The organism is Carboxylicivirga sp. M1479 (assembly GCF_007097485.1).
GTDB lineage: Bacteria > Bacteroidota > Bacteroidia > Bacteroidales > Marinilabiliaceae > Carboxylicivirga.
In genome coordinates this window covers 1-57,671 of the sequence record NZ_VKDE01000028.1, presented here as the reverse complement: position 1 = coordinate 57,671, position 57,671 = coordinate 1, and the positions used below count along the sequence as shown (strand labels likewise).

The following is a 57,671-nucleotide window of genomic DNA, read 5'->3' as shown; positions in this document are numbered from 1 at the left end:
ATACGAAAACGAAAATGCCCTTTTACCTGGATTTGTGGAAAAACAGTCAGGGAAAGGAGTATTTCTTGAACTTAAGGGCACGTCTTAAAAACGATTGGGGCCTAATTAAAGCAGGTAGTGTACTGGCCACCGAGCAAATTGCTTTGAGTGAAAAATTTAAGATGCCAGTGGAGGAAAGCAATCAGTCGCTTCATATATTGATGGGTAATGAGGCCTATATTGTTGGCAGCGATTTATTTTTGGTTCAGTTTGATAAGACCGATGGCAGCTTGTCATCGTTTAAATACCGTGATAAAGAGTTTTTGAAAGAAGCACTAGTGCCTAGTTTTTGGAAAGCACCAAATGATAACGATCACGGTTATAAGATGGTTGATAAGTTAGGAGTTTGGCGGTCGGTTATGGATAGCGTGCAGGTGCTTGATTCAAAGATATCGCGTATTGGGAATTTACAGGCCATTGTTCACTTCCACTTGTTTTTACCAACTATTGACTCAAACATCAAGCTTAATTATACGGTTCGAGGTAATGGACAGGTGCTTATCGATTATCAATTCGAATTGGGCGACAAATCTTTGCCTATGCTACCTCGTATTGGTTTAAAAGCAACCTTAGTACCTGAATTTACCAATGTTGAATGGTATGGACGTGGACCATGGGAAAATTATCCCGACAGAAATACGGCTTCTTTGGTTGGTATATATTCTGGTGATGTTGCAAGTCAGTATGTTGAGTATGCCAGCCCTCAGGATAATGCTTATAAAACTGATGTGCGTTGGTTAAAACTTAGTAATGATAACAAGATGGGCATGCAAATAATGTCTGGCGATGTATTTGGTTTTTCAGCTTTGCATTATAGTGTTGATGACTTCACAACTGAAGAGCGGGGCGTATTACATCCGTTTGACCTGGAAAGCAAAGATGAGGTATATTTGCACCTTGACCATAAAATAATGGGTGTAGGTGGTGATAATTCATGGGGTGCCAAACCACATGCTAAGTATTCAATTGTTCCTAATAATTATCAGTTTCAGTTGGTGTTGCAACCGTTTGGTGGAGAGTAATGGTTGGTGATCCTTTTGTTTGTTAACTGTTTTAGCTGTTAGCTTTTTCGTGAGATTTTGATTTTAACTCACTGATGGCCTTTTGTAATGCAGTTATTTGCACTTTTTGCTGACGCGTTTTTTCCGTTAAGTTGAGGTTTTGCTCAAATAAGTTGTCTTTGTTCTCTTTTAGTTTTTTAACCTGTTGTTGTAGGTTGTCAGCTTGATTTTGCATTCGCTCCATACGCTTATCCAAGGCCGTATTTTTATCTAATAGTTCTTTTATTAGTTTCTTAAAAAATCCCTTTTCTTTTTTCGCTTGTTTTAATTTGTCGTTAGCAGCCTCCAGGTGTTGCAGTAAACCAGTTTTGCGTTTTGTGAGTTGAGTAAATGATTGTTCCAGGTCATTTTTAGCATCAGATAACTGATCGAGCTGTCGTTCTTTACGCCTGAGAGCAACACGCAAGTTGTATTTTTCTTCTTTTTCAAAACCCCATTTTGTTCTTCTATAGCTGATGCTGTTTCTATCAACATATAAATTAGCTCGATTGGATACTTTCTTTAATTGCAGAGCCAATGCCAATATGTCGTAGGCCGACTTAATTAGGGATGGTTTATAATTATCAGGCATGCGGGGTTGGTTAAAATACTTTTTCTAATTTTATATTAACAAATATAAGTCGCTTTGTGATAAAATTATCATTTATTGCATTGTTAAGTTTTATTTATTTATGAAAAGCTATGAAGTTAACCAAACCAGAAAATGTTATAAAGTATTGTCCCAAGTGTGGGTCTAATGATTTTAAATACGATGGTAGCAAGTCATTTAAGTGCAAGGTTTGTGGCTTTCATTTTTTTGTTAACTCAGCCAGTGCAGTTGCTGCCATCATCTTAAACGAGCGTCAAGAAATATTATTAACGGTAAGAGCCTGTGAGCCCAATGCTGGAAAGCTTGACTTACCAGGTGGTTTTGTCGATCCAGGAGAGAGTGCTGAAGAGTCTGTGCTTAGAGAAGTTAAAGAGGAATTGAACCTGGATGTGGTTGATTTGAATTTTCTGTGCTCTTATCCCAATGAATATATTTTTTCGGGATACTCGGTTTTTACTTGTGATATGGCATTTGTATGCCAGGTAAAATCGTTCGACAAAATGCATGCAATGGATGATATAAGCGCTTATCATTTTTTTAAACTTGATGATATTCCCGATCACGAAATTAGTTCTGTGTCAATTGCGCATATTCTAAAAGTGTATGTAAAGCAGGCAGAAAATAAGATTTAGATTGAAAATAAATTAGCTTAGTTAATCGTTATCGTCTAAACTTGAAGTCAATATTTTTCTATTTTTAAGAAAAAAAATGAGTCAGGAATTGCAAATATTAGTCATCAGCGCTGCCTCTATTGGCTTTTTTCATACCCTTTTTGGCCCCGATCATTATTTACCATTTATCATGATTGGTAAAGCACGCGAGTGGAAGCTCGGTAAAATTCTTGCCCTTACTTTGGTGTGTGGAATTGGACATATTCTTAGTTCGGTAGTAGTTGGTTTAATAGGTATAGGATTAGAAATGCAAGTTGAAAAGCTTAATTGGTTCGAGTCTTTTAGAGGTAATTTGGCTGCCTGGGCTCTGATTGCATTTGGTTTACTTTATGCCCTTTGGGGAGTTAGGCGTTGGTATAAAAATCATAATCACGACCATACAGATAAGCTCAAAGACTCTAAAAATATTACACCTTGGGTTTTGTTTATCATTTTTGCATTGGGACCTTGTGAGCCTTTAATACCTATATTAATGTATCCTGCTGCAATTGAAAGTATTGGTTCTTTAGTTTTGGTAACAAGTGTTTTTGGTTTGGTAACACTAACAACCATGACAATTGCAGTACTAGTAGCGAGTTATGGACTTACTTTTTTAAACCTCAAACGTTTCGAAAACTTAGGGCATCCTATTGCCGGATTTGTTATATTCTTGTCGGGCTTGGCTATTCAGGTGCTTGGTTTATAGGAGATGATATTTTAAGCTATCTCTTGTTACATACCTAAGTTAAATGGTGTCGTAACTTTTAGGCAAAAGTATCGTTAACTAGTAAGTGTTATTTTTTCTTTTCGAGAAAAAAGTGTTGATGATGTGAATGCCCAAAAATCAAAACTAAGAGATGTTGAAAATAATCTGCTTTGCGTGTATTAGTTTATTTCTTCTAGTTAATAACCTTGTTGGTCAGCAATATGGAATAGTGAGTTATGGCGCAAATGATGGCCTGGATCATCCGTACGCTCAGAGTGTCGTGCAAAACCCCAAAGGTTATACTTGGGTAGGTACATCGGAGGGTTTATTTCGATTTGATGGCATTTATTTCGATGTATTTACATATGTAGCGAACGACTCTTTATCCTTATCTGATAATAATGTGAAAAGCTTATTGATGGATGAGGAGCATGGTGCCCTGTGGGTAGGTACCTATTTTGGTGGAATATGCCGTATGGATGTGAAAACGTATAAGTTTGATCGTATTCAGCGCAATAGAACCAAAAACCATGTTAATGAGATTGGAATTGTACGCTCATTGTTGCGGTATAATAATTATCTGTTTATCGGAACAGAAGATACGGGCCTGCAGGTATATGATATAAAAACTGAAGAATTCACTGACTTAGTTCTCTTTGACAAAGGATCTTCCTATTCAGTGTATGATGTTAAGCAGATAAATAATACTTTAGAAATTGCAACGAGCATTGGGCTTTATCGTTACGATTTGTCTCAATTATTGAAAGAGAACTATCAGCTACAGGTTTCCGATTTCAACATTGGCAAAGATCAAATTAACTCCATCACACAAAGCAGTGATAGCACTATTGAGTTATGTACGAAAAATCGTTTGGTATCAATAAGTATGGATACTAAACAAGCGACAGTACTGTATCGTACGCTTGATCAAAAAACATTGTTGGTGTGCCATTTGGTCGATGGTAAAGGGAATGTGTGGCTAGGAACTAACGGAGATGGCTTATTACAGCTTTCGATGGAAGGGAAAGTTGTCAATAAGCTACTCACAAATAATAATGGCTATTCACTGGCAAGTAATTGGGTTTCTACCCTTACTTATTCAGAAGACCACAATTTATTATGGATTGGAACCAAAGGTGGCTTGTCTAAATTATCTGACGATGACATACGTTTCAAACATGTTCAAACATCAATAGATGGTGGAATTGGTGGTGATGATATATTTTTTCTTCACAAAGATTTAAATCGAAATTATTGGTGGTGGTCATATAAAGGTTTCTTTTTTAAGAAGGAGAATGAAAGTCCTCAAGTGTTTAAATCCCGCGAGGGCTTCGATTTAAAAAATGATACTATAACGTGTAGTTATGAAACGAGTGATGGTATGTTATGGTTAGGCTCATTTAATGGTTTATTTAGTGTTGATATACACGATCATTCTGTTCAGCGTTACCAGTTCGATTGTGATTTGCTAACAAATCATCGCTATAATACTGTTACTGATGTTTTACCATTAAATACAGATTTGTGGCTAATTACCTATAGTGGAATTATTAAGTTTGATTTGTCCTCTGGGTCTTACGAATTATTCCAATTTCCAAGCGATTTTGGTGATAAAGGAATTATTGTAACATCAACAGGTAATTTTGATGATCAAGGAATGTTATGGATAGGATCTAAGGGTGGCCATATTATTAGTTTTAACAAAGATGAGTTAGCTTTTAATATGTATTCATCGGCAAACATTTCAGCCCACGGTGATAAAATGAATAATTCTGTTTTTGGCTTGTTGCCAATGAGTGATTCAACCCTTTGGCTTTCAACGTTTGGTTCGGGCTTATTAAGTTTTAATACCAATTCAAAAGTAATCACCCCATTGCACTATAATGATCAGCTTTCAACCAATATTTACTCTATTTATCCCGATGAAAATGGTTATTGTTGGGTTAATACCAATTCAAAGGTATTACGGATTGATCCGAAGAATAAAAAGGTATTGAGTTTTGGGAAAATTGATGGAACCTTTTGTAGGGAGTTTAATGAACGTTCACATTATCAAGCGGCGGATGGCGCGATTTTAATGGGTGGTTTTGGCGGGTTTATCGAATTTGACCCCAATGATTTTAAGATTAATGCAAAGATTCCGCAAGTTTCGATAAATTCTTATTTTATAAATGATGATCATGACCTGGAAAGTGGTCAGGTATTTTATAACCTTTCATTTTTAGAAAGTGATACTCTTGAAATAAGTACTGCCGATAATAAGGTGACTTTTAACGGAAGCGTTTTTAATTATCAGAATGCTAACCGTAATATGATTGCGTGGAAGCTGGAAGGTTATGACGCCAAGTGGGATACCCTAATGTCCTATAGTGCTAAAAGTTATTCTTTCCTCGATGAAGGAGAATACACTTTACGGGTTAAAGGAGGTAATAATGATAATATTTGGAATGATGACGGAGCATCTATACATCTAATCGTTAAGCCTACTTTTTTTGATAGTCGTTTATTTCGTTACTTGCTGGGTGCTTTGGGAATCGTCGTTATTTATCTTGTTTATTTGGTTCGTATCAGGTATTTAAGTCAGCATAGAAAGAACCTGGAGATAAAAGTTCAGCAGCGCACCATTGAATTACAACAAGCCAATAGTGAGCTGGAGGATAGTAAAGAGGAGGTGATTGTTCAAAAGTCAGAACTGGAGCGCCACAGGTATTATTTAGAAGAATTAGTACAGGAACGAACGGTTGATCTTCAGGAGGCAAAAGAGAAAGCTGAAAATGCAGATCGTTTGAAGACAGCATTTTTGGCCAATTTATCACACGAAATAAGAACACCCATGAATGCGATTGTTGGGTTTTCAAGTTTATTATCCAGCGATGTGTACGATAAAGAAGAACGCAAAGAATTCGCCAATGCTGTTCAAAAAAGTAGCGATAGCTTATTGGTCTTAATTAATGATATTATTGATATTTCAAGGATTGAAACCGGCCAAATACAGCTTGTTAGTAAGTGTTTTAATATTTATGATTTATGCACTGATGTTTATCGGTCGTTAAAACTAGGCCATACAAATAAGTTAGTAAAGTTTGAGCTGAATCTACCAGAAGAGCTTAAATCAATCTCCTTAGTTTCAGATCCCGAGCGACTAAAGCAAATCATAATTAATTTGCTTAACAATGCCTTGAAGTTTACCTCAGAAGGGCATGTTAAACTAGCTGTTTCATTTGAGAATAGAAATAGCATATTAAAGAGCGAAAAGCTGTCTAGTACAGATAATGGCGAAGGTGATGTAATTTTGTTTCAAGTCATAGATACCGGAATAGGTATTGAAGAGGAGTATTATGAGCATATCTTTTCGCCTTTTCAAAAGGTTCAGGAGAAAAATGCAGTAAACGATGGCATTGGCTTAGGCTTGAGCATTGTTAAGCAGTTGGTTGAAATGCTTAAAGGACAAATTTGGTTACGTTCACAGCCTAATGTTGGAACAACATTCAAATTCTATATACCTTATCAGACAGAAAAAAGGTCAGAAACCAAAGCTTCTGACCAGCAATAATATTGTTGATATTTTATTGTTTAAATAACGGGTGTTCCTTTATAAACTGTTGATTGTCCTAATGGTACTACAATACCTCGATAGTTAATTCTGCTGGAAGAGTTGCCTTGTATTGTGGCGTTAGCAATCTGACCATCAGAATTACAGTCAAGTCGTATGTCAAATGATCCGAGGGCCGAAGACACATAAAGTGTAATGTAGTAAGTCCCTTTCTTTTCATTTTTATTTACTTCGTACTTAGTGATGTTACCTCTTACCGAAACACCTCCTACGCCATTTTGACCCATTCCAGTGTTGGAACCTAATTGAACAAAGGCCTCTTCGCCCTCAACCGCAATGAAATTTAGTGAACTGTTAACATTTATAGTTGAGCCCCTCTTGTTTGAAAGTGTATTTGCTTCAAGCACCCACTGTTTACTATCAATTGAAACAGCAAGTATTTGAGCCATCTGTTCTGATAGTTCTTTTTGTTGTTGTTTGTGTAATGCTCTACGCTCTTTTCTGGTCATGTCCTTTTCATCTTTTTCCTGACCAAAACTAGACAGAGAGAAACCGATGAGGAACGTTAGTAACAAAATTTGTTTCATGGTTATAAGTTTTAAAAGTTATGCGTGTGTTATTTCAAAATTAATGCCACTTAATTCTGTAGCCAAGATTCCATTCAATTACTTCAGCAACTGAGAAATTATGAGCACGCACTAATAACCCAGCGTAAAGGTCATTTTTGAAATGGTATTTTAAACCAAATTTTTGATATAGGAGAGGGTTTGCATTGGTTCCCTTGTCTCTTAAGACCAAAATACCAATGTTCGAGGCAATTGATAAGCGATCAATTGTGAATTCATAGGCCCCAAATACACCTAACATCATCTTTTTCGAAAGTTTATCTGCAAATACAACTGTTGGTTCCTGATTTCCATCCTCAGGATTAGTTACTGTAACGTTTTGTGTTTCGTCGTAGGTAATGTCCAAACCAGCACCAAATTTATTTCTCCAAGTGCTCTGTTTTAGAATGGCTCCTGAAAAGTTAAAATAGGAATGCATCACATCAGCTGTTCCTTTTGGCATGTTTGGGTCACTTGGATCATTGGGGTTATCGTATAAGATATTTCGTGCACCTGCACCAAATTGTAAAGCTACTTCATAATGCTGCATATAGGCCGCTTGTTGTTCCCTAACTAATAATGGACGGTCTTTAAAGCTATAACTCAACTCTATGGCTGGTGATAATAAGTTGATGCCACTATTGGGCTTTTTTGTTCCACCATTAGAAAAATGAGTAAAACCAAACGAACCTCTGATATCCCAACGAGGACTTAAGTGGTATTGATAAAATAGGTTTGCATCGATGTATACCGTACGATACGACCCGATTACCACATTAAAAGGGTTGGTGTAGGCATCGTATGGTTCCCAGTTATAAGTCAAACCAAAGCCAAGTTCATAACCCCACATGCTTTTTTTCCATCTTTTAAATGGAAATCCCATAAAACCATATATTGATGTAGGTGTACCTAGTTCATCAACGTTAAAAAAGTTGGCTGTGTAGATGGAAACGCCATAGTAGGGGAAGTTGAAAATATGGTGCCACTCTTTGCTGCCATCGGTTTGTACACCATAGGCAAAATTAATGGCCTGGTAAAAATCAATCGGTTCTCCGGTTTCATTCTCGCCTTTCAAAAAATCATTCGTTGCCAACACTCTACCTGCATGGTAGCGAGCTGTTACAAAATTATATCGTTTCGGCTTCTTTATTTCTGTGCTTGTGGAGTCTTTTTTATTGACTTCTTGCGCATTTAATTGCCATGAGAAAGCAACTAATAAAATGACTACGATAATTTTCATTGAATAAGTTGTTAAGATTAATGGTTTTAAATTAGTTTGGATTAAATAATTATATCAAAAATAGCTCTTTGTTTCTGTCTTTATAATATTAATGACAAAAAAGGTACAGGTAAAGTTTAATATTTTTTAAGAATTTGTGGAATCAATTTTGATATACAGCCCCAAAACTTTCATAAATTGAGGATGAAGAGCTACATCTTAACATTGTTTTTAATAGGCTGTGCAAGTATTGCTACAAGAGCGCAGCAACCTTTGGCAAACTCGTTTTACCAACTTGGCTGGGATAATGATGTATTTATGATGACGGATTATTACTACACACAGGGCATGTCTTTTGGGACTTATAATGCCTTTTTTAAGTATAATCCTGTGAATCATATTTTGCTAAGACCCAAAGGGTATAACCGCGTGATGTATGGTTTCTCTGGCTATCAAAAAACCTATACCCCAAAGGATTTAAAGAGCGACCTAGTGCAGTATTCTGATAGACCATATGCAGGTGTTTTAGTATTTACCTCGCATTCACGCGCTGCCAACGATGAAACAGGGTGGTTATACAGCTCGGAGCTGGATATTGGTGTGATGGGACCAGCATCTGGGGCAGGTCAGGTACAATACCGATATCATGAATTTTCGGATAATACATTGCCAAATGGTTGGCATCATCAGCAATATAACTGGCCTGTGTTAAATTATAATTTCAAGGCATCCAAACAAATTTATAAGGCTAATAACTTTGATCTGCATGCATCAGGAGCGGCTCGTATTGGCACCTTGCATGATGATGCATCTGTAGGTGTGTTGTTTAGAGCTGGTAAAATGGATGATTATATGGAAAGCCTTGGTTTACCCCTGATGGGAGCCGATAATAAATGGCAAATGTATCTTAATACCGAGCCTACTTTAACTGTGGTAGGTTACAATGCCACGCTAATGGGAGGCTGGCATCGTAATGAGAAAATTCACTATGTTGAATTTAACGAGCTTCAAAAAGTGATTGGAAGTTGGCGCACAGGTTTGGGAGTTAGTTATAAATCCTTTGGTATTAATTTCGATGTAATTTTACAATCAAAGGAGTTTAAAGCCGGTACGCATCATTGGTATACTACTACTAAACTGTTTCTTAATTTCTAGATGCAAGGTTATAAAAGATGACTGAAGAACCAATTATTAACATGCCAACAATACTCGTAATGTTGGGAGATTCATCGGGTAGGATAAGCCAGCTTAAGGCAGCACCTACTATTGGTATGATGAATTTAAATATGTTGAGGTCCGATACTTTAATTGTAGGCTTTTGTAATAAATAAAACCATATGGTAAAGGCGGTTGCCGATAGAAAACTAAGCCATCCGAGTGCCAGGAAATAACTACTAGGTAATGAAAAACCAGTAAACGGTTCAAAAAGAAGTGAAAAACAAAAAAGTAGCAGTCCGCCAATAATCATTTGTAAAGAGCTAAGGATGATGGGCGATATGCTTGTTTTATGCTGACTAACAAATACGTTGCCAATACCAGATGCAATGTTAGCCAGGATTAAAAGTGCAATACCCACTATGCCTAACCATCCATCTGGGCCATCCAGTCCTTTGGGTATGGCAATTAATACAATGCCCGCAATGCCTGTGGAAATTGTGAGCGTTTTTCTGATGGTCATTTTATCATTCTTCATCATTACATGAGCGGTAAGAGCAGCAAACAAAGGCTGCGAGCCGATGATAATGGCAGCTAAGGCTCCATCAATTAAATCAATACCCCAATAAAATAAGGCATATAACACAAATGTTTGAAAAGCAGATACTTTTGTAATTAACCATGAGTTATGGCGTATTGCATTTGTAATTTGCGAGAAGGGTCGGATTAATGGAAGCAGCATTATACCCGATAAAAAGAAGCGAAGGCCTGCAAACTGAAGAGGTGTGGTGTATTGTAATCCTATTTTAATGCCCACAAAGGCAGTGGACCAAAGTAAACAGGCACAAATGGCCAAAACATTATATTTAAGTTCAACGTTCCGCATAGCTAGGTATTTTAAGGCTGCAAAAGTAGTAAGTATTTTTGTTTGATGATGTAAAAGTAGTAGAAGCACTTATCTTTGAAGTATGCATATAAGCTCTGAAGACATTATTTACCAAGATGAAGTGATGGTAGCCGTTAATAAACCAATTGACCTACCTGTTCATAAAAATGATTTTATGCCTGCCGACGCTGAATATTTAACCAAGCAGGTTGGGAAATTATTAAACGAGTCGGTTTTTCCGGTTCATCGTTTAGACTCTAAAACCTCAGGTATTATCATCCTTGCTTTTTCGAGCGAAACAGCGGCAGCATTAAGTAAGATGTTTGAACAGCGAAAAGTAGTTAAAAGTTACTTGCTTGTATGTAAGGGAGTGCCTGGCGAAGGTGTTTTTGATAAGGATGTGTTGATAAAGAAAAAGAAGAAACGTCAATCGGCGAGCACCGCTTACAAAACAATTAAAACACTCGAAACACAAATTAGCTACAAAAATGATGTTGATGTGAGCCTAAGTCTGGTAAAAGCAACGCCAAAAACGGGTCGTTGGCACCAGTTAAGGCAACATTTTGCCATGAATAGAACCGATATTTTGGGAGATACTCAGCATGGCGATTGGACCTTGAATAAAATCATGACTGAGAATAAAGGAGTGAAGCGATTATTACTGCACGCCGAGTCATTGGAATTAGAGCATCCGCATACTGGGGAAAAATTAAGCCTCAAAGCAAAAATGCCTGAGGCTTTTAATTCGGTTCTTAACCAGTTATCCGGTTTGGAGTACTCTTTGGTTTAGAGCTCTTTTTAGCACTTAATGGAGGTTTGTATTGATCAAATCCCTGACCATACACAGCCATTACGTTGGCAACGGAGATAAAGGCATCGGGGTCGGTGTCTTTAATGATCTGAAAAACCATGTGAGATTCTGATTTTTTTACAATGGTAATGATAAACTCGCGATCGCCTGCATGATAATAGCCTCGACCCTTTAAAAAACTCAATCCACGATTGATTTGCGACGAAAGCTTATCGGCAATTTCTTTAGGATGCTGAGATATTATAAGGACCTGTACGGATTGACGCGATCCGGTGAGTAGCATGTCGGCTATGTATGACATTAGGCCAATAACAACAAAACCAAAAACCATTGTTTCCAAGGATTTAAAAACGAAGATGGAAGAGCTGATAATGATCACATCGAGAAACATCATGATGCGTCCAGGACTGATGTTGTGGTTTTTATTGATGATCATGGCCACAATTTCGGTGCCTCCAGTGCTACCTCCTTGAACAAATAAGATACCAATGCTGGCACCTACCATTCCTCCGCCAATTATGGCAGCCATAAATTTATCGGTTACAATTGGGTCTGTAATAAAATATGGAAATACCGTAATAAACAAGGAAAGTACAACCAGTGAGTAAATGGTTTTAAATCCAAAGCCTTTCCCTAATATCTTCATCGATAAAAGGATGAGAATACCATTAATAACCAGGTTAGTTGGACCAACTGGTATTTCAAATACAAAATATAACAAGGACGAAAGTCCCATTACACCTCCACCCACAATATCTGATGGGATGATAAACCCGGTCCAGCCCACCGCACTGATCATTAGACCGAGTGTAATGATAGCATAACTTTTTAGCTCTTTTAATAATTCTATTCTGGTCATTGTTTTGTTTTCATTAAAAAAGGTGCTTGTAAAACAAGCACCTTTTAAATCACATATTTAAAAATATTGTTTTAGAGTGCTTTTTTGTAACAACGTTTCCTTTTATGTTGTATATGATCAAATGATTTCCACATTTGAATGGCAACATGGTTATTTTCGAGCATTCCCGTTGTTTCTACCTTTTTAACCCCATCTTCATTGGCAGTTTTCCATAGGTCATTCATTAATAGCGACACCACGCCTTGTTTTTGCAATTCGGGCTTTACACCTGTTAGTAATAAATCCATCTCTTTTGGTTTCTTAAGCGCTTGCATAATGTGCCACCAGCCAAACGGAAAAATCTTGCCTTTAGCTTTTTGCATCGCTTTAGATAATGATGGTAAAGCAATTATAAAACCTGCCAATTCATCTTCTTTGTCGAGTATAATTTTAACGTAGCGAGGATTTAAAATAGGGAAGTACTTATTGATGTAAAACTGAATCATCTTTTCGGGTAACTTAAATGTTCCGAAAAGCTCAGCGAATGCTTTATTAAACAAGTTGAAAATTTTCTCTTTGTAGGGTTCCAGTTCTTTGCTCGACGTAAAGTTTTGGGGTTTAAAACCATATCGTTTGATTAGCATATTAGCTACTTTAAACGATTTCTCTGGTAATTCGTCTGGAAAGGTTAAACGAAACTCAAGCCAGTCGATTTCTTTTTCGTAACCTAGTGCGTTATAGTGCTCTTGGTAATAGGCCATGTGATAATCAGATGCTACCGACGGTAACCAGTCGTGCCCCTCAATTAAACAGCCTTGATGATCAAGGTTAGAGAAGCCTAATGGTCCTTGCGCTTCAACCATGCCCTCTTCTTTAAGCCATTGTTCAGCTGTTTGAAACAGTAAACGACTCACTTCCGCGTCATCAATAAATTCTGGGCGGGTAAATCGACCAATGTTTTCGCCTTTCTTCTCAATCCATAATGAGTTAATGATACCGCCAATTCGTCCAACGCATTTGTTGTTTTGATAGGCTACCCATAGTTTAACCTTACTAAATTCAAAAGCTGGATTTTTTTCAGCAATAAGGGCATGTAACTCCTCTTTTTTCATTGGAGGAACCCAATTCGCTTCATTTTTATAAAGTGAATATGGTAAATTGACAAAGTCGTTAAGTGTTTTTTTATTGTTTACCTCTTTAATTACAATACTCATGACGAAAACATTTTTGTTTCGGTCGCGAAGTTATTATTAATTTGCCTTAATCTTGATAAAATTCTATAATAGAAATAGCACTTTTTGCTGTTTTAAAGCATGCATTATATACTTTTAGTTGATGAAGCAGTCGTATTTAAATAAATTATGCAGATCAAGTGCTTTTTGGAGCATCTTATTTATGGTGCTTGTATTTACGATCACGCGATTGGGAATGCTTTACCCGCAATTGATTGAGCGTTTTTACTCCAACACTCTGTTTCCATTTATTGCCTCTGTTTTAGGAGTGTTGAGCAATTGGATAAGCGTCTCTTTAAGCGACTTGTTTTATTTATTCTTGATGCTTTATCTGTTTGGCTTAGTTGTGTGGCTAATATTGAGGCGTATAAAATGGTTTAAGTTCATTCAGCGACTAATTGTTTTAAGTGCTCTTATTTATGGATCATTTAATATTGTGTGGGGTTTTAATTATTACCGTATTCCCATAAATCCACGCTTAAATATCACTTCATCAAAGCCTGCCACTGCTGCCTTATTGGAGGTGTTTGAAGATTTAGTTGAGGAAACAAATGATGCTTATCTAAAAATGGAAATAAATGAGCATGAGGAAGTGCTTAATTCAATCCAGAATAGTTATCGCTTGAACAACAATTTTCTAAGTATTGATACCACTTTATTATCGCTTACCCCCAAACGAATTAGTTTGAGTCGCTTCTTTGCGTCGGCAAGTATTTCAGGATATTATGGGCCTTTCTTTGGCGAAGTGCACATTAATAAGTACGTGCCTGCTATTGAATACCCCAGTGTATTGGCTCATGAAATGGCGCATAAGTTAGGCGTAACCAGCGAGGCTGAGGCTAATTTTTACGCCTGGTATACCTGTGTGCATTCGCAGGACAGTCGCCTTATTTATAGTGGTAACTTTTATTTGTTGCAATACTTTATTTATGAGTGTTCAAAACATGAGGGTTATGCCGATATAGTTGCGAAGTTACGCCCCGAGGTAAAACAAGATTTCGTACAAACATACGAGTATTGGATGAAGCTGATGAATAAAAACGTTGAGTTGGTAGCCAGTTCTGTTAACGATGCCTACTTAAAAACCAATAATGTGCACGATGGTATACTCGATTACGATGGTGTTGTTCGATATGTTGTTGATTTTAAACTTTCCGAATGAATTATTCGATTATTGCAGTCTGATTTGATTAAGCTATTGATTTTATTGATAAGAGCTTGAAGTGTTCAAATTGGTGTTTATATTTTTGTTGAGTAAATAAAAACCAAAGGACAATGAATAGAATTGAGCTAATAAACTACCAGGGAACTAAAATATTTTATATGAATTTTAGTGACCTGCGCGATGTATCTGAGATTGCAGAAATTATTAAAGAAAGTGTTAACTATATCAGAGTACAGCCCGAAAAGAGTGTTGTTACTTTAAGTAATATTCAAGGTTTGCATTTTAATGCTGAAATTAAAGAAATGTTTTCTGAGTTTATCGGGGGAAATAAGGCATATGTTCGACATGGAGCAGTGGTTGGTATTTCTGGTTTACAACGAATTATATATAATGGAATAATGCGTTTAACAGGTCGCGATTTACGTTCTTTTGAATCAATGGACTTGGCAAAAGAGTGGTTAGTATCAAAAGAAGCTGTTGGCGTGTAGAACTATAAGTGTTGACTAAAAATAAAGACGGGAGTTGATGCTCCCTTTTTTTATGCCCAATTCACATTATTACTTGTGCTTATCCGCATTTCTCCATAATTTTTACAAGAATATTTAAGCGATCAAGTCTTTTTTGTTTGAAAAAATAACATCTTTGCCACGCAAAACCACTCTTTGTAGAAATGCTTAACACACGCTTTATAGTTTTAGTTCTTGGCCTACTGTTGGTAGTTGAGGGCGCTTTTATGCTTTTATCGGCAGGCGTAGCTGCCTTGTATGGCGAATACGATATGCCTTACCATTTAATATCGGCTGCTATATGTATAGTACTTGGTGGTACTACTGGTTTTCTATTGCGCAAAGCACCTAAGGATATTGGTAAGCGTGAGGGCTATTTAATTGTTGCATTGGTGTGGGTGGTGTTTTCATTTTTCGGATTATTACCTTTTTGGCTAAGTGGCGCCATCCCGTCGTATACCGATGCCTTTTTTGAAACCATTTCGGGGTTTACCACAACTGGCAGTAGTATACTAAACGATATTGAAGCCTTGCCGCACGGCTTATTGTTTTGGCGTAGTCTAATACAATGGCTCGGAGGTATGGGAATAATTGTTCTTTCATTAGCCATATTACCAGTGCTAGGAGTAGGGGGTATGCAGATGTTTATTGCTGAGGTACCTGGGCCAGCTCCAGATAAATTGCATCCTCGTATTACAGAAACAGCTAAGCGTTTATATGGGATTTATGTATTATTTACCTTGGCCGAGGCTGTTTTACTTGTTGTTGGAGGAATGACACCCTTTGATGCCATTTGTCATTCGTTTACGACTATGGCAACTGGAGGTTATTCAACCAAACAAGCCAGTGTAGCTTATTTTGCATCTCCGTTTATTCAATATGTCATCATCCTTTTTATGTTTGTGGCAGGCGCTAACTTTACCTTATCGTATAGTGTGCTGCGCGGTAAGTTTAAAAAGGTAGTGAACGACGAAGAGTTTCAGGCTTATGCAGGCATTATAATTGGTGTGAGTGCGTTGGTGGCAGCTGTTCTATACTTTACAGAAGATACTTTGGGTATTGAAAAAGCATGGCGCGATGGACTGTTCCAGGTTGTGTCTATTATTACCACAACAGGATATGCAACTGCTGATTACCTAGTGTGGGTGCCTTTCCTAAGCATCGTTATATTCTTGCTCATGTTTACGGGAGGATCGGCTGGTTCAACCGGTGGAGGTATTAAAATTGTTCGCATTGTTCTGCTTATGAAAAATTCATTTTTCGAACTAAAACGCCTGGTACACCCCAATGCCGTTATTCCTGTGCGATACAATACGCGTGCTGTAAACCCTGGTATTATTACCAATGTATTAGCCTTTATTGTGATTTACATGATGACGGTGGGCTTGGCCATGATTATTATGAGTATAATGGGCTATGATCTGGATACTGCTTTAGGAGCTGTGGCCACCTCAATAGGTAATATTGGTCCCGGATTAGGAGAAGTAGGACCAGCACTTAACTTTTATGAAGTACCAGCCTTTGGAAAATGGTTTTTATCATTCTTGATGCTGATAGGCCGATTGGAATTGTTTACTGTAATACTTCTGTTCTCGCCTTATTTTTGGAAAGAGTAAGCTAAGCAAGTTATTTGATTTCACACGGTTTTATTTCTTATGAGGCTTATTTGTAATGATGCTTGGTATTATTGAAGATAAGCCTACAAAACACGCCATTATTATCGATTTCTTTAGCTCAAAAGTTGTCCCGTCTGCTTTATCCCAAAAGTAAATAATGAGCATGTATACCAATGCAGTTGTTAGGCTTTGTATGATGTATCGTAGTGCGTTGCTATTCATTTTTTGTGGTGTATAAGGTAGTTTTACCACTTTTTTGAGATAATGAATTATCTCATGGAATTAATCTGTCTTTTTTCTATACTTCAATCTCCCCTTTGCCCTGTCGTAGTATTTCAATCTCATCATTGGTGCAATCAACAATGGTTGAGGGCTCATTGTCGCCATAGCCTCCGTCAATGACAATATCCACCATATCGGCAAATTTTTCATCTATCAACTCAGGGTCGGTCGTGTACTCAATAATATCATCTTCATCCCTTACAGAGGTCGAAAGAATAGGGTTTCCCAACTCTTTTACCAATTCGCGAATAATATTATTATCTGGCACTCTAATACCAATTGTTTTTTTATTGTTTTTGAAAAGCTTTGGCACTTTGCTATTGGCTTGCAGAATAAAGGTGAAAGGACCAGGTAGATGCCTTTTCATCAGTTTAAAAACCGAATTACTCAATGGTTTGCAATAGTCTGAAATATGGCTTAAATCGTAGCAAATAAACGATAGGTTGGCTTTTTTGAGGTTGATGTCTTTAATGCGAGCAACCTTTTCAACCGCTTTGGCATTATTAATATCGCAGCCTATGCCATAAATGGTGTCGGTAGGATAAATTACAATGCCGCCATTGCGCAATACATTGGCAATTTTGCGAATTTCTTTCTCGTTTGGATTTTCAGGGTATAGTTTAACTATCATGCTAATGACTTGATTTGCCTAAAAATAGCAAATAAAATGAATACCAGTGTGTTTAGTTAGCCTTTTATGATTAGAAACAAAAAAGGTTTTGCTATTGCTAACAAAACCTTTTTGTGTGGGGAGAGCAGGATTCGAACCTGCGAAGACATAAGTCAACGGAGTTACAGTCCGTCCCAGTTGGCCGCTTTGGTATCTCCCCAACTGTAATTCAATAAAAAAGCCATTCTAAAACGAATAGCTTGAGCGAAAGACGGGGCTCAAACCCGCGACCCTCAGCTTGGAAGGCTGACGCTCTATCAACTGAGCTACTTTCGCAATAATAAAAAAAAATATTGAGCCTGTGGAGGGACTCGAACCCCCGACCTGCTGATTACAAATCAGCTGCTCTAGCCAGCTGAGCTACACAGGCAAAATGTGGGGAGAGCAGGATTCGAACCTGCGAAGACATAAGTCAACGGAGTTACAGTCCGTCCCAGTTGGCCGCTTTGGTATCTCCCCAATTGTAATTCAATAAAAAAGCCATCCTAACGAATGGCTTTGAGCGAAAGACGGGGCTCAAACCCGCGACCCTCAGCTTGGAAGGCTGATGCTCTATCAACTGAGCTACTTTCGCAATAATAAGAAAAATATTGAGCCTGTGGAGGGACTCGAACCCCCGACCTGCTGATTACAAATCAGCTGCTCTAGCCAGCTGAGCTACACAGGCAATATGTGGGGAGAGCAGGATTCGAACCTGCGAAGACATAAGTCAACGGAGTTACAGTCCGTCCCAGTTGGCCGCTTTGGTATCTCCCCATCAATATTTTCAATATCTCTTACTTCTTTCTAACAACTCTTTTGTTGTTAGGCTTATTTCTCTAAAAACCTATTCGGTTTTTAGAGCCTGTGGAGGGACTCGAACCCCCGACCTGCTGATTACAAATCAGCTGCTCTAGCCAGCTGAGCTACACAGGCGGGTGGGTAAGCTACCCATATCGCACTGCTACAACCGTCTACCCTTGCTGCCGCCAGGCCCTGGGGGAATTCAACAGGAGCTAGTCGTATGGGACTTACCCGTGTTTGCTTCTTGATTGCGGATGCAAAAGTAGGGCAATTTTTCAACCGTGCAAATTTTCAAGAGCACTTTTTTTACTTTGATTATCTAAAGTGGTGATAATGAAAAATAAAAAAATTAATTTTTTTTTATCTGCCCATGGTTTAAAATATTTTCCAGCGCTAATCGGTGTGTTTAAAAGGATATTTGTATTTTCGTTGAGATAACTTAAAAACTAAATCATGGAAAATCAAAACCCTTCAATTGGCAAAAGCGCTTTAAACTATGGCTTATTTCTTGGTCTGGCGTTGGTTGTGTATTCATTAATTATCTATTTAGCTGGCTTAACAGGGAATCAGGCCGCAAGCTGGCTGAGTTACATTATTTTTATTGGCATTATGTCTTATGCCATGATCAATTATCGCGATAAAGTTAATGGCGGAGTCTTGCGTTATAGTCAAGGTTTAGGATTAGGCATTCTAACAGCCGTAGTTGGTGGTGTCATTTCTACTGTTTTTACTTTTATTTTGATGAAATACATCGATCCAGCTTTAATTGATCAAATAGTGAATAAAGCTTTGGAGGATGCAATGGCAAAAGGAACGCCAGAAGAACAAATGGAGATGGTTGAAAAAATGGTGCGTATGTTTACCTCTCCAACTGCTCTATTGTTAATGGGTGTTTTTGGAAGTGCCCTTATGGGAACTATTATTTCACTTATTTTAGCAGCAATCTTTAAAAAAGAACCAGCGATGTTTGATCGCTCAGAAATTATGGAAGAGGCTTAATTATGGACTTATCAATTGTAGTTCCTTTATACAACGAGGACGAGTCAATAAAAGAATTATATGCATGGATTCAGCGGGTTGTAAACCCGCTGAATTGGTCTTATGAGGTTGTTTTTGTTGACGATGGAAGTAGTGATGACTCCTGGCGAGTTATTCAAGAGTTAAGAGAACACTCTGTTAATGTAAAAGGGATACGATTTAGACGTAACTACGGAAAATCTGCTGGATTATATTGTGGTTTTGAAGCTGCCGAGGGTAATGTTGTTATTACCATGGATGCCGACTTGCAAGATAGTCCGGAAGAGATTCCTGAGCTTGTGAAAATGATTCATGAGGGAGGTTATGACATTGTAAGCGGTTGGAAAAAGAAACGCTTTGACCCAATCGGTAAAACACTTCCTAGTAAGTTGTTTAACCGCACAGTTCGTATGGTTTCTGGAATTAAACTGCACGATTTTAATTGTGGTTTAAAGGCTTACCGTAAAGATGTGATTAAAAACATAGAGGTGTATGGCGAAATGCACCGTTACATTCCGCTCATAGCTAAGCAGGCTGGCTTTGAAAAGATTGGAGAAAAAGTGGTGCAGCATCAGGAGCGTAAGTATGGTGTTTCAAAATTTGGTATTGAGCGAACCATAAAAGGTTTTTTAGACCTGCTGTCAGTTACTTTTATTTCCAAGTTTGGTAAGCGACCAATGCATTTATTTGGAGCTTTAGGTACACTAATGTTTGTAGTTGGATTTCTGTCGGCCTTGTGGTTAGGTATGAGTAAGTTGTGGTATGTATACCATAATGTGCAGGCTCGTTTGGTAACCGATAGTCCGTATTTTTATATTGCTTTGGTAAGCATGGTAATTGGAACGCAACTTTTTCTGGCAGGTTTCTTAGCCGAATTGGTTTCAAGGAGCGGTTCTGAACGTAATCGTTATCACATATCTGAAACTATTGATTAATGGCATTTTATAGTGAAATAATTAACGCTTACGATGCGCTTTTTCCATACAATGAAAAGCAATTGGCGTTTACTGAGCTTTGCTGTGGCGCGTCGCTTCATGATAAGTGTGTGCTTGATATGGGCTGTGGCACTGGGGCTTTGTCCATAGCTATTGCCCGCCGAAGTGCAAAAGTGCGTAGTTTCGACTTTAATGCTGATATGGTAAGGGTGGCCGAAGAAAAGCGTCCTCAAGCATTAGATCTTCAGTTTATGCAAGGTGATATGTGTTTGGTTGATGAGCTTTTCCTTTCGTTGGATTTCGATACTGTTCTTTGTTATGGCAATACGCTGGTTCATTTAAAGTCGAATAAGGAAGTTGAAACGGTAATTAAAAAAGTGGTCGATCGTTTAAAAGATGGTGGTAAGTTCTTGCTTCAGATAGTTAATTACGATAGAATAATAAATAATGAGATAGATTGCTTACCGACCATTAAAACAGACGATTATAGCTTTGTTCGCAATTATGTACGTCGTTCAGATGGCAAGGTTGACTTTGCCACTATTTTAAGTACCCCAACTGCCACTATTGAAAATAATGTGCCATTGTTGATGCTAACTAAAGAGCAATTGGTTGTGATATTGGAAAAGTATTTTAGTGATATTAAGTACTACGGAGGTTTTGACCAATCTCCATGGTCTAGCTCTTCATTTCATTTAGTCGTTGAAGCTACAAAGTAGCTTTTAGCATCTGAACAACTTTTCTGTCGATGGGGAATGTAAAATCCTCTTCATTCAAGTCGCTCATGTCAATCCATCTGAATGCTTGTGCCCCTTCTGTTTTAGGTATGTTATTAACTTTCTCTTTTGTGACTATTGATGCATAGTTATTGAAATTCACGATGTAATAAATGCTAATGAGCTGCATGTTCTCGAAAAACTGAGCTTTCTGGTAGTAATCCGTGGTGTAGAAGTGACTTTTAATTGAAATGTCGATACCTAGCTCTTCTCGAAATTCTCGCTTAAGACAGTCAATCGTTCCCTCCCCATATTCAAGTCCGCCCCCAGGGAACTTTGTCATGTATCTATTCATTCGATACTCATTAGTCACTAATATTTCTTCTTTTTCATTTTGCAGGATGCCGTATACACGAAGATTAAATGCGCTGGTTTGATTCATGGAGAGAGAAAAAGCACCGGGCCTTTTAAGTTTGTAAACCGCGAGCAAGGATTTGCTACAGACCCGGTGGGTTAAACTAATTCTAGTTGTTGATTAACGAAGTTAATGATTTCATTTTTACTTTGCGGATGAAACCAACTTATTTCTTTATCACGCCTAAACCACGATAATTGTCTTTTGGCATAGCGACGAGAGTTTCGCTTAATTAATTCAATGGCCGTGTCGGCGTCGTATTCGCCATCCCAATGACCGAATATTTCTTTGTATCCAACCGTGTTGAGCGCATTGGTATTTTTTAGGTGGTAAAACTGACTGGCTTCATCAAATAAGCCTTCTTCCACCATCATGTCTACCCGTTTGTTAATGCGTTGGTATAATGTTTCCCGATCCATGTCCAAACCTATTTTAATCATCCTAAAAGGTCTTTTTTGATCGGTGTTTTTACGTAAGGAGCTATAGGGTTTGCCTGTCATCAGGCAAACTTCAAGGGCGTGCATTACGCGCTTGTGATTTTTTAGATCTACCTGATCGTAAAAAACAGGGTCTAGCATTTTTAGTTGACCACGCACGGCTTCCAAACCTTCTTTTTCGTGCAAATCCATTACGTGTTGGCGCACTTCGGCATCTATGGTGGGTAATTCATCAATGCCCTTGCAAACGGCATCTACATACATCATGGAGCCACCTGTCATTAGCATGTTGGGATGCTGCTGAAAGCGCTCTTGCAGAAGTTTAAGAACATCTTGCTCAAATTCGTAGGCGTTGTAATAGTCATTCACTGAATGTGTGCCCACCATGTGGTGTTTTACCACCGACAGCTGTTCTGGAGTTGGTGCCGCAGTACCTATCTGTAATTCCTTAAAAATCTGTCTGCTGTCCGACGATATAATTTCGCAGTTAAACTGCTTGGCAAGCTGCAGACCTAGTTCGGTTTTGCCTATGCCAGTAGGGCCAATTAATACAATTAAGGTGTTGATCATTGTGTTTGTTAATAGAGGTCGGCTAAGTCGTCAAGATTAATGTCGTTTTCTAAATCTTCAAGTTCATCAAACTTCATCGAGTCAAGTGAGCCATCAAATTCATCTTCAAATTGGTGCAGCGATGCCTTTTTACTATTGCCCGACAAGTCGCCAATCATTATTTGTTTAGGCGCTTCTCCTTCGCTTCTGTAGCAATTGGGATTTTCAAGATTGCCTTTGGCTACTTGTATTATTTCCATAAAAAAGGCTCGCTCCGAAAAGAAGTCAAAAACATAAAGCATGCGTTGCCCCGTTTCATATAGATAGTCGCTTAACATTGTTTCGCTCATTACTTTTAGTAGTTCTGAGCCTCCATCTGCCATGTCAAACAATGTAATCTCCATTTCTTTGTTCCACTCGCTATCCGTTGTAAAAAAGGAAGCCATTTGTGAGGCATCGTAACTGAGTTGCTGTTGTATGCACTTGTGTAAATCGGCAAAAGTCAGTGTGTCGTCAATTGCTATTTCCTGCACAAAGCCATCAGCCTCGTTGGATAATATCCTAAGATAAATAATCATTTTGCGCGTTTTGTTGGTTTCTCGGGTTGGGGGCGGCAAAAGTATGAAAAATTACACGCATGTAATACGTTTAATATCTGAAAAGGTTTAAACATTGGTTTGATTAGGATTGTTTATAACGCGTAACTTAAAAACATTTTAAAATGGAACGTATAGTTTTAATTATTGTGGGTATTTTAATTGGAGCCTTTGTTGCAATTGTTATCGTTAAGCAAAGAGCATCTAAAATAATGATTGTTGAGAGTGAGAGTATGTATTCTTTTGAAGAGACACTTAATCGATTGCAACAAGCGATTGATGCGAGTGGTTGGAAAACACCTCATGTACATGATTTGCAAGCGACCATGGCTAAGTTTGATTACGATGTTAAAAAGGTGAAAGTGATGGAGGTTTGTAAGCCAGATGTGGCACAGCTAATTCTATCGAAAGATGATGAGCGAATAGCTTCTACAATGATGCCTTGTCGAATATCGGTTTATGAAAAGAGCGACGGAAAGGTGTATGTGTCGCGTTTGAATAGCATTAAAATGGGACGTTTGTTTGGAGGCGTTATTGAACAGGCGATGGATGTTGCCGGTGGAGAGAGTGAACAAATTATTGAAACTGTTATTGTTAAGTAATATAAGTTAATAAAAAAGGTAAAGCATGCGTATAGGAATTGTATTTATTGTTATGGCAATGGTATTGATGAGCTGTGGCTCTTCAGGTAGTAAAAAAACAAAGGTTAATAATCCTGTTGTTGTAGCAGATGCCGAGCATCCTGGTAAAATTATTTATACAAGGCATTGTATGTCGTGTCATCAGAAAGATGCTGGCGGTATTCCAAAGATGTACCCACCCTTAGCCAAGAATAAAGTTATCTCGGGCGAAAAAGAAGCTCTGATTAATATTGTATTACACGGAATGAGTGGAGAAATTGAGGTGGATGGCATAGTTTATAATGGAGTGATGGCTGGTTATAAAAACATTTCAGACAAAGATATCGCCTCAGTTCTTAATTACTTGAGAGTTGGATTTGGTAATTCGGGTGAGGAAATTACACCTAGTGAGGTAAAAGCTTTGCGATAGTAGTTAAGCTGAATATTTAATTAATTTTACCGCGCAAAACCAAAATATACCATAAATGAAGAAGAATAAACAGGGCTTTATAACCCGCTCTCTGCATGCAAAATTCCCCAAAGGAGATGCTTATAATGCCTTACACATGCCTGTGTACGATGGGGTGGCTTACGAATTTGAGAGCGCCGAAGATATTGCTGAAACCTTTGCAGGGAAAAAAGTGGCACATGCCTATTCTCGTACATCAAACCCTACAGTTGAGTACTTTGAAAAGAAGATGAAAGCCGTTACAGAGGCACATGCTGTAGTGGCCTTGGCTTCCGGTATGGCTGCTATTTCCAATGTGCTTATTAGTATGGTTGAGCCAGGGGCAAACATAGTCACTTCAAATCAGTTATTTGGGCATTCGTATGCTTTACTCAAACAAACACTGCCATCTTTGGGTTTGGAGGTGCGATTTGTTGATATGACAGACATTTCTGCCGTAGAAAAAGCGACGGATGAAAAAACACGAGTTTACTTTTTTGAAACCATAACCAATCCGCAATTGGAGATTGTTGACCTTCATGCTTTAAGTCAATTGGCTCAAGCAAAAGGTGTGGCCGTTGTTTGCGATAGTACCATTACGCCTCCTTATGTTTTTCAATCGAAACAGTTTGGTGTTGATGTGGAAGTAATGTCGACTACCAAGTTTATATCAGGAGGTGCGGCTGCTTTTGGTGGTGTTGTAGTTGATAATGGCTTATTTGATTATGCCAAAAATCCATCCTTAGAGAGTTGGCATGATAAGTATGGTAAAGATGCACTTGTTGCTCGTATACGTAAGGAAGTGTTCAGGCACTTGGGCGGTACGATGACGGCGCATACTGCTCACTTTATGAACTTGGGTTTGGATATTATGCCATTGCGTATTGAGCGTTGTGTTGATAACTGCTTGCGTTTAGGCGAGTTTTTAGAGGGGCATCCGCAAATTAAATCATATAATTACCCAGGCATTGTTGGGAATAAGGGATATGATTTAGCGCAAAAACAGTTCTTAGGTAAGCCTGGTGCTGTTATGACATTTGATTTGGAGTCAAAGGAGGCGTGTTTTAAGTTTTATAATCGCCTGCAAGTAATGCGTAAGGCTACCAACTTAAACGATAATAAAACCTTAATCATTCATCCTGAATCGACTATATATGCCGAATTTTCTAGCGAAGAAAAGCAAGCGATGGATGTGCGTCCGACCATGATGCGTTTATCGGTTGGTATTGAGGATGTGGAAGATTTAATTGAGGATTTTACACAAGCCTTGCAATTTTAATTTATGCAGAAAATTCTTTTTATCGTTTTGTGTTTGGCTTGTATTGCTCCACTGCATGCACAAGAGCCAGCTGTTTCAGATACGACAGATAATACCTTTGTTGAAAAAGCGGCTGTGCTGGTTGAGGATGTAATTGATTTAGTCACGATCGAAAAAGGGCGTAGCACTATATCATTATATCCTATGGCTGGTTATTCGCCACGTACTGGTTTTGAAATAGGGGTGATGCCAGTTTGGAGAATTAAGCCTAAAAACATCGATGAAAATCGTTTTTATAGACCAACCACCATTGCGCCATCCATTACCATCGCCACCAAAGGTATGTATGAAGTAGAGTTCGATGTGCTGGCTTTTACTTCCAATCGTTGGATGTTTATCTCTAAGTTTCAATACCTGTATTTGCCCGATGAGTTTTACGGTATTGGCAATCAGCAAAAAGAACCGCCATTTTCACAGTTTGATATTAATCGCTTTGCCTTTAGTAGCGATGTGTTAAAGGGGATTAACGATAGTTGGTTTATTGGTTTGCGATTCGATATTAATTACGATGAGTTTTCTAATTTTGAAGGCGATTTGTTAAATCCATCTGTATTAGGTTATGCTGGTGGTTGGGTTAATGGTATTGGGCCAGGTATGGCTTTCGATAATCGTGACGATCAGTTGTATCCGACCAAAGGATGGTTCGTTATTTTTTCGGCTGCAGCCTATGATTCTTTCATGGGTAGCGATTATCAATTTGGAAGTGCTAGTTTAGATGCCCGCAAATTCATCTCTCTTAATGAAGATAAATCAATACTTGGTTTTCAGGCGGTAGTAAACGCCAGGGTGGGAGATGTGCCATTTTACAAGCTGTCATCCATAGGTGGAAAACGAATGCTGCGAGGGATAGCGCACCCTTATCGCTACATGGATAAACACTCGTGGTTTGCTCAGGCAGAGTGGCGTAGGCATATATGGTGGCGTATTGGTGCTGTTGCTTTTGCTGGTACGGGTAAAGTATCTCCTGATTTTTTTCAATCTCCTTTTTCCGATTTACATGTGGTAGCTGGTGCTGGTGCCCGTTTTAAGGTTCTGCCAGATGAAGGCCTTAACTTCAGAATTGACTTTGGTATTTCTAACCATGGCGACAATGGTGTTTATTTCACTATACGCGAAGCTTTTTAATATTTCCTAGATAATTACTTCTTTCTACTAATTTGTGTGGCTTATTCAATTTCATTTGTAGTGGCATTTGCATAAGGGGCATTGGTAGAGATATTTGTGTTATTCCCTGATGTCTTTTGCTCATTTTAATTAATCCTACTGAAGTGCTTCTTAAAAGGATATTAAAATAGTAGGAGTAATGCTTTTTGTAGGAAAATAAATTCTGCAGTTAAGTAATTGATAGTAAGTGTGTGTGGTCAATTCCTTTAATAATAGTAGGAATTAATTTATTGAAAACTTTTTGTCACGCAGCTAAAGTGCTTCATATTTGCTAACAGAAAAAGCAAAATAGTTGAATATGTTTCCAAAGAAAGTACATTACGGCTTACGATTCTTATTAACTCTATCAGGAGTTGCAGAAGGCAGCCACTTGGGAGTTGCAGAAATAGCTGAACGTGAAAATATTTCAGTTAAGTTCTTAGAAGCGATTGCTGTAGCTCTTCGGAAAAACGGCTTAGTGGATGTTCGAAGAGGTGCTGGAGGTGGTTATAGCCTTTCTAAATCATTAAAAGAAATTACTCTTTTTGATGTGGTTCTTGTTTTGGATGAAAAAATAGACAAGGAAATAGGGACGGAAGGAAGTAACACCGAGCGAGCCGTGGGACGATTCTTATTAAGTGTACGAAATGATTATGGACGCTTATTGCGACGCACTAACCTGGAGAAACTACGTAACTATTACGCTGATGAAAATGAACGAATAATGTATTACATATAAACCATAGACCATGAGTAAGATTGCACAAAATGTAACAGAACTAATCGGAAGAACACCTCTAGTAAAAGTAAACAGACTGGCTGAAGGTGCCGAAGCTGAAGTAGTAGCGAAATTAGAATTTTTTAACCCTGCAAGTTCGGTGAAAGATCGTATAGCTAACGCAATGATTAGCGATGCTGAGAAAAACGGACAACTGGATGCAGATACAGTTATTGTGGAGCCTACAAGCGGAAATACAGGAGTTGGTTTAGCCTTTGTAGCAGCAGTTAAAGGTTACCGCATTATTTTAACAATGCCTGAGAGTATGAGCATTGAGCGCCGTAAGCTTTTAGTGAAATTTGGTGCAGAACTAGTGTTAACACCTGCCGAAAAAGGAATGAAAGGTGCCATTGAAAGGGCTGATCAGATAGCTTCAGAGTTACCGAAGGCTTTTGTGCCACAGCAGTTTAATAATGCATCTAACCCAGCTGTGCATCGTGCCACAACGGCTCAGGAAATTTGGGAAGATACCGATGGTAAAGTAGATATATTAGTTGCTGGTATTGGAACTGGAGGTACTATCACAGGTGTAGGAGAGGTGCTTAAGGAGAAGAATCCTGCTATCAAAGTGGTGGCGGTTGAGCCTGAAGCTTCTCCGGTATTATCTGGTGGTCAACCAGGGCCTCATAAAATACAGGGTATTGGAGCTGGATTTGTTCCCAATGTATTAAATACCGATGTGTTTGACGAAGTAGTTAAGGTTTCCAACGAAGCAGCTGTTGACACCGCCAATAAAGCAGCCACGCAAGACGGTATTTTATGTGGTTACTCATCAGGAGCAGCTTTATATGCCGCCATTGAAGTGGCCAAAAGACCTGAAAATGCAGGGAAGCGAGTTGTAGTGGTATTACCAGATACAGGTGAGCGTTACCTTAGTAGTTTTAATATAGATTAATAAAGCAGTTATAATAGTGATTGAAGTTAAAGGGAAGGTAGCTTAGCTACTTTCCTTACTTCACAAACCTCAAGCGATATTGATTATGCATCTATTCTACTATTCATATCTTTTCGTTTTTCATCGAATGCCCTGCCGGGCCTAATTAATTTCTTTGCCCGATAACTCATCAGGCAATACCTCCTTACATTATTTATTATCAAGCGGCTTTTGTCGCTAGGTGTTGTATTCCCTTAATACGATATAAAATGTCACAACCTATAAATACTGGTATATTACCAGCTAAATTATTGGATGAAGCCAATGGTTTAGTCTCTCAACTATCTAAAGAACAGCTATTATGGCTGGGAGGATATCTTTCAGGAGTTGGTTTAAATACCTCAACAACTAATGGACTAAGCCAACAAGGTGCCGTTAGTGATATGGAGGCTGCTTCAGCTTCAAATGCCACGCAGGTACTAAAAGTTTTAGTGGGTTCCCATTCTGGAAATGGAAAAATTATTGCAAAAATTATAAATGAACAGGCGCAAGCGAATCATCAGCGAGTGGAAGTGCTGAATATGGCTGAGTATAAGCCGAAGCAAATTAAGAAGGAAGAAAACGTACTCTTTATTGTTTCTACCCATGGTGAGGGAGAGCCTCCTGCCGAGGCAGAGGAGTTGTACCGCTTTTTAGGAACCAAGCGCGTAGGTGATTTGTCACAGCTTAATTACGCGATAATAGCTTTGGGCGATAGTAGTTATCAATATTTTTGCCAAACAGGTATTGATTTTCACGACCGCCTTAAAACGCATGGAGCTAATGCCATTGCCGAGCCTTATCTCTTAGATGTGGATTTTAAGCAGCAATTGCCAACAGTTGTTCCAGAGTTATTAAAGGGTGTTTTTAAAGAGGGCTCAACCAAGCAGAGTCAAGCTTCAACGGAAACAACATTGCTGAGCGATAGCAATGGTCTTTTTGAAGCAGAAGTAATTGATAAAGTAAAACTCAACGGACGAGGTTCTGAAAAAGAAACCTATCACTTGGAGTTGGATCTAGAGGGTTCAGGTTTTGAATACCAGCCAGGCGATTCCTTGGAAGTGTATGCGGTTAATAATGCCCACTTGGTTGAGCAGGTTATTTCAAAAATAGGCTTGCAGGCCAACGAGGAAGTTACACATCAGGGTGAAACAGTTAGTTTGAATGAACTATTACTACATCACAAAGAAATTACTGTGGTAACACGCCCAGTCATAACCAAGCTATCGTCTTTTGTTACCGAGCCAGACCTGAACCGTTTATTGGACAATAAAGATGAATTGGATAGATTTCTCGATGGAAGTGATCTATTGGATCTCGTATCGGAGTATACGTTTAATATTACTGCGCAAGAGCTGGGCGACACCTTAAGAACATTGCCACCGCGTGCCTATTCCATTGCGTCGTCGCAAGCTGATGTGGGCGATGAGGTTCATTTGACGGTAGGCGCTGTGCGTTACCAAAAAAATGAGCGTCAGCACGAAGGGGTGTGCTCTACTTATTTGATTGATCGTTTAAATGTTGGCGATAAAGTAGCTGTAGCCATTAAGAGCAATGATGGTTTTCGTTTACCAGAAGATAAGAAAGACATCATATTAATTGGTGCAGGCACTGGTGTGGCTCCATTTCGCTCTTTTGTACAAGAGCGAGCAGAGCGTGATAGCACAGGGCGTACGTGGTTATTTTTTGGCGATCAGCATTTTGAAACCGATTTTCTGTACCAGTCGGAATGGCTAAAGCACCGACAGAAAAATGAATTGACCAAGATTGATGTAGCTTTTTCGCGTGATCAGGAAGAAAAAATATATGTTCAGCATCGCCTCTTACAAAAGGCAGACGAGGTGTACGATTGGTTGAGCAGTGGCGCTCATATTTATGTGTGTGGCGACCGACAAAAAATGGCCAAAGATGTACTACAGGCCTTTATTACCATTATCAGTCAAAAAGAATCGCTGAGTGCCGAGGAAGCAGAAAAGCGCCTACGCGCTCTTCGAAAAAGTGGCCGCTATCAAGAGGACGTGTATTGATAATTGTAACAAGGGAAATTGCTTTTAAAACTAATTAGACCACCCCGCCTGTCGGCACCCCTCCTAAAATTCATGAGGGGACGGTTTTTTATCCCTCTCCTCCTTGCCAAGGAGGAGTGCCACGAAGTGGGGAGGTGGTTAAAATGCTTAAAAGTGAATTCCTTGTAATAGTTACAGATGATTTGCTTCTTGTAATGAAAAAAAAGTATCGAATCGGAAGCCTAGTAGTGGACCTGATATAACTTTTTATTGTTGTGGCCTCTTTTAAAAGTAGCCTTGATGCTTTTTCCTTAGTTTTTGTCATCAAGAACATCGGAACATTTAAGAATTGAGTATTCTAAAATGTTTCAGTTTTAAAAATAAGGTTTGGGCGAAGCGCCAAAGTAAAGTAGAACACAATTGAACTAAAACAAATCCTATGAGTGAAAAGATAAATAACCTGCCACAGCCGCAAGAGTGGAAAGCGTCGGAGGTAGAAATAATTAAAACGAAGAGTGATTACTTACGCGGAAGCCTGAAGGAAAGCCTGGCTGATACGATCACGGGAGCTATCGCGCCTGATGATACACAGTTGATTAAATTTCATGGTAGCTATCAGCAAACAGATAGAGACCTGGATGATGAGCGAAAGCGACAGAAGCTAGAACCGCTTTATAGCTTTATGATTAGGGCACGAGTGCCTGCTGGGGTGGCTACTGCTCAACAATGGTTAGCATTTGATAAACTGGCCGACACCTATGGCAACGAAACCATGAAGTTAACAACCAGGCAGGCCTTTCAGTTACATGGTATTGTAAAAAAGAACCTGCAACAAACCATGAAAGGCATCAACGATAGCCTTTTGGATAGCATTGCTGCCTGTGGAGATGTGAATCGTAATGTGATGAGTACCTCCAATGAGGCTTTATCGCCTGTGGTAGGTGAGTTAGCATCTTTTGCCCAGAGTATCAGCGATCATTTATTGCCGAAAACAACTGCTTACCACGAGATTTGGCTGAATAAGAAACTGATTTCGGAGCAAGGTCAGGATGAAGAGCCGATTTATGGAAAAACCTACTTGCCCCGTAAGTTTAAAATTGCCATAGCTGTGCCGCCCTACAACGATACCGATGTGTTTGCTAATGATATTGGTTTAATAGCCATTGTAGAAAAGGATGAACTGATTGGTTACAATGTTGCTGTTGGTGGAGGCATGGGTAAAACCTATGGCATGCCCGAGACCTATGCCCGATTGGCCGATGTGATTGGTTTTGTTACGAAAGACAAGGCCTTGGATGTGGTTGAGGAAATAGTAAAGATTCAGCGCGACTTTGGTAACCGCGAAAACAGAAAGCAGGCACGCTTGAAATATACGCTTGACCGCATTGGCTCGCAACAATTTGTTGATTTGCTTCAGTTTCGTTTGGGCTTTGACCTGGAGGCAAGCAAGCCGTATGAGTTTAAATCCAATGGCGATGTATTTGGCTGGAAAAAAGCGGCCAACGGTAAGTGGTTTTTGGGTTTGTTTATTGAGCATGGTCGCATACAAAATACCGAATCGCTTAAGTTAAAAGATGCCCTTAAGGAAGTGGCCGCATTGGATGTGTGTGATTTTCGATTGACAGGTAATCAGGGGCTTGTGTTGGGATATGTGTCTGCCCGTGATAAAATAAAGATTCAAAATATCCTTAGTCGATATTCGGCAGGCGATGCCCAGCAGTTATCGGGCTTAAGAAAGCATGCCATAGCTTGTGTGGCCCTTAACACCTGCACCATGGCTTTTGCCGAGGCGGAGCGTTATTTGCCAAGCCTGATAGAAAAGTTAGAAGTGCTCTTAAAAGAGAATAAGCTGGAGCAGGACGATATATTGATTCGTATGACAGGTTGCCCTAATGGCTGTGGACGACCTTTCCTGGGAGAGATTGGATTGGTAGGGCGTGCCATGGGTAAGTATAACTTATACCTGGGAGCTGGCTTCTCGGGCGATAGAATCAATACCCTTTATAAAGAAATGGTATCTGAAGAGGAGATATTAACGCTTTTGGCACCACTGTTTGAGCAATATGCCCAAGAGCGTAGCAAGGGAGAGCGTTTTGGTGATTTTGTAGTGCGACAGGGTATTGTGCAAGCCGCACAAAGTGTTACATCCGTAAAATAACTTCACATGAGGGATAAAAGATATCGAAGCATTATCAAAACCATATCGTGGCGGGTAACAGGTACTATAGATACTTTTTTAGTGTCTTACCTCGTAACTGGAGAAATAGGTGTAGCGGCCTCCATAAGTGTGGTAGAGGTATTTACCAAGTTGCTACTGTATTACCTGCACGAGCGCGTATGGAATAAAGTAAAGATTGGTCAGGAGAAGATAGAACCTGATTATCAGATATAGATACTTAATGAGTGTTAAGCATTTTTGAGAGCGTTAGTTTTTAACAAACCAATGTTTTCTTAATTGCTTTTTCGCTCAAGCCGCGATGGCTCCAACTTTTTTAGTTCACTATTTTGTTAGTTTTATTTGGAGTTCATGATTTACGTTGCACTCCAATTCTACAGTCAAAAAAGTTGGCAAAAAGCCCGTCGGCTGCACCCATTTCTCACAAAAAACTAGGTTTCATGACTGAAATTGTTTTAAACTCGACTTTTTTGTTCCAGCAAAAGTCTCAAACAAAAAAACAATTTTTAACCGTCATTTCAATCCTGTTTTTTGGTTCACTGGCTGAGGCCGAGATAGAACAAGAAGTATAGCATGTTTTACTAAAAACATCCTTGAGAACAATTTTTTTAAGAAACCTCTGTGACTCCGCGTCTCAGTGTTTAAATTTTATTAGTGCTAACTGACTAAAAACAGCTACTATGAATTTTCTTCCAATAAGCATAGATATTGAGCATGAAACCATTTTAATTATTGGTGGTGGTAAACTGGCTATTCATAAAATCGAATCGCTTGAACGCTTTACTCGCAAGATTAAAGTAATAGCTAAAGATGTGCTGCCCGAAATTACCGATAGAGGTTTTATTGAAGTGCTTCGAAAGGATTACGAAGCCGCTGATTTAGAGGGGCACCTCTTGGTGTATGCGGCCACCGAAAGCAACGATTTTAATACCCAGGTTCGTAAAGATGGACGTTTGTACAGGTGTCTTGTTAATGTTGTTGATGTGCCTGATAATTGCGATTTTGTGTCGCCAGCCATTACAAAGAGTGGCCCAATGACAGTGGCTGTAAGCTCCAATGGCGAAAATGTATATGCTACCATAAAATGGCGTAACAGTATACGCGAATTAATGGAGGAGGAGCTGTTGCTCCAAACCAAAACCAAGAACGAATACCGAGAGGAGTTTCACAAAAACGTGTGATAGATTTCAGCGCTCCTTAAGCGAAAAAACTAATCAAGACCATTTTAATACCACTTGTATTTCATAATGCGCTGGTATAATACCGTAACATAATCAATGTGGCTTTAGAAATGAAACGCACTAAAGACGCATTTTGATTAGTAAATGTTATAACTCAACTTCATAAATGTCTACCCATGAATATTCACATCCTTTCATACGCGCCCCTAAATACCAAATTGTTCAATGCGCTTACACAGGCAGTGCCTAATCATACGCACCTGAATTGGTCGTATAACAAGCAGCAACAAGTACTTGCCACCAGTCATCTTATGGAGCAACTGGTTCAGGGAGTTGATATTGCCATTGTTCCTCACGATATGCTGGAATACCCATTGAATGAGCGCTTGAATATTTTAGCTGTTTTTCCAAATGCTGAAGAGGTTTATCGCCCTTATTTGGTAGTTGCTTTAAGCAATCAATTGCCTGTAGCTTTAAAAGCGATAAGTGGCGATTTGCAATCACAATATGGTCAGGTTCATATTGCTGGTTTTGGACCAGGTAACCCTGAGTTACTAACCATTAAAACACAAAGGTTGATTGAGGCTGCCGATGTTATTTATTACGATGATTTATTGGACGATAAGTATTTAAAGGCCTACAATAAGGAGTTGGTATACGTTGGTAAGCGAAAGGGAAAGCATAGTGCCAAGCAAGAGGATATTAATAAACTACTGTTCGAGGCGGCTTTGGAGGGTAAAAATGTATTGCGATTAAAGGGGGGCGATCCGCTTATTTTTGGTCGTGGTGCCGAGGAATACCACTACCTGAAGCAACGTATGGTGCAGGTTCAATTAGTGCCAGGTATTACTTCTGCTTTGGCTGCGGCATCTGATTTTGCCGTACCGCTTACATCGCGTGGTACAAGTACATCGGTAGCTTTTACCTTGGGGCACGATGCCATTTACAATAAATTGCCCCAAGCCGACACCTTGGTGTTTTACATGGGAGCATCGCAACAAAAAAAGTGGGCACAACGCTTGCTCGATAGTGGATGGGCAGGTAATACACCTGTTGCTTGTGTTCGAAATGCTTCACTGGATACAAAACAGGCCAAGCGTTACACACTTATTGAATTGTTACAAACAGATGAGGTGTTGCCCGCACCTGCCTTGCTAATAGTTGGACAAACAGCACATGTAAGTCCCAATGCCCTCAATAAAAAGTGGCTGTATACTGGCATCGATTTAAAATACTTTAAAGAAGAGGGGCAGGTGGTACACAATCCTTTGCTTGAGCTTGAGGCTCTGGAATTGAATCAGGAGCAGAAAGATTTACTCAAAAATATTAAGGCCTTTAGTCACATTGTGTTTGCTACGCCCTTTGCTGTGCACCAGTTTTTTAATGCGCTTTTTAATTGCCAGCTCGACGTGCGTGCTCTGGCCGATATTGAGCTGAGTTCAATCGGAGTTTCTACTAGCAAGGCTTTGCGTCAATACGGGTTAAGCATACTACCAGAATCGACGGATAATTCGGCTCTAGGCTTAAAGCGGTCCCTTGAAAATAAAGGGGTGCGTCAGAGCACCATTTTAATTCCTTGTGCTAAGGATGGTTTAAGCTATTTGCCCAAGGCCCTGGGCGAACTGGGTAATCATGTGCATGAGTTAAAGTTGTATAGAACTTCGTTACCTGCAAATGCAGTGCAGCATAATTTAAAGGATTTTTACGGTGTGGTGTTTACATCGCCAAAGGCGGTACATCATTTTTTTAAGCACTATGTCAGTTTACCGCATCATCTCCATATTAAAGTGAGGGGCGGTTTAACACGCGAGGTACTCAATAAGTACATTGAGCAATTTCAAATGAAAAACATTGTGAGTGATTTGTGTGGAACGGCTGAGGTGATTGATTAGATCCTTAGTCAGTATTTTAACCACCTCCCCACTTCGTGGTACTCCTCCTTGCCAAGGATGAGAGGGGTGCCGACAGGCGGGGTGGTGTAATTTGTTTTAATAGCAATTTCCCTGAAGAAATAGGATAAATTTGCTTGATATTATTTGTATGCATCGGGCCTACAGCCCTCATGATGATGTATGGATTTTTACACAGACCTTCGGACTGTGCTACTACGCATTGCCCTTTCAGGCCATAATGTACTACACCTAAAATAATACCTAGTTTAGAAAACCTACATATAAACAGTTTAACTTTAATTGATATGAGTTCGATGTAAGGTACAGGTTAACTCTTCTTATAATTTCAATAAATCAGGCCCGACAGGCCGTCACGTATCAGGATAGGCCGCAGGTCTATTCAAAATGTGCAGTTCTTTAAAGGCCTGAAGGGTCGACACAGGATAAATTTGCTTGATATTATTTGTATGCATCGGACCTACAACCCTCATTATGATGTTTGGATTTTCACACAGGCCTTTGCTACTACGCATTGCCCTTTCAGGGCTTTTGTTGTGGTATTAATGCAAAAAGGCGGAAAAACCTCTATGGAATTTCCGCCTTTTTTATTTTATATCAGAAAGCGAATTAAGCGAACTGAGCAATTGTCTTTTTAATAATAGCAATGGCCTCGCGTAACTGCTCTTCGTTAATTACCAATGGAGGAGCAAAACGAATAATGTGTTCATGAGTTGGTTTAGCTATTAAACCATTTTCTTTCATGGCCACACACACATCCCATGCAGTTTTTCCATTTTTAGGCTTGATGGCTACGGCATTTAATAAACCTTTACCCCGCACTAGTTCAATCATATCCGAATCAATGCTCAACATCTCTTCGCGGAAGATTTTACCTAAACGCTCTGAGTTGTCAGCTAAGTTTTCGTCTTTGATTACATCCAAAGCAGCCATGGCAACTTTACAACCCAGTGGGTTACCACCGTATGTTGATCCGTGCTCACCTGGCTTAATTACCAACATCACATCGTCGTTAGCCAATACTGCCGATACTGGGAATACACCACCCGAGATGGCTTTACCTAAGATTAAGATATCTGGCTTAACATCTTCGTGATCACAAGCTAACAACTTACCTGTACGTGCAATACCAGTTTGTACCTCATCAGCAATAAAAAGTACGTTCTTTTCTTTGCACATTTCAGAAGCCTTTTTCAAGTATCCAGCATCTGGTACGTATACACCAGCCTCGCCCTGAATAGGCTCAACAAGGAAACCAGCTACATTAGGGTCTTCCAACTCTTTAGCTAAAGCATCTAAATCGTTGTAAGGTACCGTAACAAAGCCAGGTGTAAATGGTCCAAATCCTTTATACGAATCAGGATCGGTAGACATAGAAATGATGGTAATGGTACGTCCGTGGAAGTTCTCGGCACATACAATAATCTTCGCTTCGTTTTCAGGAATACCTTTTACATCATATCCCCAACGACGACAAAGCTTAAGAGCTGTTTCATCAGCCTCGGCACCTGTGTTCATTGGTAACACTTTGTCAAAACCAAAATACTTAGTCATGTACTCTTCAAACTCACCTAATACACTGCTATAGAAAGCACGAGATGTTAAAGTTAATTCTTTAGCTTGCTCGGTTAGTGCATTAATAATGCGTGGGTGACAGTGTCCTTGGTTAACGGCAGAATAGGCCGAAAGGAAATCGAAGTATTTTTTACCTTCAACATCCCATACGTAAATACCTTCTCCTTTTTCAAGAACTACTGGTAGTGGGTGGTAATTATGTGCTCCGTACTTGTCTTCACGTGCTATGTAATCTGCAGGTGTCATCTTCTTATTGGTCATAATACAGAAATTATAGGTTACTATTGTTTTTATTTGGTATGCAAGCAAAAATAGAAGATTAATTGGGAAAAAGATATGCCGAAAATATGAGTTTTATCATTGTTATACCAATAGCATTTTAAAGTGAGCTTTAAGTGAAACTTTGAAATTGCAATGGTAAATGCCGATGCATCAATGGAGAGACTAAGTCAAACACAGTTTGAGATAAGGCTCATTTAATTGAACAATCGGTATCATTCACTGCCCTAGTGCCGGGCTGACACATCCTTTTTAAAAAAGGATGCAAAACCTGATTGAAAGAGGTGATTGCTACGCACCAGAGATGGATTTATTGCTTCATGCTAAAGGCTATCGCCTTGCAATTGATTCAGATGAGTAAGTTTTTGTAGGTCTTCACGATTTCCACTTCGTTCCAATTGCGCAATATCCACTCTTATCCTTGGCTTTCAATCGTTCGAAACCTTGTTTCGATTGGGGGGGGTAGTTCGGCATGATGAATAAACTCTGCTGGCTCATTATATCATGGGTTAATGCCGAAAACAGAATCACAGATTGATTTTTTATCAATCGTTTTGATTCGTAATCGGCATTATTTAATCGATTAATTAGTTTTTTACCCTTCCCGTTTGGCTATCCTCCTTGCCCCACTCGAAATGCAATTTCGAATATGCGGTGGCCTGTTCCATTGGCGGGCTTGCGAAGGCGTGAATAATGATTAATTTAATTGAACATCAAAGGGGCTTGACTTACTTTGATGGTGAAATTGATTAATCATTAGAGCGGGTGGTAGCATCAATGGGACTAGCGTTTTGTTTCTTTTGGGCGATGCAAAAGAAAGGAAAACCATCTCACAAAACAGGGTGTTTCATTGCTTCCTATCGTTACAAATTGTACCAATAGCATTTTAAAGTGAGCTTTAAATGAAACTTTGAAATTGCAATTGTTAATGCCGATAATAAACGAAAGAGGTTTTGGGAGTAAGTGCATCGCAATTGCATTTAAAAGTTGAATCCCTTTAGGATTCTATAATTGAGAATTTTTATTTGCCCCAGATTTTATCCGGGGTTATTCTTATTCAACCACCCTGTGGTTGTTGGTGATAAATCCTGAAAAGGAATTAATATTAATAACCCTGCATGGAATGCAGGGGGTATGATATATACCTTTTTTTGTAACAACCACAAAGTGGTTGAATCTTAAATACGAATGCGAGGAGTAAGCGAAGCAAAAGGCTCATTTTGATATTAAATCGGTATTATAAATGGTACGATGCATTTAGATGCGGTATAATGGGTGGCAGATTAAAGAGAAAGCAAATGTTAGTTCATTTCTTTAAGGATAATAATGTGCTTTATGAAGACAAAAAGGCCGTTTACCTTACCAGCAAACTTCCTGAGGTGGTCAATACCACACTGTCTCAACCGTTGAGGCGGTAGTTTAATTTTTGCATATTGTACGGTTGGATATGAATCGTTTAAATATTATAATTGACGTAATAAAGAGCTACACCTCTAATGATGGTATACAAAACATCAAACGGCCAAACATGAAAACACTTAAAACACATCTTAACAAAATAACAGGCATAAAAGTACTGTGGCTTTTTATAGTTACCAATCTGGTTTATGCTACCATGTTATTGTTTACAATACCCCAGACTATGGCCTTTGCCGATGGTATGAAACTACTTGATATGATGCCTGGAGGTTATGATTCAGCTTATGTTTCTACATTATTAGCAGCATTAGGCGAGAGTGGGCGCTATTTGTATTTATGGCGTCAGATACCACTCGATATGATATACCCCGTGCTGTTTATACTTTGTTATGGCAGTTTATTGGCATATGTGCTTAAAAAGATGAAGCAACTGAATACTACGCTGTGGAACTTGTGCCTGATTCCGCTTATTGCAGGTGTATTCGATTATGCCGAGAATTTTGGAATAATTCGCCTGCTATCTGCCTATCCCGATGTATCTGTATCTCTAGTTACACTTACATCAGCCTTTTCTGTTATTAAAAGTACATTTACCACCTTGTATTTTATAGTACTGATTGTTTTGTTGCTTATATGCTTGGTTAACTGGATGAAAGCAAGGGCTAACAAATCATAAGATATTAGCTCGAATTATCAAAAAAACAAATAAACCCGCTCGAAACTAATCAAGCGGGTTTGTTATGGGTGAACCTATTCATGGTTAATGTTTTGTTTTAATCCAGAAGTTCTTCTTCAACTTCCTCTCTGGTTTCGCTAGTCGTTATTAAACCATTGTATTTGACTGCCAACTCGCTAAGTTGTTTCAGCAGTGTATCATATCCACCATCGGGATTAATGGTATTATAGGCCTCAATAAATGTAACCAAATGACGGTAGTTGGCTATGGCATCCTGCACGAGCTGACCTGTTGCAATCTGTTCCTTAGCTGCCGATTCCTCCACACGTGCCAGATATGTTTCATTAAACAGGCTGTTAGCTGTATTCATCTCTTCAACCACATCGCTCATAAGGATTTTAGCAACTGCACTGGCAACTGGCTCTGTGGTGCAATCGGTATACAAATTAGAAAGTACACTGGTTTCCGATTGATAATTCAGCTTGTGCAACGATTTGCCATACTTATCTATCGTATTTAATACAATATGTGCAGCTTCGCGCATTTCAGTATCGTAATGATTGGTATAAGCCTGAGCGCACATGCGCAGACATACTACTGCATCATCGCGACGTTGGTCATACTGTGTTAATAGTTTTGTAATGTTACTTTTCTTGTCTTTTTTAAAGGCCTGTACCAGTTTGGTATTGCCTTGTGCCAGCGCCTGTAAGGGTGTAGACAGACTTTCATTGTTAGGCTTGGCACATAGTGCTGCCGCATCCAACAAGTACTGGATGCATTCACTTTGGTTATAATTACCAAAGTATGGAGTTACTTTTTCCATATTGTTTTTAGAATTATGAATGGTTCAGTATAAAGATGATATATTATTGTTTACTAAAACATGAGAAATGTCAGGCAATGTCGAACATAAAATCTTCCCGCTGTCGGCGAGATCGCTTCCAATCATTTGGAAGTCTTCCTGCTCACGGCAGCATCGTTTCCAAACGTTTGGAAATGTTCCCGCTCGCGGCAGGAAGGTTTCCAAACGTTTGGAAATGCCCCTGCTCAGGGCAGCGCCATTTCCAAATGGCTGGAAGTGTTGCCGCTGAGGGCAGGAGAATTATTAAAAAGATGACATCCGTAAAGGCTTACCTGTGGAGTTTGAGCTGCCCTGCTTGCGCGCGGGAGCACAGCGAATGTCAATAATAAATTCAAATAAGTATTATTACACTCTACTTTTTCTATATTTGAAATAACATGCATTGCATGTTAAAAACGAGTTGGCATTAATTTCAAAACCGAGCAAGCAAGAAACCTAGAATAAGACATAAACTATGAATAAAGATTTTACAGAAGTAATGGCACAAAGAAGCGATGAAGAGTTGATAAAAATATTAACTGTTCATAAGGAAGACTATCAACCAGAAGCTATTCATTGTGCAGAAAAAGAATTACAGAAAAGAAACCTTTCAATAGAAGAACAACAAACAATTAAAGAAGAGGTAGTCGAGGAGACTAAACAAAAAAATAAAATTGAATCAAATGTTCCTAGCTCAATGCTTCGATTTGTCCACCTTCTTGTAGATACAATCTCATACCTTGTTCTTTATTTTATAATAGCAGGAACTATAAATCTTGTCTTAACAGGAACAGACCAACTTACATTAGGATTTATCAGTTTTGTTTTATTGATTGCGTTATACTTTGCTTACTACATAGTATTAGAAGTAAAATTTGGAAAAACCATAGGGAAAATGTTAACCAAAACAATTGTAGTAAAACCCAATGGAGAAAGCCCAACTTCTACAGATATTTTTATTAGAACCTTATGCAGACTTATACCGTTTGACCAGTTCTCGTACATATTTACGAAGAATGGTTTTCACGACTATTTATCAAAAACAACTGTTATTAGAAGAAAAAACTAATGCCAACAATAAATAAAAGGCATGGGCTGCCAGTATAAAATTTGAGGTTTTGCTCTTTTAATAAGTTCGCCGAAGCTTTTGCTTCGGCTAGTAAAAAGAATAAATTTATAACCAAAACAAAAGCTTCGGCTTGGTGGGAGTTTGGAGGTTTGGATTTTCAAATTCAGCCCACGACCTCTTATTCGAAACGTTGTACACAAGCATGAAAACCGAAGATGTAAATAAAAACACAATATGATTAGAGTACAAATTCTATTTCTTATTCTAACTATAACAATGATTTCTTGTAGTAAGGATGAAATAATTATTGAGAAAGATGTTACTGAAGTTAAAGGTGTTTGGACTGGCTTATCTTTAGAAAGATATAATTCACGCAATGAACTAACAAGTAATGAGTCACATAGCAGCAAGCTGAGTTTTTTAGGTAATGTATTACAAGAAATGAGGATTAATCAATCTGGACCACAATACCTGATGTATATGAGCTATGAATTTGATAAAGGTATACTAACAAGACAACCTGATAGTTTAATCGACATTTACAAAAATGTTCATTATTGGAATAAAGAAGATAGCACTTTTATTGGGGGTAATATTTATGCAAAACCTTTTGAAAGTTCACTCAAACAAAGAGGTAATAACGAAATTGTTGAATACAGAGTTACAAATGATAATGGTCAAATCAAAATAGGATATTTAATAACAGAAGAAGAGAATGTTGATTTGAAGCAGGAATTTGAAAAATACTGCAATGACATGAATAAATAAAAATGCCAACGTACAATACGCTAGTATAAAGCATATGGACTCGTGATTATTTAGCAGTTTAAGCAGGTTTCTGAACCCCGCTATCGCGCGAATTCTTTCGCGTGATGTTGGATAAACCCCGCGAAAGGCTTCGCACAGGATCACAGCTTTGTTTATATTTGATTATATGAGTAGGAACTATAAATTTCATAACCATGAAGGCACCTATTTTGTCAGCTTTGCAGTAGTAGAATGGCTGGATGTTTTTACTCGAAATGAATACAAAGACCTTTTAATTGAAAGTTTAGATTTCTGTAGTAAGAATAAAGGCATGGAAATCTTTGCCTGGTGTATAATGACCAATCATGTGCATCTGATTTTCAGAAGTATCAATAAACAAAAGCCTGAATTACTCTTAGGTGATTTCAAACGCTTTACGAGTAATGCAATTGTTAAAGCAATAGAGAGTCGGAAAGAATGGTTGTTGGAACAGTTTAAGAATGAAGCATTAAAATCATCAAATGTAAACAATCACCAGTTTTGGAGGCATGACAATAAACCAGTTGAATTATGGAGCAATAAGGTGATTGATGAGAAGATTGCTTACATCCATAATAACCCAGTAGAGGAGGGTTTGGTTTTTCGTCCTGAAGATTATGTGTATAGTAGTGCCAGAGATTATAGTGGAGAAAATGGTTTGTTGGATATAGTTGTGATTAAATAGTATAACCTGCTATCGCGCGCATTCTTTCGCGTGATATTGAATCAAACCACGCGAAGGGATTGACTTCGTCGAACGCTGTTTCGCGCGGGAGCAGTGGGGTGATCTTGAAATGCTTTTTGTACATCCAAAAGAAAGAGGAAATGGTATTGGAAAGGACCTCTTAGAATATGCAATCGACGAACAAAAAGTTACAAAAGTTGACGTGAATGAAGACAATGAACAGGCGGTTGGATTTTATGAAAAATTTGGATTTAAAACATGTAAACGTTCAGAATTGGATTTATCAGGCAAACCTTATCCGACTTTACATATGAAACTAGAGAAATAAGAAATGCTAACAAACTCCGCTATTGGGCGATTACTTTCGCGTGATATTGATGTAATTCGTAGATAAAACATTCATCAATAAAAAATAAATAGGCAGGGCATAAGCAACTATACCCTTTTTTCTTTTAGATGTATTCCCTTATTACTGGATATTAAACTATTTTTATGCGTTCAATATAAAAAACACACGTGTAATGCTATTTGGCGGAACATTATTAAACGTTTTAACTGTACTTGTGGGAAGCACCATCGGAATATTGATTGGTAATCGAATCCCAGAGAAAGTTACCAAAGGGGTTTTTCAAGTACTAGGCTTGTTTACTTTGGTGTTAGGGGTGAGTATGGCCATAAAAGGCGAAGCCATTCTAATTATTATTTTCAGTTTGATATTGGGTACCGTCATTGGAGAATTGCTCGATTTAGATAAAAAAGTAGAAGGCCTGAGTGATTGGTTAAAAACACGACTAAAACTTAAGAACCCTAAAATAACAGAGGGCATGCTAACGGCTTTTTTATTGTATTGCGTTGGTTCAATGACCATACTAGGTGCCATTGATGAGGGAATGGGAAACGGATCGGAAATTTTAATGACTAAAGCTTTGATGGATGGATTTTCATCCATTGCTCTGGCATCGGTTTTTGGTATGGGCGTGGGACTGTCGGTTGTACCCATGCTATTGTTTCAAGGAGGCATAACTCTTTTAGCCTTTATTTTGGGTGATTTTATTGCTCCGGTAATTATTAACGAACTAAGTGCTGTTGGTGGTGTTTTACTAGTGGGTTTAGGAATTAATATATTAGAAATTAAACACATTCGTATTATGAATATGTTGCCGTCTTTATTGGTGGTGGTGCTAATGGCTTGGTTAGCTCTTTATTTTAACGTCATTTGATAAAAATTATACCTTGGAAATAAATACAAAAAATATACTAATTCAAATGTTTGAAAAGTGGGCCGGAGAAGAGGCTCGCTCTTTTGTGATGTTGCCTCAATCGGGCTCATATCGCGAGTACTACCGTATCACAGGTCGTACTAAAACTGCCCTTGGCGCCTTTAATGCCGATGAAAAGGAAAATCGTGCCTTTATTGAGTTTTCAAAACACTTTAAAGAAAAGGATTTGTCGGTGCCTGAGGTGTATGCACACAATTTAGAGAAGCATGTTTACCTGCAACAAGATTTGGGCGATGTAACACTATATAGTTTCTTACAGGGCGTAAGAAAGGAACAGTCGTTCCCCGATGATTTGCTTGTGTTTTATAAAAAAACACTGAAGAGTCTGATTGATTTTCAGGTGAAAGGTGGCGAAGGTTTAGACTATGATCATTGCTATCCGCGTCAGGCTTTTGACCGTCAATCCATGTTGTGGGATTTGCATTACTTTAAGTACTATTTTCTTAAGTTAGCACGTGTGCCATTTGACGAGCAGGCACTCGAAGATGATTATCATCGTTTAATCGATTTTCTACTCGAAGTCGAGCATAATTATTTCCTATATCGCGATTTCCAGTCGCGTAACATAATGGTGGTGAATGATGAGCCATGGTTTATCGATTACCAGGGAGGGCGTAAAGGTGCTTTGCAATACGATTTGGCTTCTTTGTTGTTCGATGCCAAGGCCGATATTCCTAACGAAATAAGAGAAGAGCTACTGGATTATTATGTCGATGAATTACAAAAACATCAGACAGTAGACCGCCCAGACTTTATACGACATTACCAGGGTTATGTGTTAATTCGTATTATGCAGGCCATGGGAGCCTACGGTTTTAGGGGCTTTTACGAAAAGAAAGAGCATTTTTTAAAGAGTATTCCTTTTGCAATCAGCAATTTAAAATACCTGCTTGATAAGGTTGAGTTGGGCATTGAACTACCAACGCTTTTTGCCGCTCTCCACAATGTTTGTGAATCTGAAGAGCTAAAGACGATAGGTCAAAAGTCAACGACCCTTACTGTTTACATCACCAGTTTTTCATTTAAAAGAGGTGTGCCTGTTGATGTATCTGGTAACGGAGGTGGCTTTGTTTTCGACTGTCGAGCCATTCATAATCCTGGGCGTTATCCCGAGTATGCGGATAAGACGGGTAAGGATGAGGAGGTGATCACCTTTTTTGCTAAAGAGCCTGAGATGGCAGAATTTTTGAAAGATTCGTTTGCCCTGGTTGAAAAATCTGTTGAGAAATACATATCGCGTGGCTTTCAAAACCTAATGGTTAATTTTGGATGTACGGGTGGACAACACCGTTCTGTATATAGTGCCGAGGCACTGGCAACGCATTTGCAGCATAAGTACAAGGTTAATGTTGAGCTGAAGCATGTAGAGCAAGAAATGAAGAAGAAGTAAAGTACGATGGCAAGAAAGAAATGTAAAGATCCGGAGAAGCTAAACAATCCGGTGGTGAAAGAGAGCCATGTTTATGAGTGCAAAAAATGTGGTATTGGTTCTAAAAAGGAATCAAAATTGTGCAAACCTAAAAAAATAAGAGACTAGTGAATGCAATGATTTTTGCTGCCGGCCTCGGCACGCGCCTAAAGCCACTCACCAATAATCTTCCTAAAGCCTTAGCTCCTTTTATGGGTAAGCCCTTATTGTGGCACGCTATTAAAAGTATGGAAGCAGTAGGTGTTAAACGAATTGTGGTTAACGTACACCATTTTGCTCAGCAAATAATCGATTTTGTAGAAGCGAATGATTGGCAGGCTGATGTAATTATATCTGACGAATCGGATTTACTATTGGAAACTGGTGGGGGGCTGCTGAAAGCAAAACCTTTTTTTATTGCAAATGAACCTGTTCTGATACGAAATGTTGATATTATCACATCTACAAATCTAGAAAGTTTCATATATTCGCATCGAAATAATAAAAACGATGCAACCTTAATGGTTAAAAAGCGTAATACATCACGTTATTTATTATTTGATGATAAAATGCATTTGTGTGGATGGAAAAATACAAAAACACAAGAGCAAATAGATGTTTATCAGGCTAGTAATAAAAAAGACTTAGCTTTTAGTGGAATGCACATTGTTGAAGCTCATCTTTTAAATAAAATGGGTGCAATAAGGCCGTTTTCAATTATTCAGGCTTATTTAGATTTGGCAGCACAATATCAAATAAATGGTTATCAGGTTGATGATAATGAGGCCTGGTTTGATGTGGGAACAATAGAGAAATTACAAGACGCAGAAAAATATTATTCAGGGAAATAAACTAACTAATATGAATGAAATTCAAAGTGGAACAGGAAGAGGGCGTTTAGGCGATCCGCTTCAGCAATTTATGAAATTTTTCTCCAGCGGTAGTGCTTTATTAATGCTTGCTACTGCAATAGCGGTTGTTTGGGCTAACGTAGATTACGTGAGTTACGATCATTTTTGGCACAGTAAGTTTGGCATTTCTTCCGAACTGTTTAGTGTTGAAATGGGTTTAACACACTGGATTAACGATGGATTAATGGCCATTTTCTTTTTTGTGGTGGGCTTAGAAATCAAGCGTGAGTTTTTAGCTGGAGAGCTGAGTTCATTTAAGCAAGCATCGTTACCAATTTTTGCCGCTATTGGAGGTATGGTGGTGCCAATTGCTTTATACATGATGTTTGGCTTCGAAGGAACAGCATCGAAAGGTTGGGGTATACCAATGGCAACCGATATTGCTTTTTCATTGGGTATTCTATCACTTTTAGGAAAACGAGTGCCTCTTGCGTTGAAAGTATTTCTTACAGCCTTAGCCATTGTAGATGACTTGGGTGCTGTATTGGTAATTGCCTTGTTTTATGGTGGCGACCTTCAGTGGATGAACCTTTTAATTGCAGGTGGATTACTTATTGTTTTAACAATCGCAAACCTTAGAAATATCCAGAACCTTAAACTCTATACTTTCTTAGGTTTTATCATTTGGTATTTGTTTTTACAATCAGGTGTTAATGGACCTGGTTCAGGTTTGCATGCCACCATTGCGGGTGTATTAATTGCCTTTACCATTCCTGCCCGTCCAAAAGTTCATGTCAATGAATTTTTAGCTCGTATCAAATCCGGCTTAACACGTTTTGATTCGGTGCCTAAAAGTGAAAACGAACGTGTATTAACCGATGATCAATTATATGCCATCAATGATATTAACTACAGTGTGAAAAAGGTACAGAGTCCACTGCAATTGATCGAACACCAGTTTCATGGTTTTATCAGTTTGTTTGTGTTGCCAGTGTTTGCATTGGCCAATGCAGGTGTTACTTTAATTCATCACGGCGAAGGAAGCGGCGAAGTATTTACAACATTATCACTGGCTATTGCCTTTAGTTTAGTTGTTGGTAAAGGTATTGGTATCACTTTCTTTTCATGGTTGGCTGTTAGGCTTGGTATTGCTGTTAAGCCTAAGCGTTCGTCATGGTTATCATTCTTAGGTCTGGCATTTTTAGGTGGAATTGGTTTTACCATGTCCATATTTATTGCCAGTTTAGGCTTTAAAGGAAGTGCTGAGTTATTGAATCAAGCGAAGATTGGTATTTTCGTGGGTTCTATCATTGCCGGATTAGCCGGTTTCTACCTGCTCAAATATTCTTTGAGAAAGGATGAAGAGAGTAAGCCCATAACAACGAGATAAAAATTATAGAATAAGGAGTACCAAAATGGTGCTCCTTTTTTTTGCCTATGTTTCAATAGCATCTAAAATAATTTTGTTGAATATGCTGTACACCTTGTTCAATCTCGGCCTCAGCCAGTGAGCCAAAAAACAGGATTGAAATAACGTTTAAGAATTGTTTTTTTGTTTGAGACTTTTGTTGGAACAAAAAAGTCGAGTTTAAAACAATTTCAGTTATGAAACCTAGTTTTTTGAGAGAATTGGAGCAAAGCGGAAAACATGAACTCATTTAAAAACTAACACTTTAGTGAACTAAGTGGGTGCAGCCGACGGACTTTTTGTCAACTTTTTTGACTGCAGAAAAAAGTTGGAGCCATCGCAGCTATCAGGGAATTCGCTTTTAAGCATTTTAACCACCTCCCCACTTCGTGGTACTCCTCCTTGGCAAGGATGAGAGGGATGAAAAAACGTCCCCTCCTGAACTTTAGGAGGGGTGCCGACAGGCGGGGTGGTGTAATTAGTTTTAAAAGCAATTTCCCTGTCGCAGCTATAGCGAAAAAAATAATTTGGGCAATATTGCCTATGTTTACAGCAAAATTGCATCAACCAAAAACACAATGAATAATTTTATTGCCGCACATCAAGGAGAATTAGCAGCATTAGTAACGGCAGTATGCTGGACATTTACCTCACTTTCATTTGAGTCAGCGGGTAAGAAAGTTGGCTCCATGTCGGTTAATATTATTCGCCTGTTTATGGCCATTGGTTTATTGGGGACCTTGCAGTATTTTCGCTTTGGTTACTTCTTTCCTGAGGGGGCTGATACGTATCAATGGATGTGGTTAGGTATAAGTGGGCTGGTTGGTTTTGTAATTGGTGATATGCTCCTTTTTCAGGCTTTTGTAGTGATAGGAGCTCGCATCTCCATGCTTGTCATGTCTCTTTCGCCACCATTGGCTGCTTTCTTTGGCTGGCTTATATTGGGCGAACAATTAACCTTAGCCCATGTGGCTGGGATGATAATAACCATGCTTGGTATCTCTCTGGTCATATTGGGTAAACCTCAAAAAGGCAAACGACTGCAAATAAAATATCCGATTAAAGGTATTCTGTTGGCATTCGGAGGTGCTAGTGGTCAGGGCTTGGGCTTGGTGCTGAGTAAGCTTGGTATGGGCGATTACGATCCTGCTTCAGCCACCATGATTAGAGTGCTGGCTGGTACGCTTGGCTTTTCTATACTCTTTCTATTTACCGGGCATTGGCCTAAAGTCATTAAAGCTTTGAGTTATGGTGCTGCCATGGCCCGTATTTCTATTGGAGCCTTTTTTGGCCCATTTTTGGGAGTATCGTTTTCTTTGTTGGCAATTAAGTATACCACAACAGGCGTGGCTTCAACCATCATGTCTATCGTACCTGTACTAATTATCCCTCCGGCTATCCTTTTGTTTAAAGAGCGGGTGTCACTCAAAGAAGTATTGGGTGCCGCAATAGCCGTATTAGGAGTGGTCGTTCTTTTCTGGTTTTAACCGGTAATCTTCAACATCACTTTAGCGGCGGTTAACAAGGTGCCAACCATTATAATTATGGTGAAATATATCGTTTTATAATCGCTGCCAAACGTTTCGGCAATGCCTGCTTTTAGTATCCGTTTATTGTGGTGCGATACCATAACAAAGCGTGGGAATATGCGTAAATAGATGCCGTAAACAATGCGACCGAGTATTATTCCCAATAGAAATCCACCAATAATATCACCTGGGTAATGCACACCCATGTATACTCTTGAATAGGCATTAATAGCTGCCCAGGTAAACATGAAAATGCTAAATGTTTTGTTGCGGAATATAAGACTGGTAAACATAGCCAAGCCAAAGGCATTGGTAGAGTGGGATGAAACAAATCCATACATACCGCCACGCTTGCCATTTATAAGATGAACCAAATACTTTAGATCTTCGTCGCGAGATGGTCGCAAACGCTCAAAGCCCTCTTTAAATACATTTGTTGAAATCTGATCGCACAAGGTGATCAAAAGTCCAATTGCCAGTAAAGTTACAATCCCTCTTAAGCCATGGTTTTTAAATAATACGTAGGCAATGGTGAGGTAAAGTGGTATCCAAACCTCTTTGCTGGTAAACATCCAAAAAAAGTTATCCCAATAGCCATTGTGGAAACTATTTAGAAAAAGCAATAATTCCTTATCCAGTTCGATGAGTGATTGTAAGAATCCCATAAAATTTTATTTGCAACGAATTTAAGTTTTTATTCAATTACTTTGAATAAATAACCAACCTTAATACATACTTTTTTACTATTTAGTTACGCTTTCTATTACTGTCTTGTTAAATCATTCTTAAAACTAGTTTTGAATGATATTTTTTTTGTAAAATTGTGAGAATGCTTAAACTCAGACAACATATTGCCTTTCTGTTATTAGCTGTTTACAGCGTGATATTTGCGCACAATGTGATTCCTCATGATCATCATTTTGGTATCGCCAGTGAGTTAATGAGCAGCGTTCAGCAGCTAGAGTGTGAGCATCACCATGGCTCAGGAATTGAAGCACATAGTGAAGGGCTCCGTCACCATCATCATACAGCAGATACAGAGTTGCATCATCACCATGAGCATGACGATCACGCCGCATGTCATTTCGATGTTAGGCCAGTTACCTCAAAAACAATGGCTTTACCCATGTTTGCCTATGTTGTAGCAATCATTCAGTTGAATGAGCCGGTTAATGAAATAACAAACCACCAAATAGATTACTTCCCTCAAAAACTCCTGGAGGGTTATAATTATGCAGTTCCCTTAAGGGCGCCGCCTGCAATAGCATGATTGAAACTTAAGAAATTAATTGATTGTCTTATTTAAAATGGGGCAATTGATATGACTTTTATTTACTAATTCAATCTATTGAAATCATGCGAAAAATTTTGTTTGTACTGGCTGTTTCGGCCTTTGTTTTATCATCATGCGGAACTAAAAAAGCAGAACAGAAAGAGGGTGTGCATGTGCATGCCGATGGTACTGTTCACGAAGCTCATGGAACTACAGATCATGCCACGCCTGCTCAAGAGGCCTATGATGTAAAAGACGAACATGCTTGCTCTAAAGAGTGCAGTAAAGATAGTTGTAAGACTAAAACTGAATGCATTGAAGTGAAGCATGCCAATGAAACAGAGTCTCATGAACATCACGGTCATGATCATGACCACGGTCACCAGCATTAAAAAGCAGGTCTAAGGCTATCACCAACAGAGAAGAACTTTTCTGTTGGTGGTGCTTTTATTAATTAGGTTGTCATAACAAAATATAACAAATGAATTTAGTTAAACTAATATGCTTTAGCATGTTGCTTTTATCTGTTGCCTGTACTTCAAAGGTTTCTGATAATGGTGGTCATGCACATGATGATATTACAGTGCCTTACACAGCATACTCCGGTAAAGTGGAGGTTTTTGCCGACGTTCAGCCTTTGGCTGTTGGGGGTACTTCGGAGTTAATTGTGCACTTAACTAGTTTGGAAAATTTTAAACCAATCGTAACACCGTACCTGAATCTATCTCTTGAGGTAGGCCAAAAGGGTATTCGTGTAAAGTCGGAAAATGCGCTTAAACCAGGTATATTTAAACTGGCGATTCAACCTGAATATACTGGTAAAGGACGCTTGGTTTTTGAATTTTTACTGGATGGTAAAAACCATCAAGTAAGCATCGACGATGTAATGGTTTATGACGATCCGCATGAGGCTGTGCACTGGGCGGAAAAGGATATCCCATCGTCGCCCAATGGTATTAGCTTTACCAAAGAGCAATCATGGAAAGTTGATTTTAAAGCCGAAGAAATAGCGTTACAGAGTTTTGGTGATGTATTTAAAGCAAGTGCCAGAGTGACCATTTCTCCATTGGCTAAGAGCGTTGTTGCCGCTAAATCAAACGGCTTTGTTCAGTTCACAGCTGGATTGCTTACAGCTGGTAAAGATATTAGAAAAGGTGAGAGTTTATTAACTATTTCGGGGAAAGGTCTAACTGAGAATAATGCTATTGTGCGTTTGCAAGAGGCAAAAGTGGAATATGAAATTGCAAAAACCGATTATGAACGGGATCAGCGTTTGCATCAGCAAAAAATTGTTTCTGATCGTAAGTTATTGGAAGCAAAAGCTCGATTAGACAAAGCTCGTAATCAGTGGCGTAGCTTGCAGTCAACCGTTAATGTAAACGGTGAACGTATAAGATCATCTGCAACAGGTTTTATTGATGAGGTCTATGTTAATAATGGTGACTATGTCACTGCTGGTAGTCCGCTTTTATCAATAGGGCAAAACAGTCGCATGTTAATTACCGCTCTCGTGCCAAGTTCTCAAATGCTTTCAATTGAGCATTTAAGCGATGCATCTATCGAATTCAATAATCATGAAATAATGAATTTGAGCGATTTGGATGGATACCTTGTATCAGTTGGACAGTCGGTTGATAAAAGCTCTCAACAAATACCAGTAATGATGGAGATAGACCATCACCCATTACTACTTGATGGCGGTGTGGTAAATGTTTATTTAAAAACCAGTGATAATAAGCAACGCTTGTTAGTACCAAAATCAGCACTTGTAGAGATGCAGGGTTTGTATTTTGTATACATTCAATTGACTCCAGAGCTATTTGAGAGGCGTCAAGTTGAAATTGGTAATAACGATGGCCATATGTTTGTGATTGAAAAGGGCTTAATGGCCGGGGAGCGTATTGTAACTCAGGGAGCTATTTTAGTTAAGCTGGCAGCCATGTCTAATACAGTTGACCCACATGCCGGTCATGTACATTAAGAGAGGGATTTATGCTAAATAAGATTATACATTTTTCGCTCCACAATAAGCTGATAGTGCTGTTGGGAGCAGTGGTGCTTATGTTGGCAGGTGTTTACACTGCTAATAATATGGATGTTGACGTTTTTCCCGATTTAACCGCGCCCACAGTGGTAATTATGACAGATGCGCATGGCATGGCAACCGAGGAAGTTGAACGCCTGGTATCTTTCCCTATTGAAACCGCTGTGAATGGAGCAACGGATGTGCGACGTGTTCGTTCAGCTAGCTCTCATGGTTTTTCATTTGTATGGGTTGAATTTGATTGGGGAACAGATGTGTTTAAGGCGCGTCAGATTGTAAGTGAGAAGCTTGTGACACTAGCGGGGCAATTACCACTGGGTATATCACAACCAGTATTAGCTCCTCAGTCAAGTGTAATGGGAGAAATTCTGTTTATTGGTTTGCAATCAGACAGTACGGATTTAATGAGCTTGAGAACCATTGCCGATTGGCAGGTAAAACCACTTTTATTAGCAACAGGAGGGGTCTCACAGGTAACAATTATTGGTGGTGATTACAAGCAGTATAAAGTGTTGGCTGACCCAATGAAGATGATGCATTATCAAGTGTCATTGGATGAACTGGCTGAAGTGTGTTCTGGTATAAGCCAGAATAGTACTGGCGGGGTGGTGCGCGAATTTGGTAATGAATATGTTGTTAGAGGCATGGCTCGAAGTTCCAGTATTGAAGTATTGGGGAATTCGCTCGTCAAGCAAAATAAGGGATTACCGATCTATGTCAGAAATCTTGCAGAAGTAGTAATTGAGCCTGCAGTGAAAATGGGCTACGCATCGCAAAATGCCACTCCGGCTGTTGTTATTTCTATCTCAAAGCAGCCAGTTACCAATACTTTGGCACTTACTCAAAAGATTGAAGCCAACCTATTGGAGCTGATTGAAACTTTGCCAAGCGACGTTAAGCTAGATACCAAGATATTTCGACAAGCTGATTTCATTGAAACATCAGTTAATAATGTGCGAAGAGCCTTATTAGAGGGAGGTTTGTTTGTTGTGATAATTCTGTTCTTATTCTTAGGAAGTTTTAGAACCACCATTATTTCTTTGCTGGCAATTCCTTTGTCCTTATTGGGAGCCATTATTGTTTTAAAATACCTCGATTTAAATATCAATACCATGAGTTTGGGTGGTATGGCTATTGCCATTGGCTCATTGGTTGATGATGCCATTATTGACGTGGAGAATGTTTACAAACGCTTGCGGCAAAATTACCAAAAACCGAAAAAGGAGCGAGCATCATCCATTGTTATCGTGTATGAGGCCTCAAAAGAGATTAGGGCGTCTATATTAAATGCAACGCTAATCATTATAGTTGCTTTTATTCCTTTGTTCTTTTTATCAGGAATGGAGGGACGCATGCTGCAGCCCCTTGGTATAGCCTATATTGTTTCCTTGTTTATGTCCTTGCTAATTGCCATGACAATTACGCCGCTTTTGTGTCATTTATTATTGTCGAATGATAAATACCTGCAAAAGAAAAGTAAAGACGGTCGTTTGTCGCGGTTCTTACAAGCAAATTATAAGACATCTCTTCACTGGGTTTTAAATCATAAAACGGGGTTTCTTATTGGTAGCCTGATGTTGTTTATTGTAGCGATGGGTGTTATGAGTCGCATGGGACGAAGTTTTTTGCCAGAATTTAATGAGGGCGCTTTAACTATATCTGCCGTTAGTCAGCCGGGTGTGTCCTTAGAGGTAAGCAATCAGTTGGGAAATTTAATAGAAGAGCAATTGTTGTTAATACCAGAGGTAACTAGCACGGCCAGAAGAACCGGACGTGGCGAATTGGATGAACATTCACAAACCACCAATAGTGCTGAGATTGATGTCAATTTTATTCTGGGTGATCGTCATCAGGATGAATTTATGGAAGAAGTAAGGGATTGTTTGGCCAGTGTACCGGGTGTAGCCACCACCGTTGGTCAGCCATTGGGGCACCGCATCGATCATATGTTATCGGGTACCAGAGCTAATATAGCCATTAAAATATTTGGTCAGGATCTGAATCAATTATTTGTTTTGGGTAATCAATTGAAGAATACAGTACAAAATGTTGAGGGGCTGGTAGATGTTAATGTGGAACAACAAACAGAAGTGCCACAATTGCAAATTAAAGCCGATCGAAACAAATTAGCCATGTATGGTATTACCATGAATGAGTTTAATGAGTTTGTAGATGTTGCTTTTGCGGGCGAAAAATTAGCAGATATTTACGAAGGCCAGAAAAGTTTTGACCTGGTATTGCGCTTCAATCACGATTATACAAGCACAGTTGAAGGACTCAAAAAAGCTTTGATTGATACAGATGATGGCAGAAAAGTACCGCTTGAAAATGTTGCGACCATCAGTTCAGCAACTGGCCCGGGCATGGTGTCGCGCGAAAATGTACAGCGTAAATTAGTGGTTTCGGCAAATGTGGCTGGACGCGATTTGCGAAGCACTGTTAATGACATTAAACAGCTTGTGAAAATGCAAATGTACTTACCAGAAGGCTACCGAATTGAGTATGGCGGTCAGTTTGAAAGTGAAGCAAAAGCTTCTCAAACGCTCTTGCTAACATCAATATTAGCTATCTGTATAATTTTCTTATTGCTATACCAGGAGTTTAAAAATGCCCGATTGGCAAGTATAATTCTGTTGAATTTACCACTGGCCCTAATTGGTGGCGTTTTTGCCATAAAAATAACTTCAGGCGTAATTAGTATCCCGGCTATAATTGGGTTCATCACTTTGTTTGGAATAGCCACACGAAATGGTATTCTATTAATTTCCAATTATCAGCAGTTCACACAATCTGGAGTTTCAATAAAAGAGTTGATTGTTAATGGTTCAAGTGATCGCTTAAATCCAATTTTAATGACAGCTTTAACAGCTGCTTTGGCATTAATTCCCCTCGCTTTAAATGGCGACCAGCCTGGGAATGAGATTCAAAGCCCCATGGCTAAAGTAATTTTGGGAGGTTTATTAACATCTACCTTGTTAAATATGTATGTAATACCAATTGTATATTATTTGTTACGAAAAAAGAACAAAGCATTGGTAGAGAAAGGAGGTCAATCATGAGAATTTCGATAGTAGTTGTTTTAGTAATGCTGACGAGCATCCTTAGTGCGCAGCAATCAATTGTTCCTTTTCTTCAAGCGGTGGAGGAAAATAATTTGACACTCAAAAGATTGCGGGCGCAAGCCGATGCTGTTATTGTAGGTAATAAGACAGGTTTAAATCCATCGAACCCGCAAATTGAGTACATTTATCAATGGGGAAATACCAATGAACTTGGTAATAAACAGGAGTTTCATGTTCGCCAAAGTTTTGACTTTCCATCGGCCTATCGTTACCGAAAGCAAATGATGAATAGTTTGAACGAAAAAGCGGAGAGTGATTATTTAAATGCCTATAATGCTGTAATGCTTAACGCTCAGCAAATTTTGTTCCGCATAATTTATTATAAAGCTCTCATCAATGAATATGAGATTAGGCTTGAGCATGCCCGTGAAATAGCTAAAGCCTTTCATATAAAGTTTGATGAGGGAGATGCCAATATTATTGAGCGTAACAAAGCTGATATTAATCTTTTGAATGCACAAAACGATTTTGCGCAACTAGCCTCAGCACAGCAGATTTTAATGGAGCAATTACAAAGTGTAAATGGTGGTCAAATAATTAATTTCGACAATGAAGATTGGCCCCTTACAGTTTTGCCAAGTGATTTTGAACTGTGGTTTAACGAAAATGCCGATATCATACCTCAATTACAAAGCCTCAGTATCGATTTGTATGCGAGCCAGTATAACGAAAAACTGAATAAGGCAATGACTCTGCCAAAGCTCACTGGTGGATATAGTTCAGAGTCGAGTAATGTTGATAAGTTTAAGGGTGTTAATGTTGGGATTACCATCCCTTTGTGGGAAAATAAAAATACGGTAAAACAAGCAAAATTGAATACTTTGATGAAAGAAACAGAATTGGCTGATGAGCGCTTAAAGCTTTACCATGGCTTAAGAGCTTTGTATCATCAAGCTCAAAAAATGCAACAGGTGGCAGCTGATTATGATGAATCATTAAGTGCATTTAGTAATGCCGAATTATTGCAAACAGCTTTAGAAAATGGTCAAATTACCATTTTGGAATACATGGTAGAACTGAGTATTTACTATCAAGCGGTTGAGAATGCCCTAAATGCTCAGCTTAATTACCATACCAGTTTAGCTCAAATGAAAGCCTTTCAGCTTAATTAGTATTGTTTGCTTACAAGATTGAAATTCGTTCGTTGAGCATAAGTCGAAATAATACTATAACATCAGCTTATTATTTCGACTGAGCTCAGCGCGATGAATTTTTTATACAATGATATCAACCACCCGATTTCTTAACTTTATAGCCACTGTTTTTAAGCAGCTCAACTACCTTATCTCTAAAATCGCCTTGGACTAGTATTTCGCCATCCTTAACCGAACCACCAACGCCACATTTGCTTTTTAGCATTTTACCCAGGTCCTTTAAGTCATCATCCTGACCTATAAAACCAGTAACTAAAGTCACTTTTTTACCACCTCTTTGTTTTTTATCCAGCATAACCCGCAAATCCTGCTGTTGAGGTTCTAGTGTCTCCTGTTCTTCATCATTATCATATTGGTAGTCGTAATCCTGATTAGTTGAAAATACCACGCCATCAAGATTTTTCCATTTCTTCTTTTTAGCCATTACCTTACTTTTTTTATACAAAAGTAATAATGCCAAGCACTTTTTGTTGTATAAAAATTACTTATCCAGTGCTTTTTACTTAATTTTCAAATTCAAACCCAATACCATGAAACGATCATGTAAATTTGATTATCCAGATTGACACACAGGCGGATGATGAACATTACTTGAGAGTTCCATCTGACAAATGAAAATAAATTTAAACAGATCGTTAGTTTGTGGAATACCTAAATATGAGAAAACCAATTAGGAGTCAAACGTGATTTTTAACTTAGGCAAAAAGCTCCATCTGCTGCATTAACTTTAATAAACAGATAGATAAAA

The 57,671-nt window shown here is 38.8% G+C and carries 52 protein-coding genes, 8 tRNA genes and 1 other RNA gene (1 of these 61 running past the window's edge); 38 read left to right on the top strand and 23 right to left on the bottom strand.

Annotated features, from left to right (window positions below):
- A protein-coding gene (locus tag FNN09_RS16045; protein WP_143303411.1) for a glycoside hydrolase family 2 TIM barrel-domain containing protein crosses the window boundary here: on the top strand, positions 1-1,061 show its end. 2,038 nt of this gene lie to the left of the window's left edge; only the last 1,061 of its 3,099 coding nucleotides appear in the window; the start codon falls outside the window, past its left edge; the stop codon is at positions 1,059-1,061.
- 31 nt (positions 1,062-1,092) lie between these two features.
- Here FNN09_RS16045 and FNN09_RS16040 read toward each other — a convergent pair whose 3' ends face one another.
- Complete coding sequence (locus tag FNN09_RS16040) at positions 1,093-1,671, bottom strand: hypothetical protein (RefSeq protein WP_143303409.1); 579 nt, start codon at positions 1,669-1,671, stop codon at positions 1,093-1,095.
- Between the two features lie 110 nt (positions 1,672-1,781).
- Here FNN09_RS16040 and FNN09_RS16035 point away from each other — a divergent pair, with 110 nt between their 5' ends.
- The 3 genes from FNN09_RS16035 (at position 1,782) to FNN09_RS16025 (ending at position 6,598) form a co-directional block, all read left to right on the top strand.
- A complete protein-coding gene (locus FNN09_RS16035; RefSeq protein WP_143303408.1) occupies positions 1,782-2,321 on the top strand; it encodes an NUDIX domain-containing protein in 540 nt (179 codons plus the stop codon).
- Positions 2,322-2,397: 76 nt separating this feature from the next.
- The gene (locus FNN09_RS16030; protein WP_143303406.1) at positions 2,398-3,045 is read left to right on the top strand and encodes a sulfite exporter TauE/SafE family protein; all 648 of its coding nucleotides are present in this window, start codon (positions 2,398-2,400) and stop codon (positions 3,043-3,045) included.
- Between the two features lie 151 nt (positions 3,046-3,196).
- Positions 3,197-6,598 (top strand): hybrid sensor histidine kinase/response regulator, encoded by a 3,402-nt coding sequence (locus FNN09_RS16025; protein ID WP_143303405.1) that lies wholly within the window; start codon positions 3,197-3,199, stop codon positions 6,596-6,598.
- A gap of 20 nt (positions 6,599-6,618) precedes the next feature.
- On the opposite strand, the gene FNN09_RS16020 is transcribed toward FNN09_RS16025, so the two are convergent.
- On the bottom strand, positions 6,619-7,185 hold the full coding sequence (locus tag FNN09_RS16020; protein WP_143303403.1) for a DUF4251 domain-containing protein: 567 nt from the start codon (positions 7,183-7,185) through the stop codon (positions 6,619-6,621).
- Positions 7,186-7,225: 40 nt separating this feature from the next.
- Complete coding sequence (locus FNN09_RS16015; protein WP_143303401.1) at positions 7,226-8,443, bottom strand: acyloxyacyl hydrolase; 1,218 nt, start codon at positions 8,441-8,443, stop codon at positions 7,226-7,228.
- Positions 8,444-8,626: 183 nt separating this feature from the next.
- Here FNN09_RS16015 and FNN09_RS16010 point away from each other — a divergent pair, with 183 nt between their 5' ends.
- Positions 8,627-9,577: a lipid A deacylase LpxR family protein gene (locus FNN09_RS16010; protein ID WP_143303399.1), complete on the top strand. Its 951-nt coding sequence runs from the start codon at positions 8,627-8,629 to the stop codon at positions 9,575-9,577.
- Here FNN09_RS16010 and FNN09_RS16005 read toward each other — a convergent pair.
- Complete coding sequence (locus tag FNN09_RS16005) at positions 9,567-10,463, bottom strand: DMT family transporter (RefSeq protein WP_143303398.1); 897 nt, start codon at positions 10,461-10,463, stop codon at positions 9,567-9,569. The two genes, FNN09_RS16010 and FNN09_RS16005, sit on opposite strands and share 11 nt — an antisense overlap.
- Positions 10,464-10,545: 82 nt before the next feature.
- Here FNN09_RS16005 and FNN09_RS16000 point away from each other — a divergent pair, with 82 nt between their 5' ends.
- Entirely contained in the window at positions 10,546-11,253 is a 708-nt protein-coding gene (locus tag FNN09_RS16000) for a pseudouridine synthase (RefSeq protein ID WP_143303396.1), read from the top strand.
- Here FNN09_RS16000 and FNN09_RS15995 read toward each other — a convergent pair.
- Both FNN09_RS15995 and FNN09_RS15990 read right to left on the bottom strand, forming a co-directional pair.
- The gene (locus FNN09_RS15995; RefSeq protein WP_143303395.1) at positions 11,216-12,133 is read right to left on the bottom strand and encodes a YitT family protein; all 918 of its coding nucleotides are present in this window, start codon (positions 12,131-12,133) and stop codon (positions 11,216-11,218) included. The two genes, FNN09_RS16000 and FNN09_RS15995, sit on opposite strands and share 38 nt — an antisense overlap.
- Positions 12,134-12,204: 71 nt before the next feature.
- The gene (locus tag FNN09_RS15990; protein ID WP_143303393.1) at positions 12,205-13,326 is read right to left on the bottom strand and encodes a GNAT family N-acetyltransferase; all 1,122 of its coding nucleotides are present in this window, start codon (positions 13,324-13,326) and stop codon (positions 12,205-12,207) included.
- 121 nt (positions 13,327-13,447) lie between these two features.
- Between FNN09_RS15990 and FNN09_RS15985 the strand changes: the two genes are divergently transcribed.
- The 3 genes from FNN09_RS15985 to FNN09_RS15975 all read left to right on the top strand — a co-directional run bounded on the left by FNN09_RS15985 (position 13,448) and on the right by FNN09_RS15975 (position 16,631).
- On the top strand, positions 13,448-14,506 hold the full coding sequence (locus FNN09_RS15985) for a DUF3810 domain-containing protein (RefSeq protein WP_143303392.1): 1,059 nt from the start codon (positions 13,448-13,450) through the stop codon (positions 14,504-14,506).
- A gap of 113 nt (positions 14,507-14,619) precedes the next feature.
- Positions 14,620-14,997 carry a hypothetical protein gene (locus FNN09_RS15980; RefSeq protein WP_143303390.1) on the top strand — a complete coding sequence of 126 codons (378 nt, stop codon included), beginning with the start codon at positions 14,620-14,622 and terminating at the stop codon, positions 14,995-14,997.
- Between the two features lie 182 nt (positions 14,998-15,179).
- Complete coding sequence (locus FNN09_RS15975; protein ID WP_143303388.1) at positions 15,180-16,631, top strand: TrkH family potassium uptake protein; 1,452 nt, start codon at positions 15,180-15,182, stop codon at positions 16,629-16,631.
- Between the two features lie 298 nt (positions 16,632-16,929).
- On the opposite strand, the gene FNN09_RS15970 is transcribed toward FNN09_RS15975, so the two are convergent.
- From FNN09_RS15970 to ffs, 10 genes are all read right to left on the bottom strand, one after another.
- Positions 16,930-17,544: an L-threonylcarbamoyladenylate synthase gene (locus FNN09_RS15970; protein WP_143303386.1), complete on the bottom strand. Its 615-nt coding sequence runs from the start codon at positions 17,542-17,544 to the stop codon at positions 16,930-16,932.
- Between the two features lie 116 nt (positions 17,545-17,660).
- A tRNA-Tyr gene (locus FNN09_RS15965) sits at positions 17,661-17,743 on the bottom strand.
- Positions 17,744-17,786: 43 nt separating this feature from the next.
- Positions 17,787-17,859 (bottom strand) — tRNA-Gly (locus FNN09_RS15960).
- Positions 17,860-17,879: 20 nt separating this feature from the next.
- A tRNA-Thr gene (locus FNN09_RS15955) sits at positions 17,880-17,953 on the bottom strand.
- Positions 17,954-17,959: 6 nt separating this feature from the next.
- Positions 17,960-18,042 (bottom strand) — tRNA-Tyr (locus FNN09_RS15950).
- 42 nt (positions 18,043-18,084) lie between these two features.
- A tRNA-Gly gene (locus FNN09_RS15945) sits at positions 18,085-18,157 on the bottom strand.
- A 19-nt stretch (positions 18,158-18,176) separates the two neighbouring features.
- A tRNA-Thr gene (locus FNN09_RS15940) sits at positions 18,177-18,250 on the bottom strand.
- 6 nt (positions 18,251-18,256) lie between these two features.
- Positions 18,257-18,339: transfer RNA gene (locus FNN09_RS15935), tRNA-Tyr, on the bottom strand.
- Between the two features lie 85 nt (positions 18,340-18,424).
- Positions 18,425-18,498: transfer RNA gene (locus FNN09_RS15930), tRNA-Thr, on the bottom strand.
- A gap of 1 nt (position 18,499) precedes the next feature.
- Positions 18,500-18,599: signal recognition particle sRNA small type (gene ffs / locus FNN09_RS15925), an RNA gene on the bottom strand.
- A gap of 220 nt (positions 18,600-18,819) precedes the next feature.
- Here ffs and FNN09_RS15920 point away from each other — a divergent pair.
- Genes FNN09_RS15920 through FNN09_RS15910 form a run of 3 tightly spaced genes read left to right on the top strand, consistent with a single transcriptional unit; the run spans position 18,820 to position 21,037 of the window.
- Positions 18,820-19,365 carry a DUF4199 domain-containing protein gene (locus FNN09_RS15920; RefSeq protein ID WP_143303385.1) on the top strand — a complete coding sequence of 182 codons (546 nt, stop codon included), beginning with the start codon at positions 18,820-18,822 and terminating at the stop codon, positions 19,363-19,365.
- 2 nt (positions 19,366-19,367) lie between these two features.
- Positions 19,368-20,318, top strand: coding sequence for a glycosyltransferase family 2 protein (locus FNN09_RS15915; protein WP_143303383.1), 951 nt, complete (start codon positions 19,368-19,370; stop codon positions 20,316-20,318).
- The gene (locus tag FNN09_RS15910) at positions 20,318-21,037 is read left to right on the top strand and encodes a bifunctional 2-polyprenyl-6-hydroxyphenol methylase/3-demethylubiquinol 3-O-methyltransferase UbiG (protein WP_143303381.1); all 720 of its coding nucleotides are present in this window, start codon (positions 20,318-20,320) and stop codon (positions 21,035-21,037) included. Before FNN09_RS15915 ends, FNN09_RS15910 begins: the two co-directional genes overlap by 1 nt.
- On the opposite strand, the gene FNN09_RS15905 is transcribed toward FNN09_RS15910, so the two are convergent.
- The 3 genes from FNN09_RS15905 to FNN09_RS15895 all read right to left on the bottom strand — a co-directional run bounded on the left by FNN09_RS15905 (position 21,027) and on the right by FNN09_RS15895 (position 23,013).
- A complete protein-coding gene (locus FNN09_RS15905; RefSeq protein ID WP_143303379.1) occupies positions 21,027-21,476 on the bottom strand; it encodes an NUDIX hydrolase in 450 nt (149 codons plus the stop codon). The genes FNN09_RS15910 and FNN09_RS15905 overlap by 11 nt on opposite strands.
- Positions 21,477-21,547: 71 nt before the next feature.
- Positions 21,548-22,456, bottom strand: a complete 909-nt coding sequence (gene miaA, locus FNN09_RS15900) for a tRNA (adenosine(37)-N6)-dimethylallyltransferase MiaA (RefSeq protein WP_185969038.1) — start codon at positions 22,454-22,456, stop codon at positions 21,548-21,550.
- An 8-nt stretch (positions 22,457-22,464) separates the two neighbouring features.
- A complete protein-coding gene (locus FNN09_RS15895) occupies positions 22,465-23,013 on the bottom strand; it encodes a plasmid pRiA4b ORF-3 family protein (protein WP_143303377.1) in 549 nt (182 codons plus the stop codon).
- A 143-nt stretch (positions 23,014-23,156) separates the two neighbouring features.
- Between FNN09_RS15895 and FNN09_RS15890 the strand changes: the two genes are divergently transcribed.
- From FNN09_RS15890 to cobA, 11 genes are all read left to right on the top strand, one after another.
- Positions 23,157-23,633 carry a DUF302 domain-containing protein gene (locus tag FNN09_RS15890; protein ID WP_143303376.1) on the top strand — a complete coding sequence of 159 codons (477 nt, stop codon included), beginning with the start codon at positions 23,157-23,159 and terminating at the stop codon, positions 23,631-23,633.
- Positions 23,634-23,658: 25 nt separating this feature from the next.
- The gene (locus tag FNN09_RS15885; protein ID WP_143303374.1) at positions 23,659-24,081 is read left to right on the top strand and encodes a cytochrome c; all 423 of its coding nucleotides are present in this window, start codon (positions 23,659-23,661) and stop codon (positions 24,079-24,081) included.
- A gap of 55 nt (positions 24,082-24,136) precedes the next feature.
- The gene (locus FNN09_RS15880; RefSeq protein ID WP_143303372.1) at positions 24,137-25,378 is read left to right on the top strand and encodes an aminotransferase class V-fold PLP-dependent enzyme; all 1,242 of its coding nucleotides are present in this window, start codon (positions 24,137-24,139) and stop codon (positions 25,376-25,378) included.
- Between the two features lie 3 nt (positions 25,379-25,381).
- Positions 25,382-26,542: a BamA/TamA family outer membrane protein gene (locus FNN09_RS15875; protein WP_143303370.1), complete on the top strand. Its 1,161-nt coding sequence runs from the start codon at positions 25,382-25,384 to the stop codon at positions 26,540-26,542.
- 337 nt (positions 26,543-26,879) lie between these two features.
- Positions 26,880-27,299, top strand: a complete 420-nt coding sequence (locus tag FNN09_RS15870) for an Rrf2 family transcriptional regulator (RefSeq protein ID WP_143303369.1) — start codon at positions 26,880-26,882, stop codon at positions 27,297-27,299.
- Positions 27,300-27,309: 10 nt separating this feature from the next.
- Positions 27,310-28,233: a cysteine synthase A gene (gene cysK, locus FNN09_RS15865; protein ID WP_143303367.1), complete on the top strand. Its 924-nt coding sequence runs from the start codon at positions 27,310-27,312 to the stop codon at positions 28,231-28,233.
- A 248-nt stretch (positions 28,234-28,481) separates the two neighbouring features.
- Positions 28,482-30,278 carry a sulfite reductase flavoprotein subunit alpha gene (locus tag FNN09_RS15860; RefSeq protein WP_143303365.1) on the top strand — a complete coding sequence of 599 codons (1,797 nt, stop codon included), beginning with the start codon at positions 28,482-28,484 and terminating at the stop codon, positions 30,276-30,278.
- 418 nt (positions 30,279-30,696) lie between these two features.
- Positions 30,697-32,415 carry an NADPH-dependent assimilatory sulfite reductase hemoprotein subunit gene (locus FNN09_RS15855; protein ID WP_143303363.1) on the top strand — a complete coding sequence of 573 codons (1,719 nt, stop codon included), beginning with the start codon at positions 30,697-30,699 and terminating at the stop codon, positions 32,413-32,415.
- Positions 32,416-32,421: 6 nt separating this feature from the next.
- Positions 32,422-32,649: a DUF2061 domain-containing protein gene (locus FNN09_RS15850; RefSeq protein WP_143303361.1), complete on the top strand. Its 228-nt coding sequence runs from the start codon at positions 32,422-32,424 to the stop codon at positions 32,647-32,649.
- Between the two features lie 464 nt (positions 32,650-33,113).
- Complete coding sequence (locus FNN09_RS15845) at positions 33,114-33,614, top strand: bifunctional precorrin-2 dehydrogenase/sirohydrochlorin ferrochelatase (RefSeq protein WP_143303359.1); 501 nt, start codon at positions 33,114-33,116, stop codon at positions 33,612-33,614.
- Positions 33,615-33,790: 176 nt separating this feature from the next.
- Positions 33,791-35,506: a uroporphyrinogen-III C-methyltransferase gene (gene cobA / locus FNN09_RS15840; protein WP_143303358.1), complete on the top strand. Its 1,716-nt coding sequence runs from the start codon at positions 33,791-33,793 to the stop codon at positions 35,504-35,506.
- A 627-nt stretch (positions 35,507-36,133) separates the two neighbouring features.
- On the opposite strand, the gene rocD is transcribed toward cobA, so the two are convergent.
- The gene (rocD, locus tag FNN09_RS15835) at positions 36,134-37,360 is read right to left on the bottom strand and encodes an ornithine--oxo-acid transaminase (protein ID WP_299801586.1); all 1,227 of its coding nucleotides are present in this window, start codon (positions 37,358-37,360) and stop codon (positions 36,134-36,136) included.
- Positions 37,361-38,906: 1,546 nt separating this feature from the next.
- Between rocD and FNN09_RS15830 the strand changes: the two genes are divergently transcribed.
- Positions 38,907-39,473 carry a hypothetical protein gene (locus FNN09_RS15830; RefSeq protein ID WP_143303356.1) on the top strand — a complete coding sequence of 189 codons (567 nt, stop codon included), beginning with the start codon at positions 38,907-38,909 and terminating at the stop codon, positions 39,471-39,473.
- A 97-nt stretch (positions 39,474-39,570) separates the two neighbouring features.
- Here FNN09_RS15830 and FNN09_RS15825 read toward each other — a convergent pair whose 3' ends face one another.
- Complete coding sequence (locus FNN09_RS15825; RefSeq protein WP_143303354.1) at positions 39,571-40,296, bottom strand: DUF6261 family protein; 726 nt, start codon at positions 40,294-40,296, stop codon at positions 39,571-39,573.
- 493 nt (positions 40,297-40,789) lie between these two features.
- Between FNN09_RS15825 and FNN09_RS15820 the strand changes: the two genes are divergently transcribed.
- The 9 genes from FNN09_RS15820 (at position 40,790) to FNN09_RS15780 (ending at position 49,288) form a co-directional block, all read left to right on the top strand.
- On the top strand, positions 40,790-41,383 hold the full coding sequence (locus FNN09_RS15820) for an RDD family protein (RefSeq protein ID WP_143303353.1): 594 nt from the start codon (positions 40,790-40,792) through the stop codon (positions 41,381-41,383).
- A gap of 234 nt (positions 41,384-41,617) precedes the next feature.
- Complete coding sequence (locus FNN09_RS15815) at positions 41,618-42,151, top strand: hypothetical protein (protein WP_143303351.1); 534 nt, start codon at positions 41,618-41,620, stop codon at positions 42,149-42,151.
- 166 nt (positions 42,152-42,317) lie between these two features.
- Positions 42,318-42,854: a transposase gene (locus FNN09_RS15810; protein ID WP_143303349.1), complete on the top strand. Its 537-nt coding sequence runs from the start codon at positions 42,318-42,320 to the stop codon at positions 42,852-42,854.
- A 40-nt stretch (positions 42,855-42,894) separates the two neighbouring features.
- Positions 42,895-43,182: a GNAT family N-acetyltransferase gene (locus FNN09_RS21615; RefSeq protein ID WP_367275687.1), complete on the top strand. Its 288-nt coding sequence runs from the start codon at positions 42,895-42,897 to the stop codon at positions 43,180-43,182.
- A 193-nt stretch (positions 43,183-43,375) separates the two neighbouring features.
- Complete coding sequence (locus FNN09_RS15800; RefSeq protein ID WP_143303346.1) at positions 43,376-44,074, top strand: DUF554 domain-containing protein; 699 nt, start codon at positions 43,376-43,378, stop codon at positions 44,072-44,074.
- A gap of 13 nt (positions 44,075-44,087) precedes the next feature.
- On the top strand, positions 44,088-45,524 hold the full coding sequence (locus FNN09_RS15795; protein ID WP_255434144.1) for an RNase adapter RapZ: 1,437 nt from the start codon (positions 44,088-44,090) through the stop codon (positions 45,522-45,524).
- 155 nt (positions 45,525-45,679) lie between these two features.
- On the top strand, positions 45,680-46,393 hold the full coding sequence (locus FNN09_RS15790) for a sugar phosphate nucleotidyltransferase (RefSeq protein ID WP_255434145.1): 714 nt from the start codon (positions 45,680-45,682) through the stop codon (positions 46,391-46,393).
- A 10-nt stretch (positions 46,394-46,403) separates the two neighbouring features.
- Complete coding sequence (gene nhaA, locus FNN09_RS15785) at positions 46,404-47,783, top strand: Na+/H+ antiporter NhaA (RefSeq protein WP_143303343.1); 1,380 nt, start codon at positions 46,404-46,406, stop codon at positions 47,781-47,783.
- 596 nt (positions 47,784-48,379) lie between these two features.
- Positions 48,380-49,288, top strand: a complete 909-nt coding sequence (locus FNN09_RS15780; RefSeq protein WP_143303342.1) for a DMT family transporter — start codon at positions 48,380-48,382, stop codon at positions 49,286-49,288.
- Here the strand turns inward: FNN09_RS15780 and FNN09_RS15775 are convergent.
- A complete protein-coding gene (locus FNN09_RS15775) occupies positions 49,285-49,995 on the bottom strand; it encodes a phosphatase PAP2 family protein (RefSeq protein ID WP_143303341.1) in 711 nt (236 codons plus the stop codon). The two genes, FNN09_RS15780 and FNN09_RS15775, sit on opposite strands and share 4 nt — an antisense overlap.
- Before the next feature lie 164 nt (positions 49,996-50,159).
- Between FNN09_RS15775 and FNN09_RS15770 the strand changes: the two genes are divergently transcribed.
- The 5 genes from FNN09_RS15770 to FNN09_RS15750 all read left to right on the top strand — a co-directional run bounded on the left by FNN09_RS15770 (position 50,160) and on the right by FNN09_RS15750 (position 56,881).
- Positions 50,160-50,600, top strand: coding sequence for a hypothetical protein (locus FNN09_RS15770; protein ID WP_143303340.1), 441 nt, complete (start codon positions 50,160-50,162; stop codon positions 50,598-50,600).
- Between the two features lie 86 nt (positions 50,601-50,686).
- Entirely contained in the window at positions 50,687-50,995 is a 309-nt protein-coding gene (locus tag FNN09_RS15765) for a hypothetical protein (protein ID WP_143303339.1), read from the top strand.
- An 89-nt stretch (positions 50,996-51,084) separates the two neighbouring features.
- A complete protein-coding gene (locus tag FNN09_RS15760) occupies positions 51,085-52,584 on the top strand; it encodes an efflux RND transporter periplasmic adaptor subunit (RefSeq protein WP_143303338.1) in 1,500 nt (499 codons plus the stop codon).
- Positions 52,585-52,595: 11 nt separating this feature from the next.
- A complete protein-coding gene (locus FNN09_RS15755) occupies positions 52,596-55,706 on the top strand; it encodes an efflux RND transporter permease subunit (protein ID WP_143303337.1) in 3,111 nt (1,036 codons plus the stop codon).
- Positions 55,703-56,881, top strand: coding sequence for a TolC family protein (locus FNN09_RS15750; RefSeq protein WP_143303336.1), 1,179 nt, complete (start codon positions 55,703-55,705; stop codon positions 56,879-56,881). Before FNN09_RS15755 ends, FNN09_RS15750 begins: the two co-directional genes overlap by 4 nt.
- Before the next feature lie 115 nt (positions 56,882-56,996).
- On the opposite strand, the gene FNN09_RS15745 is transcribed toward FNN09_RS15750, so the two are convergent.
- On the bottom strand, positions 56,997-57,347 hold the full coding sequence (locus FNN09_RS15745) for a translation initiation factor (protein WP_143303335.1): 351 nt from the start codon (positions 57,345-57,347) through the stop codon (positions 56,997-56,999).
- Positions 57,348-57,671: the final 324 nt, after the last annotated feature.

What these genes read in the sequence shown, in the direction of transcription:
- FNN09_RS16040 (WP_143303409.1), bottom strand. Translation starts at nt 1,671, where the DNA reads ATGCCTGATAATTATAAACCATCCCTAATTAAGTCGGCCTACGACATA.
- FNN09_RS16035 (WP_143303408.1), top strand. Translation starts at nt 1,782, where the DNA reads ATGAAGTTAACCAAACCAGAAAATGTTATAAAGTATTGTCCCAAGTGT.
- FNN09_RS16030 (WP_143303406.1), top strand. Translation starts at nt 2,398, where the DNA reads ATGAGTCAGGAATTGCAAATATTAGTCATCAGCGCTGCCTCTATTGGC.
- FNN09_RS16025 (WP_143303405.1), top strand. Translation starts at nt 3,197, where the DNA reads ATGTTGAAAATAATCTGCTTTGCGTGTATTAGTTTATTTCTTCTAGTT.
- FNN09_RS16020 (WP_143303403.1), bottom strand. Translation starts at nt 7,185, where the DNA reads ATGAAACAAATTTTGTTACTAACGTTCCTCATCGGTTTCTCTCTGTCT.
- FNN09_RS16015 (WP_143303401.1), bottom strand. Translation starts at nt 8,443, where the DNA reads ATGAAAATTATCGTAGTCATTTTATTAGTTGCTTTCTCATGGCAATTA.
- FNN09_RS16010 (WP_143303399.1), top strand. Translation starts at nt 8,627, where the DNA reads ATGAAGAGCTACATCTTAACATTGTTTTTAATAGGCTGTGCAAGTATT.
- FNN09_RS16005 (WP_143303398.1), bottom strand. Translation starts at nt 10,463, where the DNA reads ATGCGGAACGTTGAACTTAAATATAATGTTTTGGCCATTTGTGCCTGT.
- FNN09_RS16000 (WP_143303396.1), top strand. Translation starts at nt 10,546, where the DNA reads ATGCATATAAGCTCTGAAGACATTATTTACCAAGATGAAGTGATGGTA.
- FNN09_RS15995 (WP_143303395.1), bottom strand. Translation starts at nt 12,133, where the DNA reads ATGACCAGAATAGAATTATTAAAAGAGCTAAAAAGTTATGCTATCATT.
- FNN09_RS15990 (WP_143303393.1), bottom strand. Translation starts at nt 13,326, where the DNA reads ATGAGTATTGTAATTAAAGAGGTAAACAATAAAAAAACACTTAACGAC.
- FNN09_RS15985 (WP_143303392.1), top strand. Translation starts at nt 13,448, where the DNA reads ATGAAGCAGTCGTATTTAAATAAATTATGCAGATCAAGTGCTTTTTGG.
- FNN09_RS15980 (WP_143303390.1), top strand. Translation starts at nt 14,620, where the DNA reads ATGAATAGAATTGAGCTAATAAACTACCAGGGAACTAAAATATTTTAT.
- FNN09_RS15975 (WP_143303388.1), top strand. Translation starts at nt 15,180, where the DNA reads ATGCTTAACACACGCTTTATAGTTTTAGTTCTTGGCCTACTGTTGGTA.
- FNN09_RS15970 (WP_143303386.1), bottom strand. Translation starts at nt 17,544, where the DNA reads ATGATAGTTAAACTATACCCTGAAAATCCAAACGAGAAAGAAATTCGC.
- FNN09_RS15920 (WP_143303385.1), top strand. Translation starts at nt 18,820, where the DNA reads ATGGAAAATCAAAACCCTTCAATTGGCAAAAGCGCTTTAAACTATGGC.
- FNN09_RS15915 (WP_143303383.1), top strand. Translation starts at nt 19,368, where the DNA reads ATGGACTTATCAATTGTAGTTCCTTTATACAACGAGGACGAGTCAATA.
- FNN09_RS15910 (WP_143303381.1), top strand. Translation starts at nt 20,318, where the DNA reads ATGGCATTTTATAGTGAAATAATTAACGCTTACGATGCGCTTTTTCCA.
- FNN09_RS15905 (WP_143303379.1), bottom strand. Translation starts at nt 21,476, where the DNA reads ATGAATCAAACCAGCGCATTTAATCTTCGTGTATACGGCATCCTGCAA.
- miaA (WP_185969038.1), bottom strand. Translation starts at nt 22,456, where the DNA reads ATGATCAACACCTTAATTGTATTAATTGGCCCTACTGGCATAGGCAAA.
- FNN09_RS15895 (WP_143303377.1), bottom strand. Translation starts at nt 23,013, where the DNA reads ATGATTATTTATCTTAGGATATTATCCAACGAGGCTGATGGCTTTGTG.
- FNN09_RS15890 (WP_143303376.1), top strand. Translation starts at nt 23,157, where the DNA reads ATGGAACGTATAGTTTTAATTATTGTGGGTATTTTAATTGGAGCCTTT.
- FNN09_RS15885 (WP_143303374.1), top strand. Translation starts at nt 23,659, where the DNA reads ATGCGTATAGGAATTGTATTTATTGTTATGGCAATGGTATTGATGAGC.
- FNN09_RS15880 (WP_143303372.1), top strand. Translation starts at nt 24,137, where the DNA reads ATGAAGAAGAATAAACAGGGCTTTATAACCCGCTCTCTGCATGCAAAA.
- FNN09_RS15875 (WP_143303370.1), top strand. Translation starts at nt 25,382, where the DNA reads ATGCAGAAAATTCTTTTTATCGTTTTGTGTTTGGCTTGTATTGCTCCA.
- FNN09_RS15870 (WP_143303369.1), top strand. Translation starts at nt 26,880, where the DNA reads ATGTTTCCAAAGAAAGTACATTACGGCTTACGATTCTTATTAACTCTA.
- cysK (WP_143303367.1), top strand. Translation starts at nt 27,310, where the DNA reads ATGAGTAAGATTGCACAAAATGTAACAGAACTAATCGGAAGAACACCT.
- FNN09_RS15860 (WP_143303365.1), top strand. Translation starts at nt 28,482, where the DNA reads ATGTCACAACCTATAAATACTGGTATATTACCAGCTAAATTATTGGAT.
- FNN09_RS15855 (WP_143303363.1), top strand. Translation starts at nt 30,697, where the DNA reads ATGAGTGAAAAGATAAATAACCTGCCACAGCCGCAAGAGTGGAAAGCG.
- FNN09_RS15850 (WP_143303361.1), top strand. Translation starts at nt 32,422, where the DNA reads ATGAGGGATAAAAGATATCGAAGCATTATCAAAACCATATCGTGGCGG.
- FNN09_RS15845 (WP_143303359.1), top strand. Translation starts at nt 33,114, where the DNA reads ATGAATTTTCTTCCAATAAGCATAGATATTGAGCATGAAACCATTTTA.
- cobA (WP_143303358.1), top strand. Translation starts at nt 33,791, where the DNA reads ATGAATATTCACATCCTTTCATACGCGCCCCTAAATACCAAATTGTTC.
- rocD (WP_299801586.1), bottom strand. Translation starts at nt 37,360, where the DNA reads ATGACCAATAAGAAGATGACACCTGCAGATTACATAGCACGTGAAGAC.
- FNN09_RS15830 (WP_143303356.1), top strand. Translation starts at nt 38,907, where the DNA reads ATGAAAACACTTAAAACACATCTTAACAAAATAACAGGCATAAAAGTA.
- FNN09_RS15825 (WP_143303354.1), bottom strand. Translation starts at nt 40,296, where the DNA reads ATGGAAAAAGTAACTCCATACTTTGGTAATTATAACCAAAGTGAATGC.
- FNN09_RS15820 (WP_143303353.1), top strand. Translation starts at nt 40,790, where the DNA reads ATGAATAAAGATTTTACAGAAGTAATGGCACAAAGAAGCGATGAAGAG.
- FNN09_RS15815 (WP_143303351.1), top strand. Translation starts at nt 41,618, where the DNA reads ATGATTAGAGTACAAATTCTATTTCTTATTCTAACTATAACAATGATT.
- FNN09_RS15810 (WP_143303349.1), top strand. Translation starts at nt 42,318, where the DNA reads ATGAGTAGGAACTATAAATTTCATAACCATGAAGGCACCTATTTTGTC.
- FNN09_RS15800 (WP_143303346.1), top strand. Translation starts at nt 43,376, where the DNA reads ATGCTATTTGGCGGAACATTATTAAACGTTTTAACTGTACTTGTGGGA.
- FNN09_RS15790 (WP_255434145.1), top strand. Translation starts at nt 45,680, where the DNA reads ATGATTTTTGCTGCCGGCCTCGGCACGCGCCTAAAGCCACTCACCAAT.
- nhaA (WP_143303343.1), top strand. Translation starts at nt 46,404, where the DNA reads ATGAATGAAATTCAAAGTGGAACAGGAAGAGGGCGTTTAGGCGATCCG.
- FNN09_RS15780 (WP_143303342.1), top strand. Translation starts at nt 48,380, where the DNA reads ATGAATAATTTTATTGCCGCACATCAAGGAGAATTAGCAGCATTAGTA.
- FNN09_RS15775 (WP_143303341.1), bottom strand. Translation starts at nt 49,995, where the DNA reads ATGGGATTCTTACAATCACTCATCGAACTGGATAAGGAATTATTGCTT.
- FNN09_RS15770 (WP_143303340.1), top strand. Translation starts at nt 50,160, where the DNA reads ATGCTTAAACTCAGACAACATATTGCCTTTCTGTTATTAGCTGTTTAC.
- FNN09_RS15765 (WP_143303339.1), top strand. Translation starts at nt 50,687, where the DNA reads ATGCGAAAAATTTTGTTTGTACTGGCTGTTTCGGCCTTTGTTTTATCA.
- FNN09_RS15760 (WP_143303338.1), top strand. Translation starts at nt 51,085, where the DNA reads ATGAATTTAGTTAAACTAATATGCTTTAGCATGTTGCTTTTATCTGTT.
- FNN09_RS15755 (WP_143303337.1), top strand. Translation starts at nt 52,596, where the DNA reads ATGCTAAATAAGATTATACATTTTTCGCTCCACAATAAGCTGATAGTG.
- FNN09_RS15750 (WP_143303336.1), top strand. Translation starts at nt 55,703, where the DNA reads ATGAGAATTTCGATAGTAGTTGTTTTAGTAATGCTGACGAGCATCCTT.
- FNN09_RS15745 (WP_143303335.1), bottom strand. Translation starts at nt 57,347, where the DNA reads ATGGCTAAAAAGAAGAAATGGAAAAATCTTGATGGCGTGGTATTTTCA.